The sequence below is a fragment of the Mesorhizobium sp. WSM4310 genome (genome assembly GCF_007003935.1).
GTDB lineage: Bacteria > Pseudomonadota > Alphaproteobacteria > Rhizobiales > Rhizobiaceae > Mesorhizobium.
The window spans coordinates 1-47,530 of sequence record NZ_VFTA01000040.1; the positions used below are offsets into that span (position 1 = coordinate 1).

At 65.0% G+C, this 47,530-nt stretch carries 52 protein-coding genes and 2 pseudogenes; 28 read left to right on the forward strand and 26 right to left on the reverse strand.

Annotation, left to right across the window (positions count from 1 at the left end):
* Positions 1-123 (reverse strand): annotated as a pseudogene (locus tag FJV80_RS29290) (DNA polymerase IV); the annotation flags it as partial.
* A 208-nt stretch (positions 124-331) separates the two neighbouring features.
* Here FJV80_RS29290 and FJV80_RS29295 point away from each other — a divergent pair.
* Positions 332-1,045, forward strand: a complete 714-nt coding sequence (locus FJV80_RS29295) for a thioredoxin family protein (protein WP_179296471.1) — start codon at positions 332-334, stop codon at positions 1,043-1,045.
* A gap of 67 nt (positions 1,046-1,112) precedes the next feature.
* Here FJV80_RS29295 and FJV80_RS29300 read toward each other — a convergent pair whose 3' ends face one another.
* Entirely contained in the window at positions 1,113-1,535 is a 423-nt protein-coding gene (locus FJV80_RS29300; RefSeq protein WP_095773744.1) for a helix-turn-helix domain-containing protein, read from the reverse strand.
* Positions 1,536-1,646: 111 nt separating this feature from the next.
* Here FJV80_RS29300 and FJV80_RS29305 point away from each other — a divergent pair, with 111 nt between their 5' ends.
* The 5 genes from FJV80_RS29305 to FJV80_RS29325 all read left to right on the forward strand — a co-directional run bounded on the left by FJV80_RS29305 (position 1,647) and on the right by FJV80_RS29325 (position 5,733).
* Positions 1,647-2,234: a dihydrofolate reductase family protein gene (locus tag FJV80_RS29305; protein ID WP_095773745.1), complete on the forward strand. Its 588-nt coding sequence runs from the start codon at positions 1,647-1,649 to the stop codon at positions 2,232-2,234.
* Between the two features lie 122 nt (positions 2,235-2,356).
* Positions 2,357-3,238 carry an SDR family oxidoreductase gene (locus FJV80_RS29310; protein ID WP_142878094.1) on the forward strand — a complete coding sequence of 294 codons (882 nt, stop codon included), beginning with the start codon at positions 2,357-2,359 and terminating at the stop codon, positions 3,236-3,238.
* A gap of 104 nt (positions 3,239-3,342) precedes the next feature.
* The gene (locus tag FJV80_RS29315) at positions 3,343-4,275 is read left to right on the forward strand and encodes an alpha/beta hydrolase (RefSeq protein ID WP_142878095.1); all 933 of its coding nucleotides are present in this window, start codon (positions 3,343-3,345) and stop codon (positions 4,273-4,275) included.
* 199 nt (positions 4,276-4,474) lie between these two features.
* Positions 4,475-4,807, forward strand: coding sequence for a dihydrofolate reductase family protein (locus FJV80_RS35350; protein ID WP_246689075.1), 333 nt, complete (start codon positions 4,475-4,477; stop codon positions 4,805-4,807).
* Positions 4,804-5,733, forward strand: coding sequence for a sigma-70 family RNA polymerase sigma factor (locus FJV80_RS29325; protein ID WP_142878096.1), 930 nt, complete (start codon positions 4,804-4,806; stop codon positions 5,731-5,733). Before FJV80_RS35350 ends, FJV80_RS29325 begins: the two co-directional genes overlap by 4 nt.
* A 45-nt stretch (positions 5,734-5,778) precedes the next feature.
* Here the strand turns inward: FJV80_RS29325 and FJV80_RS35760 are convergent.
* A pseudogene (locus FJV80_RS35760) lies at positions 5,779-6,540 on the reverse strand (alpha/beta hydrolase).
* A gap of 107 nt (positions 6,541-6,647) precedes the next feature.
* Entirely contained in the window at positions 6,648-7,562 is a 915-nt protein-coding gene (locus FJV80_RS29335) for an alpha/beta hydrolase (RefSeq protein WP_142878097.1), read from the reverse strand.
* 117 nt (positions 7,563-7,679) lie between these two features.
* Here FJV80_RS29335 and FJV80_RS29340 point away from each other — a divergent pair, with 117 nt between their 5' ends.
* Complete coding sequence (locus FJV80_RS29340) at positions 7,680-8,582, forward strand: LysR family transcriptional regulator (RefSeq protein ID WP_142878098.1); 903 nt, start codon at positions 7,680-7,682, stop codon at positions 8,580-8,582.
* 9 nt (positions 8,583-8,591) lie between these two features.
* Here FJV80_RS29340 and FJV80_RS29345 read toward each other — a convergent pair whose 3' ends face one another.
* The 4 genes from FJV80_RS29345 to ada all read right to left on the reverse strand — a co-directional run bounded on the left by FJV80_RS29345 (position 8,592) and on the right by ada (position 11,383).
* Positions 8,592-9,335 (reverse strand): 2OG-Fe(II) oxygenase, encoded by a 744-nt coding sequence (locus tag FJV80_RS29345; RefSeq protein WP_095790695.1) that lies wholly within the window; start codon positions 9,333-9,335, stop codon positions 8,592-8,594.
* On the reverse strand, positions 9,332-9,883 hold the full coding sequence (locus FJV80_RS29350; RefSeq protein ID WP_095790696.1) for a methylated-DNA--[protein]-cysteine S-methyltransferase: 552 nt from the start codon (positions 9,881-9,883) through the stop codon (positions 9,332-9,334). The genes FJV80_RS29345 and FJV80_RS29350 overlap by 4 nt, the downstream gene beginning before the upstream one ends.
* A 144-nt stretch (positions 9,884-10,027) precedes the next feature.
* Positions 10,028-10,237, reverse strand: a complete 210-nt coding sequence (locus FJV80_RS29355; protein ID WP_245437606.1) for a hypothetical protein — start codon at positions 10,235-10,237, stop codon at positions 10,028-10,030.
* Positions 10,238-10,255: 18 nt separating this feature from the next.
* Entirely contained in the window at positions 10,256-11,383 is a 1,128-nt protein-coding gene (gene ada, locus FJV80_RS29360; protein ID WP_142878099.1) for a bifunctional DNA-binding transcriptional regulator/O6-methylguanine-DNA methyltransferase Ada, read from the reverse strand.
* Positions 11,384-11,468: 85 nt separating this feature from the next.
* On the opposite strand from ada, the gene FJV80_RS29365 reads away from it, so the two are divergent.
* Positions 11,469-11,690, forward strand: a complete 222-nt coding sequence (locus tag FJV80_RS29365) for a transcriptional regulator (RefSeq protein WP_095773755.1) — start codon at positions 11,469-11,471, stop codon at positions 11,688-11,690.
* A gap of 66 nt (positions 11,691-11,756) precedes the next feature.
* On the opposite strand, the gene FJV80_RS29370 is transcribed toward FJV80_RS29365, so the two are convergent.
* On the reverse strand, positions 11,757-12,449 hold the full coding sequence (locus tag FJV80_RS29370; RefSeq protein ID WP_142878100.1) for a helix-turn-helix domain-containing protein: 693 nt from the start codon (positions 12,447-12,449) through the stop codon (positions 11,757-11,759).
* Positions 12,450-12,625: 176 nt separating this feature from the next.
* On the opposite strand from FJV80_RS29370, the gene FJV80_RS29375 reads away from it, so the two are divergent.
* Positions 12,626-12,952 carry a DUF1330 domain-containing protein gene (locus tag FJV80_RS29375; protein WP_095774007.1) on the forward strand — a complete coding sequence of 109 codons (327 nt, stop codon included), beginning with the start codon at positions 12,626-12,628 and terminating at the stop codon, positions 12,950-12,952.
* A 121-nt stretch (positions 12,953-13,073) separates the two neighbouring features.
* Positions 13,074-13,610: a hypothetical protein gene (locus FJV80_RS29380; protein ID WP_179300936.1), complete on the forward strand. Its 537-nt coding sequence runs from the start codon at positions 13,074-13,076 to the stop codon at positions 13,608-13,610.
* 83 nt (positions 13,611-13,693) lie between these two features.
* Here the strand turns inward: FJV80_RS29380 and FJV80_RS29385 are convergent, their stop codons facing one another.
* Positions 13,694-14,764: a phosphatase PAP2 family protein gene (locus FJV80_RS29385; RefSeq protein WP_095773757.1), complete on the reverse strand. Its 1,071-nt coding sequence runs from the start codon at positions 14,762-14,764 to the stop codon at positions 13,694-13,696.
* A 265-nt stretch (positions 14,765-15,029) separates the two neighbouring features.
* Positions 15,030-15,479: an ester cyclase gene (locus FJV80_RS29390; RefSeq protein WP_095773758.1), complete on the reverse strand. Its 450-nt coding sequence runs from the start codon at positions 15,477-15,479 to the stop codon at positions 15,030-15,032.
* Positions 15,480-15,707: 228 nt separating this feature from the next.
* On the opposite strand from FJV80_RS29390, the gene FJV80_RS29395 reads away from it, so the two are divergent.
* Positions 15,708-17,807 (forward strand): EAL domain-containing protein, encoded by a 2,100-nt coding sequence (locus tag FJV80_RS29395; protein ID WP_142878101.1) that lies wholly within the window; start codon positions 15,708-15,710, stop codon positions 17,805-17,807.
* Here the strand turns inward: FJV80_RS29395 and FJV80_RS29400 are convergent, their stop codons facing one another.
* Positions 17,808-17,999, reverse strand: coding sequence for a hypothetical protein (locus FJV80_RS29400; RefSeq protein ID WP_179295858.1), 192 nt, complete (start codon positions 17,997-17,999; stop codon positions 17,808-17,810).
* A gap of 189 nt (positions 18,000-18,188) precedes the next feature.
* Here FJV80_RS29400 and FJV80_RS29405 point away from each other — a divergent pair, with 189 nt between their 5' ends.
* Positions 18,189-18,914: a 3-keto-5-aminohexanoate cleavage protein gene (locus tag FJV80_RS29405; RefSeq protein ID WP_142878102.1), complete on the forward strand. Its 726-nt coding sequence runs from the start codon at positions 18,189-18,191 to the stop codon at positions 18,912-18,914.
* 13 nt (positions 18,915-18,927) lie between these two features.
* Here FJV80_RS29405 and FJV80_RS29410 read toward each other — a convergent pair whose 3' ends face one another.
* On the reverse strand, positions 18,928-20,442 hold the full coding sequence (locus FJV80_RS29410; protein WP_246689078.1) for an AMP-binding protein: 1,515 nt from the start codon (positions 20,440-20,442) through the stop codon (positions 18,928-18,930).
* Positions 20,443-20,480: 38 nt separating this feature from the next.
* Entirely contained in the window at positions 20,481-21,296 is an 816-nt protein-coding gene (locus FJV80_RS29415; protein ID WP_142878104.1) for a p-hydroxycinnamoyl CoA hydratase/lyase, read from the reverse strand.
* Positions 21,297-21,418: 122 nt separating this feature from the next.
* Here FJV80_RS29415 and FJV80_RS29420 point away from each other — a divergent pair, with 122 nt between their 5' ends.
* Entirely contained in the window at positions 21,419-21,883 is a 465-nt protein-coding gene (locus FJV80_RS29420) for a MarR family transcriptional regulator (RefSeq protein WP_142878105.1), read from the forward strand.
* Positions 21,884-21,890: 7 nt separating this feature from the next.
* Here the strand turns inward: FJV80_RS29420 and FJV80_RS29425 are convergent, their stop codons facing one another.
* The 3 genes from FJV80_RS29425 to FJV80_RS29435 form a co-directional block, all read right to left on the reverse strand.
* Positions 21,891-22,574 (reverse strand): YoaK family protein, encoded by a 684-nt coding sequence (locus FJV80_RS29425; RefSeq protein ID WP_095773764.1) that lies wholly within the window; start codon positions 22,572-22,574, stop codon positions 21,891-21,893.
* Positions 22,571-23,704, reverse strand: a complete 1,134-nt coding sequence (locus tag FJV80_RS29430; protein WP_142878106.1) for an FAD-binding oxidoreductase — start codon at positions 23,702-23,704, stop codon at positions 22,571-22,573. Before FJV80_RS29430 ends, FJV80_RS29425 begins: the two co-directional genes overlap by 4 nt.
* A gap of 149 nt (positions 23,705-23,853) precedes the next feature.
* Positions 23,854-24,849 (reverse strand): ornithine cyclodeaminase family protein, encoded by a 996-nt coding sequence (locus FJV80_RS29435; RefSeq protein WP_185975282.1) that lies wholly within the window; start codon positions 24,847-24,849, stop codon positions 23,854-23,856.
* A 128-nt stretch (positions 24,850-24,977) separates the two neighbouring features.
* On the opposite strand from FJV80_RS29435, the gene FJV80_RS29440 reads away from it, so the two are divergent.
* Complete coding sequence (locus tag FJV80_RS29440) at positions 24,978-25,439, forward strand: Lrp/AsnC ligand binding domain-containing protein (RefSeq protein WP_095787620.1); 462 nt, start codon at positions 24,978-24,980, stop codon at positions 25,437-25,439.
* A gap of 89 nt (positions 25,440-25,528) precedes the next feature.
* Here the strand turns inward: FJV80_RS29440 and FJV80_RS29445 are convergent, their stop codons facing one another.
* Together FJV80_RS29445 and gcvA are read right to left on the reverse strand one after the other, a co-directional pair.
* A complete protein-coding gene (locus tag FJV80_RS29445) occupies positions 25,529-26,038 on the reverse strand; it encodes a DUF2867 domain-containing protein (RefSeq protein ID WP_095773767.1) in 510 nt (169 codons plus the stop codon).
* A gap of 165 nt (positions 26,039-26,203) precedes the next feature.
* Entirely contained in the window at positions 26,204-27,103 is a 900-nt protein-coding gene (gene gcvA / locus FJV80_RS29450; protein WP_142878107.1) for a transcriptional regulator GcvA, read from the reverse strand.
* Positions 27,104-27,230: 127 nt separating this feature from the next.
* Here gcvA and FJV80_RS29455 point away from each other — a divergent pair, with 127 nt between their 5' ends.
* Together FJV80_RS29455 and add are read left to right on the forward strand one after the other, a co-directional pair.
* On the forward strand, positions 27,231-27,935 hold the full coding sequence (locus tag FJV80_RS29455) for an SDR family oxidoreductase (protein ID WP_142878108.1): 705 nt from the start codon (positions 27,231-27,233) through the stop codon (positions 27,933-27,935).
* Between the two features lie 168 nt (positions 27,936-28,103).
* Positions 28,104-29,096 carry an adenosine deaminase gene (gene add, locus FJV80_RS29460; RefSeq protein ID WP_142878109.1) on the forward strand — a complete coding sequence of 331 codons (993 nt, stop codon included), beginning with the start codon at positions 28,104-28,106 and terminating at the stop codon, positions 29,094-29,096.
* Between the two features lie 38 nt (positions 29,097-29,134).
* Here add and FJV80_RS29465 read toward each other — a convergent pair whose 3' ends face one another.
* The 3 genes from FJV80_RS29465 to FJV80_RS29475 form a co-directional block, all read right to left on the reverse strand.
* On the reverse strand, positions 29,135-31,570 hold the full coding sequence (locus FJV80_RS29465) for an EAL domain-containing protein (protein WP_246689079.1): 2,436 nt from the start codon (positions 31,568-31,570) through the stop codon (positions 29,135-29,137).
* A 163-nt stretch (positions 31,571-31,733) separates the two neighbouring features.
* Positions 31,734-33,014: a cytochrome-c peroxidase gene (locus FJV80_RS29470; RefSeq protein WP_142878110.1), complete on the reverse strand. Its 1,281-nt coding sequence runs from the start codon at positions 33,012-33,014 to the stop codon at positions 31,734-31,736.
* 67 nt (positions 33,015-33,081) lie between these two features.
* A complete protein-coding gene (locus FJV80_RS29475) occupies positions 33,082-33,564 on the reverse strand; it encodes an Lrp/AsnC family transcriptional regulator (protein WP_142878111.1) in 483 nt (160 codons plus the stop codon).
* A gap of 108 nt (positions 33,565-33,672) precedes the next feature.
* On the opposite strand from FJV80_RS29475, the gene FJV80_RS29480 reads away from it, so the two are divergent.
* Complete coding sequence (locus FJV80_RS29480; protein ID WP_142878112.1) at positions 33,673-34,206, forward strand: alpha/beta hydrolase; 534 nt, start codon at positions 33,673-33,675, stop codon at positions 34,204-34,206.
* A 6-nt stretch (positions 34,207-34,212) separates the two neighbouring features.
* Here the strand turns inward: FJV80_RS29480 and FJV80_RS29485 are convergent, their stop codons facing one another.
* Positions 34,213-34,806, reverse strand: coding sequence for a DUF922 domain-containing protein (locus FJV80_RS29485; protein ID WP_095787822.1), 594 nt, complete (start codon positions 34,804-34,806; stop codon positions 34,213-34,215).
* Positions 34,807-34,947: 141 nt separating this feature from the next.
* On the opposite strand from FJV80_RS29485, the gene FJV80_RS29490 reads away from it, so the two are divergent.
* Positions 34,948-35,406, forward strand: coding sequence for a hypothetical protein (locus FJV80_RS29490; protein WP_246689080.1), 459 nt, complete (start codon positions 34,948-34,950; stop codon positions 35,404-35,406).
* Between the two features lie 214 nt (positions 35,407-35,620).
* On the opposite strand, the gene FJV80_RS29495 is transcribed toward FJV80_RS29490, so the two are convergent.
* On the reverse strand, positions 35,621-37,066 hold the full coding sequence (locus FJV80_RS29495) for a PLP-dependent aminotransferase family protein (protein WP_142878113.1): 1,446 nt from the start codon (positions 37,064-37,066) through the stop codon (positions 35,621-35,623).
* A gap of 5 nt (positions 37,067-37,071) precedes the next feature.
* Between FJV80_RS29495 and FJV80_RS29500 the strand changes: the two genes are divergently transcribed.
* From FJV80_RS29500 to FJV80_RS29510, 3 genes are all read left to right on the forward strand, one after another.
* Positions 37,072-37,824 (forward strand): pyridoxamine 5'-phosphate oxidase family protein, encoded by a 753-nt coding sequence (locus FJV80_RS29500; protein WP_185975283.1) that lies wholly within the window; start codon positions 37,072-37,074, stop codon positions 37,822-37,824.
* A gap of 204 nt (positions 37,825-38,028) precedes the next feature.
* The gene (locus FJV80_RS29505; RefSeq protein WP_142878125.1) at positions 38,029-38,481 is read left to right on the forward strand and encodes a GNAT family N-acetyltransferase; all 453 of its coding nucleotides are present in this window, start codon (positions 38,029-38,031) and stop codon (positions 38,479-38,481) included.
* 169 nt (positions 38,482-38,650) lie between these two features.
* Entirely contained in the window at positions 38,651-39,820 is a 1,170-nt protein-coding gene (locus FJV80_RS29510) for a PLP-dependent aminotransferase family protein (protein WP_185975285.1), read from the forward strand.
* A 23-nt stretch (positions 39,821-39,843) separates the two neighbouring features.
* Here FJV80_RS29510 and FJV80_RS29515 read toward each other — a convergent pair whose 3' ends face one another.
* On the reverse strand, positions 39,844-40,098 hold the full coding sequence (locus FJV80_RS29515) for a hypothetical protein (RefSeq protein WP_246689081.1): 255 nt from the start codon (positions 40,096-40,098) through the stop codon (positions 39,844-39,846).
* A gap of 332 nt (positions 40,099-40,430) precedes the next feature.
* Here FJV80_RS29515 and FJV80_RS29520 point away from each other — a divergent pair, with 332 nt between their 5' ends.
* From FJV80_RS29520 to FJV80_RS29550, 7 genes are all read left to right on the forward strand, one after another.
* Positions 40,431-40,859: a VOC family protein gene (locus FJV80_RS29520; RefSeq protein ID WP_142878117.1), complete on the forward strand. Its 429-nt coding sequence runs from the start codon at positions 40,431-40,433 to the stop codon at positions 40,857-40,859.
* 208 nt (positions 40,860-41,067) lie between these two features.
* Positions 41,068-41,583, forward strand: a complete 516-nt coding sequence (locus FJV80_RS29525) for a hypothetical protein (RefSeq protein ID WP_142878118.1) — start codon at positions 41,068-41,070, stop codon at positions 41,581-41,583.
* Between the two features lie 118 nt (positions 41,584-41,701).
* On the forward strand, positions 41,702-42,319 hold the full coding sequence (locus FJV80_RS29530; RefSeq protein WP_142878119.1) for a C39 family peptidase: 618 nt from the start codon (positions 41,702-41,704) through the stop codon (positions 42,317-42,319).
* Positions 42,320-42,353: 34 nt separating this feature from the next.
* Positions 42,354-43,427 carry a D-alanine--D-alanine ligase family protein gene (locus tag FJV80_RS29535; protein WP_142878120.1) on the forward strand — a complete coding sequence of 358 codons (1,074 nt, stop codon included), beginning with the start codon at positions 42,354-42,356 and terminating at the stop codon, positions 43,425-43,427.
* 177 nt (positions 43,428-43,604) lie between these two features.
* A complete protein-coding gene (locus FJV80_RS29540; protein ID WP_179296474.1) occupies positions 43,605-45,593 on the forward strand; it encodes an AI-2E family transporter in 1,989 nt (662 codons plus the stop codon).
* A 119-nt stretch (positions 45,594-45,712) separates the two neighbouring features.
* Entirely contained in the window at positions 45,713-46,609 is an 897-nt protein-coding gene (locus FJV80_RS29545; RefSeq protein ID WP_185975284.1) for an aminoglycoside phosphotransferase family protein, read from the forward strand.
* 108 nt (positions 46,610-46,717) lie between these two features.
* Positions 46,718-46,948: a hypothetical protein gene (locus FJV80_RS29550; protein WP_095774017.1), complete on the forward strand. Its 231-nt coding sequence runs from the start codon at positions 46,718-46,720 to the stop codon at positions 46,946-46,948.
* Positions 46,949-47,077: 129 nt separating this feature from the next.
* Here the strand turns inward: FJV80_RS29550 and FJV80_RS29555 are convergent.
* The coding region (locus tag FJV80_RS29555; protein WP_142878121.1) for a DUF1236 domain-containing protein at positions 47,078-47,530 on the reverse strand (453 nt) is incomplete at its 5' end.

The following is a 47,530-nucleotide window of genomic DNA, read 5'->3' on the forward strand; positions in this document are numbered from 1 at the left end:
GGCGAGCACCACGCCGCCGCCGACCGCGATCGGCTTGCCGCGCAGCGACGGGTCGAGCAGCTGCTCGACCGAGGCATAGAAAGCATCGAGATCGGCATGCAGGATGGTGGCTGTCGTTTCCATCCGGCTGCATATCCACGGTTGCTGATGGACCGGAACAAATAGAGAACATAACATGTACATCTGTCAAGCGTCATGTCCGCGCCCGGCTGCATCGCCTGTGCTCTTCCCGCGAAAATGGCGCAGCCAATGTCGGGTCGCGGTTTTCAACAACGTCCTAGAGACGGGCAAACGGGCCTGTCAGCATGGCTGAATGCGGAAGGAGCACGACATGACCGACCACATTATCGCGCCTTACTCGGACTGGTTTGAAGCGCACAAATCGCATCTCGCAAAAGAGAAGGCGCTGACGCGCCAGCGTCAACAACTCGCGGCGGAGCGGCGCGCACTGCCGTGGCTGCGCATCGACAAGCTCTACGAGTTCGACACGACCCAGGGGAGGAAATCGCTGGCCGATCTCTTCGAGGGTCGCAGCCAGTTGATCATTTATCACTTCATGTTTCCGCCCAATGCGGACTATCGCTGCACTGGCTGTTCATTCCTTTGCGACCATATCGACGCCGCCAACCAGCATCTCAGGCATCACGACGTCTCACTGGTCGTCTGCGCGCGCGCGCCTCTCGCCGAGCTCATGGATTTCAAGGCGCGGATGAATTGGCAGTTCGATTGGATTTCGTCATTCGGCAGCGATTTCAATTTCGACTTCCAGGTGTCGTTCACCGAGGACCAGATCAAAGCGGGCAAGGTGCTGTTCAATTTCGAAGAGGTCGTGATGAAAGGCCGGGATCGCGCTGGCGCGACCGTTTTCTACAGGGATGACGATGGCACGATCTACTGCACTTTCCAGGTGCGGAGCCGGGGCGGCGAGAACCTGATCGGGACTTATAGCTATCTCGACCTCACACCCATCGGCCGCAATGAAAACGGGCCATCGCATACGCTGGGCGATTGGGTCCGCCTTCACGACGAGTATGATGGTCGATGATGAACCGATATCGCCGCGCCGTTAAGCCCCGCCTCGGCCTTGCGGCGTCCATCAAGAGCTTCGGCGATCATGTGTTGGCCAGATGCTCGGCCCGCAACGTCGCCTTCATCCGTTCCAGCGCCGGTTCGCCGCCGGCCGCCAGTTCGTCGGCGATGCGGGCGAGCTGATCGTCGGCCTTGCGGTGCTTGCTGCCCCAGGCGCCGAGCGCGGCCAGCACCGGCAACAGGTCGATGCCGGCTTCCGTCAGCCGGTAGATCGCCTTCAGCCCGTGGCTCGGATCGTCGCTGCGGGTGAGGATGCCTTCGTCCTGGAGCGTCTGCAGCCGCTCGGCCAGCGTGCGCGAGGAGATGCCTTCATCCGATTGCAGGAATTCGCGAAAATGCCTTTTCCCGGCGAAGACCAGGTCGCGGATGATGAGCAGCGTCCAGCGATCACCAAGCAGTTCCAGCGACAGGCTGATCGGGCAGCCGGACCTTTCGCGCGTCGACATGTCTATGGTTCCATTTTTAAATCACTTTACTCTTGACATCGTTTTTGCCTCGCGTCAATGATTCCAAAAGTAAAGCAATTTCCTTCGGGCGGAACAAACGAGGAGACGACGATGAGGAAGCTCATCTTGCAGATGCAGATGTCGGTCGACGGCTTTGTCGGGGCGAACGAGGACCATCGCTGGCAGCTCTGGGAATGGGGCGACGACATCGGCTGGGACGAAGAGCTGAAGCACGATTTCAACACCGTCTTCGCCGGCATCGACACCATCCTGCTCAGCCGCAAGATGGCCGAGGAGGGCTATCTCAGCCATTGGGGCAATGCGGCGAAGAGGTTTCCACGCGATCCTTTCTACGCCTTCGCCCAGCGCATCGTGGAGGCCCTGAAGGTGGTGCCGAGCGACAGGCTGAAAACCTCGCGATGGGGGCGCACGACGGTGGTGAGCGGCGACCTGCCGCGGGAGGTCAACGCGCTGAAGGCGGGCGAGGGGGCTGATATCGCCGTCTTCGGCGGCGCCGGCTTCGCCTCGTCGCTGATCGCCGCCGGGCTGGTCGACGAGTTCCAGCTGTTCATCAATCCGGCCGTGCTGGGCGCCGGCCGCCGCATCTTCGACCAGGGCGGTTTTCGTAGCCTCCGGCTGCTCGGCTCGAAAGCCTATGCCTGCGGCATGGTGGTCAACCGCTACGCCCCGGCGCAGTGAGCGGAGCACGGCGAAGGTTCCTGTCAAAAAACCGTTTGGGCAGAATCCTTTGCCCTCGTCTCTTCGTCTTCAAGGTGCGGTCGCCGGCGTGGCGGCCGCTTCAATTCCAGACGGAGATGACGATGATCCTGGTGACAGGCGCCACGGGGCTGAACGGCAAGGCGATCATGCGCGAGTTCGCGCGGCAGGGGCATGAGGTGAGGGCGCTGGTGCGCGATCCCGACCGGGCGTCAGCGGCAGGGCTCGGCGGACTTGCCGGCGTCGAACTGGTCGCGGGCGACATGCGCCGGGCGGAAACGCTGGGCGCGGCACTTGATGGCATCGACCGGGTGCTGATGATTTCGACCGCGGCCGACGACATGACGGAAACGCAGTGCCGCTTCATCGATTCCTGCAGGCAGGCCGGTGTCGCGCATGTGGTGAAGTTCTCGGGCGCCGAATCCAACATCGGCTACGACGCGACGAAGTTCCGCTTCACCCGCATGCATGAGGAGGTCGAGCGCTATCTGGAAGGGGCCGGCATGGCATGGACGCATCTGCGCCCCAGCCAGTTCATGCAGGTGTACCTGCGCGACGCGCCGACCATTGCCGCCGAGGGCGCATTCCATCTCGCGCTCGGCGAGACCGAACTGTCGCCGGTCGATGTCGAGGATATCGCCAAGGTGGCCTTCCGGCTGCTGCGCGATGGTGGCCATGAAGGTGAGAGCCTCGATATGACCGGGCCGCAGGCGCTGACGATGAGCGATATCGCCGTGCTCATATCGCAGGCGATCGGCAAGCCGGTTCGCTATGTCGACGTCAGCCCCGCAGAGCGGCGGCGCAACCTGCTGGCCAGCGGCGTTCCGGCCGGCTTCGCCGATGCGCTGGACGAACAACTGGCCGAGCGGTTGCGACGGCCGAAATCGCGGGTGCACCTGGCGACGCACGACATGTTCGGCGTGCGGCCGACGCCATTCCTTGAATTTGCCCAACGCCACGCCGCGATGTTTCGGGGTGAGGGCTAGCCGGGGCGGAAAATCGTCCGCGGCGACGTATCCTTTTTGTCGGCCCATTCGTCTTTGCTTCTCGAAAGGTCGCGCGGTCCGCGATCCGTAACCAGGAGACCATCATGGCGAGCATCGAGAGCGAGGCAAACAGGAACCACTACGCGGCGATCGCCGCCAATGCCGGCAAAATGGGTCCGCAGGCGTTCGTCGAGTTCAACGATGCCAGTTGGACGGCGCTGACCGGAGAACCCGGCGGCGTCGACTATATCGAGGTGGATGCCGGCGGCGTGCCTGCGTTGTGGGCTGTGCCGAAGGGCGCCGACGAGCGGCGCGTGCTGTTTTATGCGCATGGCGGCGGCTTCGTCGGCGGCTCGATCTACACCCATCGCAAGCTGGTCGGCCATCTGGCCAAGGCCGTCGGCTGCCGGGCCTTGCTCTATGGCTATCCGCTGGCCAGCCAGGCCAAGTATCCGGCCCAGCTCGATGCGGCGATGGCCGCCTGGAACTGGCTCATCGACCAGGGCTTCGACACCAGGCGGATCGTGCTTGCCGCGGATTCCTGCGGCGCGGTGCTGACCTATGGCGTCCTGCAGCGGCTGCGCGCGCAAGGGCGGCCGCTGCCGGCCGCAACGCTGATCATCTCCGGCTGGTTCGACATGGCGCTGACCGCTGCCAGCTATGAAACCAACCGCGAAAAGGATCCCTTCTTCGCCAAGGGCGGCGGCGACTGGCTGGTGACCAACTTCATCGGCGACCGCGACCGGCTGGATCCGGAGGCCAGCCCGCTCTATGCCGATTTGAGCGGCTTTCCGCCCGTCTTCCTGCAGGCCGGCGCCGATGAGACGCTGGTCGACGAAAGCCGCATGTTCGCCGAGCGCGCGCGGCAGGCTGGCGTCGAGACGCGGCTCGACGTCTTCGACGACATGCTGCATTCCTTCCAGATGATGGCCGGCCGGGCGCCGGAAGCCGACGACGCGATCGGCCGCCTCGCCGCCTGGGTGCGGCCGAGGTTGGGGTTGCCGGCTGCCGGGAAGACCGGCGAAAAGGCGGCGTGAGCATGCGGCGGCTGGTCGTATCGAGTTTTGTCTCGCTGGACGGTGTCGTTGAAGGACCGATGGTGTGGGCGTCGCCCTTCTTCGACGGGCAGAACCAGGCGCACGCCTTGCAGGCGTTGTCCTGCGTCGACTTCTTCCTGCTCGGCGCGTCACCTACGAGATGTTCTCGGCGCGCTGGCCTGACCTCAAGGGGCCCTACATGGACCGCATCAACGGCATGAAGAAGCTGGTCGCCTCGACGACGCTGAAATCGGTAGGCTGGAATGCCACGCTGCTTGACGGCGACGTCGCCGAATCACTCGCCGCGCTGAAGCGGCAGCCGGGCGGCGACATCTTGAAATACGGAGTGTCGCAACTTGACCGCACGCTGCTTTGCGCCGGGCTGGTCGACGAGTATCATCTGTCGATCGTGCCGACCCGCGTCGGGCACGGCAAGCGTGCCTTCGAGGATGTCGGCTCGATCAGCCTCGATCTGGCCGGCACGCATCGCTTCGACAATGGCGTGGTGACCCTGACCTATGTGCCGCGATGAACCAGCAGATCCGCAATCCCCCTGAGACGAGGCAAGGCATCGAGCTGCGGCTTGACCCCGAAGGCCTGTTCGACCTTCGCTACCGGGCGTTCCTGGAGACGGTCTCGCATCTGCGCGTCCGTCTCCACCGCTATTGCGCTCGCATGACCGGCTCGGCTCTCGACGGCGAGGACATCATGCAGGAGGCGCTGTTCGAGGCCTATCGCAAGATCGGGCTGCTCGACGATGCGCAGGCGCTGCGGCCGTGGCTGTTTCGCATCGCGCACAACAGGTGCATCGACTTCATCCGCACCCGCCGCACACGGCTCAAGGCCGAAGCGGGCTATGCCAGCGACGAGATCGTGCTGCCCGTCGAATCCGCCGGTGCGGGCGCCGGCCGCGCCATCGAACGGCTGGTGGTGCACCTGCCGCCGAAGGAGCGCGCCTGCGTGCTGCTCAAGGATGTCTTCGACCATTCGCTCGAGGAGATTGCCGGCCTGGTCGGCTCGACATCGGGCGGGGTCAAGTCGGCGCTCAATCGCGGCCGGGCCAAGCTCGCCGCCTTGCCGGCGCAACCGGTCGCGGCACCCGCGCACAATCCCGAACTGGAGCGGCTGCTGAGCCGCTATGTCGAGCTCTTCAATGCAAGGGACTGGGACGGGGTGCGGGCGCTGACCAGCGCCGACGCCCGGCTGCGGGTTTCGGACTGCTACAATGGCCTGCTCTCCGACTCGCCCTATTTCGTCGAGTATGAGCGTGGCGAGCCCTGGCGCATGCGGCCGGCTGTGGTCCAGGAGGAGGCAGTGCTGGTCGTCGACAGGCTCCATGGCGAGTTCTGGCGGCCAGCCTATTTCGTGCGCATCCATGCCGACGGCGGTGTCATTGACCGCATCGCCGACTATTATGCCTGCCCGTGGATCCTGGAGATGGTGGCTGCCGAAGGATGATGGATTTGTCCGGCAGTGTCTTCTCGCTGGGATCGGCTTTCCCGCTTATTTCACCGAGTCCGCGGCCGCCAGAATGACATCGGCCACTTCGCGCGGTTTGGAGAGCATGGGGACATGGCTGGTCGCAAGCTCGGTCACCTTGGCGCCGATCGCCTTGGCCATCGCTGCTTCAGCAGCCGGCGGTATCATCCCGTCATGCTTGGCGACGATGTAAAAGCTCGGCTTGGTCTCGTAGGCCGCCACGGCGAGCTTCTCATCGAAAATACCGGCAAAGGGCGGACCTTGCGTGGCTGCGATCACGCTGATCTCCTGCGGCGGCAGGTCCTGCGCGAAATATTTGGCGACGCCTTCGGCGCTTAGCCTGACATAGCCGCCGCTGTCGGGTTGCAGGGCGCTTGCTCAGGGCAGCGCCGGTTGCCCCTTGCCAAGATCGTTCACCGACAGGCCCTTCGGCAGCGCGAAGGCGGCGACGTAGACCAGCGCCTTGACCTTGTCGTCCACGCCCGCCTGGCTGATGACGACACCGCCCCAGGAATGGCCGACCAGGATGACCGGTCCCGGCTGGGCCTCGATGACGCGCCTGGTTGCATCGACATCGGCGGCAAGCGAGCTCAGCGGATTTTGCACCGCCACCACATTGAGTCCTTTGGCCTCCAGCAAGGGAATGACCTTGTTCCAGCTCGAGCCGTCGGCAAAGGCGCCATGCACCAGCACGACCGTTTTCTTCGGCACGCCGGCGGCCGAAGCCGGTGTAGCCATCGCCATGAGGACGGCGGTTCCCGACAAGAGAAGATGCGACAGCGACATAGAATGGCTCCATTTTGTCGTGACGGGCGGTCTGGGAGGGACAACCCATCGGCTTCGTTTCACGAGATCGGTTTCAGCAGGCCCGAAATGGTGGCGCCGGGCGGTTGTTACCTGGAGAGGAAATCGGTGATGAGCTTGACCGTGGCATCCGGGTTTTCTTCCATGATCCAATGGCCGGATGCCGGCACGATGGCTCCCGTCACGTCCGACGCGACGAAACGCAGTGTATCGGCCTGTGTCGTGCCCGCCGATTTCTCCGCGCCGGCTGCCAGCACCGGCATGGGCAATTTGCCGCCGGTGGAAAGCATCGCCTGGTTGTCGATGGCGTCCTGGTCGAATGCCTTGAACTGTTCGAAGGCGTCATGCATGGCATGCGGCCGCGCGTAGAGTTTTGCATAGTGGACGCGCGTGGCCTCGTCGATCTTCTTCGGGTCGGCCGACAGTTCGTTGTAGAAGCGGTCGAGGTAGATGCGCTCGCGCCCCGCGACCAGGCGCTCCATGTCGGGGCCGCGGAAGTTGAAGTGCCAGAGCAGCGGGCTTTGCTTGATCTTGTCCCAGTCACCTATGCCCGGCAGCGGTGCGTCGATGACGACCCATTTGGTGATGCGCTTGGGATATTGCGCGGCCAGCGCATAGCCGACCATGTTGCCGATATCGTGCGTCACCAGCTCGGCCTTGTCGATCTTCAGCGCATCCATCACGCCGGCGATGTCGAGCGCCTGGTTCTTCTTGGTGTAGCCGCTGTCCGGATGCGCCGAAAGGCCCATGCCGCGCAGGTCCGGCACAACCACCGTGTGATCCTTCATCAGCTTTATCGCGACCGGCGCCCACATGTCGCCGGTGTCGCCGAAGCCGTGCAGCAGCACCACCGCGGGCCCTTGTCCGCCGACGCGTACATGCAGGCTGGTGCCGTTGGTCTGGATCGTCTGCGTCTTGAAGCCGGTCGGAAACGGGATCACGCGCGCCGAGGCCGGAGCGGCGAGTGACAGCAGACCAAGCACGATAACCAAAGGACGAAACATGATGCATTACCCCGAGCTGCCGCCGCCACATGTATCGCGGTCTTTCCGACTATGGCACCATGCCCTTGGTTTCGTTAGGCGTCGGTCGCCTGATTGTGAATTCGGGGAAGCCGAACAATGCTAAAGCTTGAAGCCGCCGCCGCGTTTGTCGCCGTCACGGAGTCCGGCTCGATCAGCGAGGCGGCCAGGCGCATGGGCCTGTCCAAGTCCGTCGTCAGCGAGCGGCTGTCGGAACTCGAGCGCAGCCTCGGCACGAGGCTGCTGGACCGCACCACCCGCAAGCTCTTCATCACCGAAGCGGGGCGCGGTTTTTACGAGCGCGCCAAGCGCATCATGCAGGAGGTGGCCGATGCGAGAGCCGAGATCGCCGAAGATCGCGGCGAACTCGCCGGACCGCTCAGGATATCGGCGCCGACCAGTTTCGGCATCCTCCATCTCGGCCCGGCGCTGTATGGCTTCCTGGCCAGTCACCCGGGGATCGAACTGACGCTTGATGTCGACGATCGTTTCGTCAGCATGGTGGCCGATGGCTACGATGCCATTGTGCGTCACGGGCCGGTCGTCGATGGCGGGCCTGTCATCGTCAAGAAGCTGGCTTCCAGCCGTCGCTTCCTGGTGGCATCACCGGACTATATCGGGCGGTTCGGGCGGCCCGCGACCACCGACGACCTGAAACGCCACAAGGGCGTCATCTATTCCATCCGCGGTGCCGCCGACTGGCGGTTCAAGATTTCGCGGCGGCTGGTGACGATCCGCCCGCAAACCGCGCTGCGCGTCAACAACGGGATCTTGATGCGCGACGCCGCGCTTGCCGGCCTCGGCCTAGCGCTGCTCCCCGCCTATTTCATCCGGACCGAGATCGCCGACAAGCGATTGACGGTCATTGATGTCGGCGCCGAACCTGAAGGGGCCACCATCTATATCGCCTGTCCCGAGGACCGGCGCGGATCCGCCAAACTGCGTGCGCTCACCGCATGGCTTCGCGACGCTTTTGGCGATCCGCCCTATTGGGAGGCGTGAACCGGCAGCTCACTTCGCATCGTGAAAGATGATGCCGACCGTGTGGCGCATGCCTGAGCGCAGGCGGCTGACTCCGTGGCGCAGGTTGACGCGGTAGTTGCCTTTCGTTCCCTGCACCGGCCGGTTGTGGACGGCGAAGGCCACCGCGTCGCCCTGGCGCAAGGGCACCACCTCGACCCGGCTCTGCATGCGCGGCCGCTGTTCGGTCAGCGCGAATTCGCCGCCGGTGAAATCCTCGCCGGGTTCGGAGAGCAGGATCGCCACCTGCAGGGGAAAGGCGAGATCGCCATAGAGGTCCTGGTGCAGGCAGTTGAAGTCGCCGGGGACATATTGCAGCAGAAGCGGCGTCGGCCTGACCTGGCCGGCGGCATGGCATTGTTCGAGAAATTCGGCATGCCTGGCGGGGTAGCGCAGGGGGATCGCCATGCGCTCGTTCCAGCGGTTGGCGACCTCGGCCAGCCTGGGATAGAGCGCGCTGCGCAGGCCGCCGAGCAGGTCCGGCAAGGGATAGCGGAAGTAGCGGTATTCGCCCCTGCCGAAACCGTGCCTGGCCATGTGGATGTGGCTGCGGAAATGCTGTTCCTGGGGGTAGAGGCCGGCGATCTGCCGGCACTCTTCGGGCGCGAGCAGCTTTTCCATCACCGCGCAGCCGAAGCCGTCGAGCTCGGCGGCCAGTGCCGGCCAGTCGTATGCGGCAACGCGCACCTCGGCGGCCTCGACCACCGAAGTGGCAACCTTGGCGTGGGCGTTCATATCGCGGCCTCCTTGTCGAGCAGAGCGCGCTTGCGTTCGATGCCCCAGCGGTAGCCCGACAGCGTGCCGTCGGCGCCGACAACGCGGTGGCAGGGAATGCCGAGCGCGATGGCGTTGGCGGCACAGGCGGTTGCCACGGCGCGCGCGCCGTTCGGCCGGCCAAGGCGCCGGGCAAGCGCGGTGTAGGTGATGGTGACGCCGCAAGGGATGGCGCGCAGCACCTCCCACACCCTTTGCTGGAACGGCGTGCCGTGGCGCATGTCGAGCGGCAGGTCGAGGCCGGCGCTGGGCGTTTCGATGAAGCGGGCTATCGCCGCGAGATCATCGTCGAGAGCGCCCTTGTCTTCGACCAGCACCTTGCCGGGAAAGCGGTCGGCGAGGTCCTGCTCCAGCGCGTCGGCGTCGGAGCCGATCAGGATGGCGCAGACGCCGATCGAGCTGCGCGCCGCCAGGATCTTGCCGATCGCGGATTGGCCGACGGCGTAGGCGATGGTGTCGAGGGTGGCTATCGCCGCCGGTGTGGTTATTTGGGTTTGCAAGAGGTTCATTGCCCTGACTCCTTTGTCTGTGCCGGAACCCTACAGAGGCGGCTTTCCTCGCTCACTCCGGTGCTTGCTTTCAAATTCAAATCGCCTGTGTGAAGACACCGTCGTCGCGTTCCGTAGAGCGCTGACTTTTGAACAGTCTACATGTCACGCGACACGAATGACGAAGAGTTCGCCGAGCAGGAAAACCTCGCCTGACAACAGCCGCAGCTCGATCTCGCCACTCGCAGTACGGCCCCATTCGGCCTTACCGGCATCGACCAGCTTGCCGATGGCGGCCAAGACCTGTGACTTCGCGTCGACGGCGGCGCCGTTGGCGATCTCGATGTTCGCACCGGCGGCGGAAGACCTTGCCATCGTGCGCATCGCCGGTCGTTACGCCCGCGAAGACCGGTAGGCCCTGTCGGCGGCCTTCGCCGATCCGCCGGCCTCGCGGTCGAGCAGCGCGCGCTTGCGTTCGGCGCCCCAGGCGTAGCCGGACAGGGCGCCATTCTTGCGGATCACGCGGTGGCAGGGAATGGCGACCGCATGGGCGTTGGCGGCGCAGGCGGCGGCGACGGCGCGGGTTGCCCTGGGCGCGCCGATGCGCTCGGCGATCTCGGCATAGGAAACCGTGCCGCCGACCGGGATGTCCTGCAAGGCTTGCCAGACGCGTTGCTGGAAGACGGTGCCGCGCACGTCGAGCGGCAGGTCGAGGCCGAGCCGTGGGGCCTCGACGAAGCCGACGACGCGGGCAACCAGCGCCTCGTAGTCGCGGTCGCCGCCGATCAGCCGCGCCTTGGGGAAACGGTCCTGCAGGTCGCGCACCAGCGCGTCCGGATCGTCGCCGAGCAGGATCGAGGCGACGCCCCTGCGGCTCGACGCGACCAGTATGGCGCCGAGCGAGGTCTCGCCGACGGCGAAGCGTATGTCCTCATTGGCGCCGCCCGCACGGTAGCGCGTCGGCGTCATGCCGAGCATGCCGGTGGATTTCTCGTAGAAGCGCCCGCTCGAATTGAAGCCGGCATCGTAGATCGCCACCGTGACGCTGGCGCCGTCCGCGAGACCTCGGCGGACCCGGGCGGCACGATGCGCTGCGGCATAGTCCTTCGGCGTCAGCCCGGTGATTGCCTTGAAGACGCGGTGGAAATAGCCGGCGCTGCGCCCGGCGGCTTCAGCCAGTTCAGCCAGCGACGGCTCTTCCTCGCTCTGTTCGATCCTGCGGCAGGCACCGGCGACCATCGCGGCATTGCCGGCCTCCAGCGAAGGGCCATCCGGACTGCAGCGCCGGCAGGCGCGAAAGCCGGTCGCCTTCGCCTGGGCCAGCGTGTCGTGCAACTGGACATTGACGGGATTGGCGCGGCGCGACGGGCAGGAGGGCCGGCAATAGACGCCGGTCGTCGCCACCGAATACCAGAATTGCCCGTCCGCCGATTTGTCGCGCGCGACGATGCGCGCCCAGCGCGGGTCATCAGCGACCGGCAGCGGCGTCGATTTGAGGTCTTTGGCGAGAGTGATGAACATGCCGCATTGAAGCCGCTGGAAGACGGCCCCGCCACCCGTTTCCTGCCAACAAAGAATATGACAAGATCGACCCGGAGGAGGTGCGATGGAAAACATTCGATCCCTTAAGACCGAAGCCGATTACGATTGGGCGATCGCCGAAATCACAAGATATTTCGACAACGAGCCGGAGGTCGGCTCGCTCGATGGTGACCGCTTCGATGTTCTCGCGACCCTGATCGAGGCATATGAGAACAAGCGCTACCTGATTGAGGCATCCGATCCCGTTGACGGGTCGCGTCCAGCCGGATTCAAAGACTCGCTGTAAGCCTTTGTTTTCGCGGCATGCCCCCAAAACCGATGCGCGTTTTGTGGGCGGCATGAACCGGTTCTCCTACGCCGCCCGCTTTGGCTCCACCGCGAACGGGCTGAGCCCGAGCCAGGTCTGCATCTTCTTGCCGATAGCCTGGTCGCCGGTCAGGGAAACCTTCGCGCCCGCCTTCTCGACGGTCAGCAACCCCATCCAGATCGCCGTCATCGTGTGCAGGTCGGTGGAGACGTAGAGGTCGACATCGAAGCCCGGATCGTACCAGCACAGGTCGACCTCGCCGTGCTTTTCGACGATCAGCCACCACGAGCGTTTGGACGCCGGGAGATCCAGATACAGAAATTGTATCACCGTGCGTCCTTCGGGGAGCGGCGAGGGGTTCAGGTTGCGCCGCATGTCCCACATCAGCAGCGACGGATCGAGGTTCTTGAGCGACAGCCGGGACTCGACCCATTTCTGTCCCCAAAAACCCATCGCCTCGACGACGGGGCGCAAATCGCGGCCGGCCTCGGTCAGCCGGTAGTCGAAGATCGCTTTCTCGCCCGGCAGCTCCTTGCGCTCGACGATCCCGGCCAGCTCGAGTTCCTTCAACCGTTGCGACAGAAGGGTCGGCGACATTTTGGGGACGCCGCGGCGCAGGTCGTTGAAGCGGGTCGAACCCGCCACCAATTCGCGCATCAGCACCATCGTCCAGCGGGTGCACAGCACCTCGGCGGCCATCGATAGCGGGCAGAACTGCTTGTATCCGTGCTGGGCCATGATCGGTGCACCTCCCTCGAAGCTGGCCGAACATTAGGCCTTCATGAATGAAGCGGCCAGTACGGAAACTGTACCGCCCCAGTACAGATCGCGGACTGGTTGGCGAGGGGCCGGCCATGCGAGCCCTTTGGCCGGTCGCACGGGATAGCCCTGTGCGCCGCAACCAGGAGACGACCATGACTGCTTACGTTATCGCGGACATCAAGATGAAGGATCCGAAATGGGTGCCGGGCTACGCGGCCTCGGTGCACGACATCGTCCACAAGCATGGCGGCAAATATCTGTCGCGCAGCGGCAATGTGAAGACGCTTGAAGGCAAGCCGCTCGACACCACGCTGATCGCCCTGATGGCGTTCCCGTCGGAAGCGGCGGCACGCGCGTTCACCAACGATCCGGCCTATGCGCCTTTCGTTTCGGCGCGTCAGGGCGGCAGCGACAGCCGCTTCCAGCTGATCGACGATACCGATCTGGCCGGAACGATCCCGTATCTGCCGAAGGGATGATGCTTCCCGGCAGTCGTCACATCGATTTCGGGACCTCCAAGCAGCAACAGCCACAGCGCTTGCCTGCCGGGCCGCCGTATTTTCGGCGGCCGGCCAGCTGTGCTTTTTCAAGAAGAATGGAATGGATATGAAATCAAACTTTCGCAACAGGCTCGTCATGGCGGGGGCCATGCTGGCCGTCTGCGCCTCCTTCGCACAGGCGCATCAGGAAGCGGCCGGAGCCGCGTCCGGCCCCAATCCACTGGCCGACAAGGTGCGGGCCGCCAACAGCCGGTTCCTCGACGTCAAGGCGGCGACGGCCGAGGGCTACGCGCCCATACCCTGCGCCAGCGGCATCACCGGTGGCGCCATGGGCATCCACTACGTCAACGGCCAATACCTGAAGGACGACAAGATCGACATCGCCCGTCCCGAGGCCGTGATGTACGAGCCGATGGCCGACGGAACGCTCAAGCTGGTGGCGGTCGAATACATCACCTCGAAGGGGCCGGCGTCGCTGGACGGCCAGCTGTTCAACTTCAACAGCGCCCCCAACCGCTATGGCCTGGGTGAATTCTACGAGCTGCATGTCTGGGCCTGGAAGGGCAACCCGACCGGCACCTTCGCCGACATGAACCCGAAAGTGTCGTGCGAACACACGATGGCACCGAGCCAGTAGCCGGCAAGGTCAGGCGGCGGCAATGCCGCCTGATCTCTACCGAGAGACGGCGGGGTGGTTCGCCTGGCCTCGGCCAGGCCCGGTCATTGCGGTGCCGGTTCGGGCAGAGGCAGGCGCGTCCCGACGGTATCGCGACTCGCCTCGGGCAGAACGAAACGCCCGGTCAGGTACCAGATTAAGGATACGACAAGGATCGAAAGGTAGCCGTCCACGGCATAGTGCCAGCCGGTGTAGACCGAGCCGAACAAGATGAGTGCGGCGAAGGACCAGCCGGCGACGGTCCAGCGGCGGCCGAAGCCGCTCAGGAACAACGCGTTGAGCGTGACGAAGGCGACATGCATGCTTGGCATGGCTGAAATGCCGCCGCCCAGTTCGGGGCGGCCGCTTGTGTAGGCTGTGAGCAGATAGCTGGCATACATATGGACCGGCGCGGCGTAGCCGTTCCGCGCCAGGGCGGTCTGCAACCCGGCAAACCGGTCGCCACCGTAGAACTGGTCGTGAAATATCGGGCCGGCGGAAGACAGCGCCATGGCCAGAACGGTGCCGCACAGGATCGTGGTCAGCGCGAGCGCCCACAGATAACGCAAACGCGCTGCCGGGTTGTTCCAGAAGGCGACGAACAGCAAGGTGCCGAACCATTGCACGTGCCAGCCATATCCGTAGCCGATGAAGATGACAGCCGAAATGCGTTCGGGGACGACGCGGTGCACCCATGTCCAGGGATCGGCGCCATGCAGCCCAACATCAAGCTCCGCCAGTATGCGGTCGGCATAGAATGGCACGATGTCGGGGATGGCAATCTTGAAGGCAGTGAAGGCGGTAATGCCGAGAAAGGACAGCAGGATCACCGGTGCGGCGCCCAGCCAGCGCTGCCTGAGCATGTCGAGCATGAACCGCGTCGGGCTATGCCTGGCAAATGTCAGCGCCATCACGCCGAGGCCGGCCGCAAGAAGCATAGGCAGGAAGACGACGAATGGCTCCGCGTAGGATTGCGCCAGGTGCAGATAGCGGCCCGGCTGCAGGCAAAGCGCGGCCAGAGCATAGGCCAGGCACAGGGCGGTCAGCATCCACCCGCTCCTGGTCGCGGCGATGTCCAGGTCAAAAACGCCAAGCGGCCGGCGCTCGCCGTTCCGCTGCGCGGTGTGCGCACTCATTGAGGAAGACCCGCCAACTGCCCAAGCATTAACAGGGGTATTTCGCCGATGAAGTATTACCATTCAATTACACTTTGGGTTGATAAAAAATACAAATATTGGATGGTTATATTTCTTCCCTTTCCGTCAAGGATTCGTTGACGAAGATGTCATCGTCGAATGCAGAAGGAGCGACCGCGCCGAAGCGGTTTCCAAACCCGAAAGGTTGCCGGGCTTCGGCCGCAGTCGAAGCGGGCCACCGCCTGGCCGGCGATGGCCCTGTGGATCAGGCGGCCCTGATCAGGCCGAGATGGGTCAGCGCGGCGACGCCGTCGTCGAGGCCGATCTCCTCGACGATCCTGCCGTCGATCACTTTCAGCACCGTGGTGCCGGTGAAGCGCATGGCGCGGCCGGTAGCGGCAGGCAGCGAACCGGCGAGGAAATCGCCGAAAGCCGGGCCGGTATGCGTGCCGCCGCCCTCCCACTGGCCGACGACGTAGTCGCCCTCGGCGATGAGATCGGCGGTGGCCCAGAAGTTGAGATCCGGGAAGGCGGCGCGGAAATCGGTCATGAAGGCCTTGATGTCGTCTCGGCCCCGGCGCGGCTCGTGCAGCGAATATTTGAGCAGCATGTCGGGCGCGGCGATGTCGTCGACGACGGATAGGTCGCAGGTTTCACCCCAGAAGTCGGTGAACCATCTGACGACGACGGCCTTGTTGTCTTCCTGTTTGGTCATTGGGAGCGTCCTTTCGTGTTTGGCTGGGGTCATCCGCGGTGCCGCTGATGACCTTGGCCATCCCTAGGCCCATCGGGGGAGCGCAAAACTCCGGTTCTTGCCGGCCAATCGAAAGACGGGGCGCCAGGAATATTGCAGGCGGGAAGGCATGCCTGCCGCGTCCCGGTAACTGTTTCTTCTCTGGTTTTGTCGCAGATTGCCCGCAGGTGGAGCAGGCGAAAACAGACGATGACGGGTCAGGACAAGAAAAGTCGCAATGAAACGTTCTGGGCCACGGCCCTGGAGCGGGCCCATCTTGGCGTCTGGGACTGGGATCTTGCGACCGGCGACTGCTTCTATTCAGCGACCTGGGCGCGGATGCTGGGTTATGATGAGAGGGAGCTTGCCAACACCAGCGATTTGTGGCTGCGGCTCGCCCATCCCGACGACCGCGAGCGGGCGCTGGCCAGCGGCGACCGCCACATTGCCGGACAGACCGACGCCATCGAGACGGAACTGCGGCTGAAGCACAAGCAGGGCCACTGGGTGTGGGTGCTCGACCGCGGCGGCATCGTTGAGCGCGACGCGGACGGGAAGCCGCTGCGGCTGATGGGCGTGCAGACCGACATCACCAAACAGAAGACGGCCGAAGCCGAGCTCGAACAGGTCAATGTGCGCTTCCGCCTGGCGCTCGCCGCCAGCGGCACCGGCATCTGGCACCACGACATCGCCACCCACAAGAGCTATTGGGACACCCGCACCAGGGACATATTCGGCCTCGTTGCCGACACCGACGAGGTGACGGCCGATCTTTGGCACACCTATCTGCATCCCGACGACAAGGAAGCCACCGAGCGCGCCCACCAGCCGCCGCCTGGCTCAAGCGGCGTAACCGCCTCGCAATACCGCATCATCAAGCGCGACGGCGAGATCCGCCATGTCGAATCGCTGGTCCGCTTCATCGCCGCCGCGGGTGCCGCCGGCCAGATCCTCGGCACGGTGCGCGACATCACCGAGGACAAGCTGCGCGAACAGGAGCTGGCGTTTGCCGCCCGCCACGACGCGCTGACCGGCCTGTGGAACCGCGCCGCCTTCGACCGGCTGCTCGCCGAGCATATCGCGGCGGGTGCGCCGCTGGCGGTGTTCTATGTCGATCTCGACTACTTCAAGGCGCTCAACGATTTTGCCGGCCACGCCGCCGGCGACATGGCACTGAAGAGCGTTGCCGCCGGCATCCGCGCCTGCCTGCAGCCATCGGCGCATGCGGCGCGGCTCGGCGGCGACGAATTCGCGCTGCTGGTGCCGCATTGCGACGCAGCGCAGGCCGAGCGGCTGGCTGGGGCCATACTGGCGGCCGTGCGCGGCGCCGATCTGGGCTCTGCCGCGGCCGCGCGGCGGCTCGCGGCAAGCATCGGCATCGCCATCGTCAACGACCGGGTGACCACAGTCGCCGATGCGCTGGCCTGCGCCGACGACGCCTGCTACGCGGCCAAGGCCGCCGGGCGCGATCGCTTCGCGGTGTTTTCGGCCGAGGCCGCCACCGGCGGCCTCAACGCGGCGCGGCTCGCCGCCGACACGGTCGACGCCATGGAGGACGGAAGGCTGAAACTGTTCGGCCAGGAGATCCACCGGCTGGGCCGGCCCTGGCAGGAAAACCGCCATGTCGAGGTGCTGGCGCGGCTTGTCGGGCGCGGCGGCAAGCTGATTCCGCCCAGCGAATTCATCCCGGCGGCGGAGCGTTTCGGCATAGCCGCCAGGCTCGATCGCTGGATTATCCGCACCGCGCTGTCGCGGCATGGCGCGGCGATGAAGTCCGGCGCGATCACGCTTGGCTTCAACCTGTCGGCGCAGACGCTGAGCGATCCGGGACTGTGGGACTTCGTCGACAGCATCATCGAGGAGACTGGGGCGCCGCATTCCGGTATCGGCTTCGAGATCACCGAAACCGCCGCCGTCACCAATTTCGATGCCGCCGAGACGTTCGTGCGCAAGGCGCGCGAGCGGCGCTGCAAGGTCAGCCTCGACGATTTCGGCGCTGGCATGAGTTCGTTCGAATATCTCAGGCGCTTTCCGGTCGATGCCATCAAGATCGATGGCTCCTTCATCGAGCACATGGCCGAGAGCCGCTTCGATCGCGAGATCGTCTCGGCCATATCAGGCATTGCCCGCAGCGTCGGCTGCGCCGTCGTGGCCGAGAAGATCGAGCAAGCCGAGACGCTCGTCATGCTGCAGGCGATGGGCGTCGATTTCGGCCAGGGTTTCCTGCTGCACCGGCCCGAGCCGCTGGAGCGGATCGTCGCGCCTGCCATCGGGCCGGTAACCGCAGCACCGGCCCGCAAGGCGTCCTAATCAGATTTGCCGCACCATCGCTTGCGGAAATTCCAGCACAGCGGTCTCGGGTCGCCTGTGCTGGGCTTCCGCCACCGTCTCGATCAGGAGGTCGAGGGCCTCGCATGCCGAGCGGCTCGTCTCGTCATTGCCGCGCAGATAATGATAAGCGCGTTCGAGATGGATGCGGGCGGCTGAAAAATCGCTGGTCAATGGTTCCCTCCATGATCCCGCCCTAATTTATCTTGGCCGGCCCGGCGGAATGTGGGGTAAATATCCACAGGCGGTTTTTATTCAAATGCCGATTGATCTTGGCCGCGCTGTCAGGAGAGGCAGCGCGCAGCGCTTTGCCCTGCCTTGTCGGGCGGCTAGACTGCCACCTCCTTGTCCGAGGTGATATTGATGATCGTCCAGGCCTGCATCAACGGCGCGCGTCCGCGCGACTTTCATCCGAAGCTGCCGATGACGGCGCAGGCCATGGCCAGCGATGCGGCTGCCTGCGTCGCGGCCGGTGCCGGCGAACTGCACATCCATCCGCGCGACCCCGATGGGGGTGAAAGCCTGGCCGCCGTCGATGCGACGGTGCTGGCCGTGCGCAGGGCCTGCCCAGGCACGCTGGTCGGCGTGTCGACCGGCACGTGGATCGAGAACGATGTCGCGCGCACCCGCGCGGCGATCGCCGGCTGGCGCGAGCTGCCCGACTATGCCTCGGTCAATCTCTCCGAGGCCGACGCGCCCGCCGTGATGGAGCTGCTGCGCCAGCGCGGCGTCGGCATCGAGGCCGGGCTCGCCACGACAGAAGACGCCGAGCGGTTCGTGGCGCTCGCCGATCACGACCGGGTGCTGCGCATCCTGATCGAAATCGACATACCGGACCTTGTAGCGGCACTCGCCGAGGCAAACGGCATCGCCGCCGTGCTCGAGCACGCCGAAATGCGGCGGCCGATCCTGCTGCATGGCGTGGACGCCACCGTCTGGCCATTCGTCGAGCTGGCGCGCCAAAAGCGGTGGTCGACGCGGGTCGGGCTGGAAGACGGCAAGACGCTCGCCGATGGAACCGTGGCCAAGGACAATGCGGAAATCGTCGCGGCGGCGGTGGCGGTTTTCCGCTCCGCGTCCGCCGGCTGACCTGCGGTCTGCCTCAGCTCTGCCGGCGGGCCGGTGCCGTCCACGCGCGCAAAATGTGTTTCTGGATCTTGCCGGATGCGGTGCGCGGCAGCGTATCGGTGAGCAGGAACTCTTTCGGCACCTTGAAGCGGGCGATGCGCGCGCCGCAATGGCTGGCCAGATCGGCCGGATCGACGACGCATCCGGGTTTCACCACGACAAAGGCGCGCCCGACTTCGCCCCAGCGCGCGTCGGCGACGCCGATCACGGCGGCTTCGGCGATGTCGGGATGGTCGAGCAACACGGTCTCGATTTCGACGGGATAGACGTTCTCGCCACCGGAAATGAACATGTCCTTGCGACGGTCGACGAGCGTGACGAAGCCTTCCTCGTCGCGCCGCGCGATGTCGCCGGTGCGGAACCAGCCATCGGCGGTGAAGGCGCGCTCCGTCTCTTCCGGCCGGTTCCAATAGCCTGGCGTGATCGAGGGGCCGGAAAGCCATATCTCGCCGGGCTCGCCGGCCGCGACGTCGCGGCCATCGTCGTCGACGAGGCGCAGGCCGATCGTCGGCGCCGGCAGGCCGGACGAGCCTGCCTTGCCGGCGATGCGGTGCGCCTCGACCGGCATGCCAAGCACCGTGCCTGCCTCGGTCATGCCGAAGCCGTCGGCCATGCGCACGCCCTGGGCCAGCCACCATCTGATATCCGTGGCCGGGTTGGGCGCGCCGCCGGTGAAGATGGCGGTGAGCGCGGTCCAGCGCGACGGCGTGAAGTCGGGATGTTCACGCAGCATCCTGGCCATCTGCGGCACGCAGAAATAATGGGTGACGCCAAGAGCCGGATCGGCGAGGCGGCGATTGGTGGCGCCGGCATCGAAGCCGGGCGAGATCAACACGGTGCCACCCTGAAGCAGCGTCGGACGCAGGCTGGTGATGAGGCCGATGACATGAAACATCGGCGCGTCGCAGAGGAAGACGCTGGCATTGCCGACGCGGCCCAGCACGCCGAAATTGACCGCCGTGGCGAAAGCGTTGCGCTCGGTGACGATGACGCCCTTTGGCCGGCCCGACGTGCCCGATGTGTAGAGGATGACCGAGGGCGCATCGTCAGCGGGCAGGGGACGGCGCGGCGCCGGCGTCTCTGCCTCGACCGCCATCGCGAAGGCGGCGACATCGACAGGGATGCAGCGCCCGGGCAATGCTGCCTGCAGGACGGCGTCATGCAACAGCAGCACCGGATCGCAATCGGCAAGGATCGCCTGCTGTTCGGCACTGGCAAGCCGCCAGTTGACCGGCACGAAGATGGCGCCGAGCCGCATTGCGGCCTGCTGCAGGATCAAGAGATCGGCGCTGTTGCGGGCAAGCGTGGCGATCCGTTGCCCGGGCTTGACGCCGTAGCCGGCTTCGAGAACGCCAACGGCTCGCTGGATGGCTTCGTCAAGCGCGGCATAGGTCCAGCGCCGGCCGGAGGCCAGGTCGACGCAGGCAACACGATCCGGCTGCGCGCCGGCATGCAGGGCCACCGGGTCTGAAATCGTCAAGGCCGGCATGCGCATCTCCTCCCAGATTGCGTCGTTGGCTTATCGCGTCATCTGGCCTTGTCGTAAGCGCCGAGGCCGGGCTTGTAGCTCTTTTCGTCGATGAACTGGCGGATGCCTTCCTTGCGGCCCTCATTGTCGTGGGAGTTGGCCGCCTCCTGGGCGCGGACCAGATAGTCCTCGGCATTGTCGTAGGTCATTTCGCTCACGCGGCGGATGGCGTCCTTGGTCGCCTTCAGCGCGATCGGGTTCTTCTTCAGAAGGATGTTGGCGACCTCGGTGACTCGCGCCTTCAGGTCCGCCAGCGGCAGGCTTTCATTGACCAGCTTCCAGGCGGCGGCCTTCCTGCCGTCAATGAGTTCGCCGGTCAGTGCGTGATACATGGCGTCACGCATCGACAGCAGGTCGACCACCACCTTGGTGGCGCCGCCGCCGGGCAGGATGCCCCAGTTGATCTCGGACAGGGCGAACTGCGCCTCGTCGGCGGCGAAGGCGAGATCGCAGGCGAAGAGCGGGCCATAGCCGCCGCCGAAGCACCAGCCATTGACCATGGCGATGGTCGGCTTGCCGTACCAGCGCAGGCGCCGCCACCAGCCATAGGCTTCGGATTGCGCCTTGCGGACGGCGCCGAGCCCCTTGGCTTCGGTCTCGCGGAAATACTCCTTGAGGTCCATGCCCGCCGACCAGGCGCTGCCTTCGCCCGACAGCACCAGCACGCCGACATCGGCGCGGTATTCGAGTTCGTCGAGAACCTCCATCATGCGCCGGTTGAGCGTCGGGTTCATGCAATTGCGCTTGTCCGGCCGGTTGAAGCGCACCCAGGCGATGCCGTTCTCGACGTCGAAGGCAACGGTCTCATCGGTCATGGTCGGTCTCCTCCCGTTCCACCACTGCTATGGAAAATTGCTATGGGGCATAGCTATCTTGATTGCTATGTCGCATAGTCTTTTTCGCTTGACAAGAGCCGGCATCGCGGCGATCGGTTGGCATGGACGAAAACCAGCCTCACACCGTGCCAGGAATGATGTCCGACGACGCGCTCGATGTGCAGATCGGCTACAATCTCAAGCGTGCCTCGGCTTTCGCGCTCAATGATTTCACGGTCGAACTGACCGAGGCGGGCCTGCGCCCGGTGACCTATGGCATGCTGGCGCTGATCGATGAGCGGCCAGGCATCCGGGCCGCGGAACTGTGCCGTCTCCTGGGCATGAAGAGCGCCAACATGGCGCCGCTGCTGGCCGAACTGGAAGAGCGCGGGCTGGTCGAGCGCGACGACCATGCCGAGGACAGGCGCGTGCGGATGCTGACCCTGACGCCGGCGGCCAGACAGGCGATGCCGGGCTGGCGGCGACAAGTTCGCCGGCACGAAGACAGGTTTCTGCAAAGGCTGACGAAGAAGGAGCGGGCGACGCTGCTGCGCCTGCTGCGCCTGATCTGGACGGACGAAGGTTGAGGGCTGCCTATTTGGCTTCGCCGTCCGGCGCGGAAAGCCGCAGCAAGAGGGCGAGCAGCGCGATCACTGGCGGGACGATGAAGCACCAGACATTGGCGTAGGCAAAGCCGAGGGCAGCGGCCGCGCAGCCGGCGGCGAAGACGGCGACCGCCGCCGCCATGCGCCGCAGGCGGGCAATGAGCGCCGGGCGGGCTTCCGGGGCCGTGCCGCCGATGAGATCGGCGAGGTCGATCATGATCTGGGTGGTGGTGCCGGTCATCAGCGTCGAAGGCGGGGCGGCCGCCAGATGGACCCGGTGCACCGCGTTCTGGATCGCCATGGCGGCGACCAGCACCATGCCGGTGACGATGGCGGCCGCCCCGTCACCACTGGCGAAGGGACCAAAGCGGATCGCCAAGGCGGCGCCGACGACGAGCAGCGCCAGTTTGGTCGCCAGCAGCACTCCGAGCGCCTGATGTCCGCGCCGGCGCAAATGCTCGCCGGCCAGCCGGGTCAGGATGACGACGATGCAGAACACCGGGAGCGCCAGCAGCTTTGCCAGCACGCCCGAAATGCCGAGCACCAGCGAGGCGCCGAGGGTGACGAAATTCCCGGTCACGTGCGCGGTGAACAGGCCCTGCAGCGCCAGGAAGCCGGCCGTGTCGACATAGCCGCCATTGAGGCTCAGCAGCAGCGGCAGTGCTGGTTTCATGGCGTCGTCGCCGGGACCAGGAAACGGTCGGGCGCCAGCGCCGCGGCGGTGACGCCGAGTGCCGTGACATCCTCCGGCAGGGACTCGCCGCGCATCAGCGCCGCGCCCAGCCTGGCCAAGGTCAGCGACACCTGGAAACCATAGCCGCCCTGGCCGCCGAGCCAGAAGAAGCCAGGCAGGCGGGGGTCGAAGCCGGCGACCGGCGTGCGGTCCGGCGCGAAGGTGCGCAGGCCCGCCCATGGCGTCGACGGACGGCCGATGCGCATCGACGTCGCCTGCTCGATGCGGTCGACGGCGATGGCGACATCGATGTCTTCCGGCCAGGCGTCGCAAGGCTCGGAATCGGTCTCGTCGGCGAGCGAGCCGATCAGCCTGCCGGCATCGGGCTTGAAGTAGAATTGTTCGTGCAGGTCGACCACCAGCGGCCAGCTGGCGATGTCGGTGCCGGCGGGCGCATCGAACAGGAAAGCGGTGCGGCGTTTCGGCTGGAAGCCGAGGCCGGAGAGCCCAGCCAAGCCAGCGACGACATCGACCCAGGCGCCGGCGGCGTTGACGACGATGTCGGCCGGATAGACACCGGCGCTTGTCTGCACGCGCAGGCCGCCGCCGCCGGGCGAAATGGCGCGCACCTCCTCGCCGGTGCGAATTGCGCCGCCGCCGGCCTTCAGCGCCGAGGCGCAGGCCGCCAGCATCTTGCCGGTGTCGATATCCACGGCGTCCGGCTCATAGACGCCGCCGCAGGTGGCTTCAGTGGCGATGGCGGGAACCAGCGCGTGGAGCTCGGCCGCCGACAGGCGACGCACGCTGGGCACCAGCGCCTGCAATTCATCGGCCAGCTTGTCGATCGCGGCGCCGTCGCCTTTCCAGCCGACATGCAGCGCGCCGCGCCGATGGGCGACGAAGCCGCCCTCGACGATTTGCTGCCGGCTGGCCAGCGTCAGCGCGCGCACCAGCCGGTTGCCGTAGGTCTCGGTGAACAAAGCGGCGGAGCGGCCGCTGGCGTGGTAGCCAAGATGCGGCTCGCGCTCGAGGACGGTAACGGAGGCCCAATCCCGCACGGCCGCCGCAAGCGACAGGCCGGCAATGCCGCCACCGATGACGACGATTTTTCTAGGAGGATTCGACTGCATCCAGCAGTCGTAAAAATGATTTCGTATCCAGTCAAACGGCGCGACTTTCCCTCGGTCGTTCGCGCAACCATTTCTTCCCGTTCTACGGGGGGAGAAATGGCCGGCGGGGCAATGAGGGCAGCGCCGGCTCCGACGATCGACAGCGTCCTCTACAAGGTCACAATCCGCCCCAGTCCTCGCCGCACCGCCTCGCGATAAGCGAGATCCGCCGCCACCAGATCCTCCATGGCGACACCCATGGCCTTGTAGACGGTGATCTGGTCGGCGCTTATCCTTCCCGGCCGCAGTCCAAGCAGCATCTCGCCAAGCTCGGTTCCGGTTTGCGGATCGATGCCATCGAGTTCGCAAGAGCCGACCGGAGTAGGCGCGAAGGCGTCCCTGGTCTCGACGAACAGGCTGGCCCGGCCGACAAGCTCGACCGGCAGCTCGCCGCCGGGTGGTGCCACGCCCACCGACGAGACATGCGTGCCGGGGCGCAGCCATTCGGCCGAGATCACCGGCTGGTAGGAATGCGTTGCCAGGCACACGACATCGGACGAGCGCACCGCTGCCTCGAGATCGCTGACGGCGACGACGCCCGGATGCTGCGCTGCCAGCGCCCGCGCGTCCGCGAACTCCTTCGAGGCGACGCGGATCTCGGTGAAGTCCCGCACCAGCGGCAGAAGGTGCAAGTGCTGGCCGGCCTGCACGCCGGCGCCGACCACCGTCGCGACCCTGGCGTCGCGGCGGGCCAGTTCCCGCACCGAGAGCACGGCGGAGCCGGAGGTGCGCACGGCGGTGATATAGGTGCCGTCCATGACACAGACCGGCATGCCCGTTTCCGGGTCGAACAGATGGATGGTGGCGAGATGGCTGGGGATCGCCCGGGCTATGTTGCCTTCGAAGACGTTGACGATCTTCACGGACAGGTGCATGCCCGCCATCCAGGCCGGCATCGCCAGCGAATAGCCGGCCCGCGGAATGTCGAGCTGTGGCCGCGCCGGATTGACGATCTCGCCGCGGGACAATGCCTTGAAGCCCTCCGCCAACGCCTCGAGAAGCCGACGCAGGTCGATGCATGTTCTCACCTCGCCTTCGCTCAGGATGAGCACGGCCGTGTCGCCCTTGGTAAGGGCATTGCGGGAGGTCCGTATGGTCGATGTCATGGGATTTGCCTTGGTCGGGTTGCGTTGCCCGCCAACGGTATTGCCACTCGATAGTGCGATGAAATATGCTGTTTTCGCGATTTTTGCGTGATAATCGCGCTATCTGTGGTCAGAAAGTGTGAATTCAAATGGACGATCTCGACCGCATCGACCGCTCGCTGTTGCGCTTGCTGCAGGAGGATGGCCGTCGCACGACGCTCGATCTGGCCCGCCGCGTCGGCCTGTCGCCGACCGGGGCGGCGCAACGCATCAAGCGGCTGTTCGCCGAAGGCTTCATCCGGGCGGTTCGGGCCGTTCTCGACCCGGCCCGGATCGGGCAGGCACAACTCGTCTTCATCGAAGTGCGGCTCGATCATACGGCGCCGCATGTCTTCGACCGTTTCGCCGAGGCGGTCATGCGGGCGCCCGAGATCATCGAATGCCACATGGTGGTCGGCGGCTTCGATTATCTGGTCAAGGCGCGCATCGCCGACATGGCGATGTTCCAGGATTTCCTGCAGCGGGTGATCCTGCCGCTGCCCGGCGTCAGGGAGACGCACACCTACGCCTCGATCGCCAATGTGAAGCCGGACGCGTTGCTGCCGATCTAGGACGTGGACTTATTGGCGCCGAACCGTAGCCTGGACGCCATACGCCCGAAAGCAGACGTAGCGAATCTGGTCCGGCCGGCGGCGCGACCTCACAGCTCGGCTGGCCAGCCCGATCGCTCGGCTCGACGCAAGGACGATTTTACGATCAGGCGATGGAAAGGCGCAATTCCCGCGATATAGGCCCGCCCTCCCAAATGATTGAAGGTCACGACCGTTGTGGCGACAAGCCGGCGGCACAAAGCGGACTCTTCAACCAAGACGGACAAACGGAAGTCGAGATGGCGATCATCCTCGCCAAGAATAATCTCATGACGCCGCCGATCGTAGACCCGAAAGAAATCAATCCTGTCGGTCGCAACGTCATCGCGCAACTCAGACGATGTCTTAAGACCAAACCCCGCAACCAAAGTGTCCCTGAGAGCTATCAGCCAGCCAACCCACCGCGCCTGACCCATCAGCATATGGGCGGCGAGGCGTTCGGCGTCGCCCGTCGCATGGCTCGGCAGATCGATCGCGAATGCGTCAGCGAAGCCTGCCTCGGCATAGAGAGGCCTAAGCGCGGAATGTTGCGGCAAATCGACTCGAGCAACGCGCGTCATGGATGGTCCGCCCCGGACTGAATGGAAGCGAAGAGGTGGTGCACTGCAATAGCACGAACGGGCTCTCCATCAAACGTATCACGGAACTTCTGCTGTTGACCCTTCCGCGACCTCGGGCAACGTCCGCTCTTCCGCGGTCGGCAAGCTGCTAAGTGAGTACACGCCCTAGACCGGCGGCCGTTCCCCCGCGTCCAGCAGCCATTGCCGCACGGCCTGTGTCGGTTCGGGGTGGCGCTGCTTTCGCGGCATCACGACATGAAAATCCTGCGTGCCGCGCATTTCGCCGCTCACCGGCTGGACCAGGCGGCCGGCGGCGAGGTCGGCGGCGACGAGGAAGCGGCTGGCCAGTGCTATGCCCTGGCCGGCGATGGCCGCGTCGATGGCGAGGCTGGTCTGGTTGAAGCGCATGCGCTTGAGCTCGGCCGTCATCTTCAGGCCGACTGCCTTTTCCATGAATTCGGGCCACAGATTGTGCGCGTCGTGCAGCAGCACGTGATGCTGGATTTCGGCCGCGGCGATTTCGGTTGCGCCGGCCGGCAGCAGGGCCGGGCTGCAGATTGCGACGATCTGCTGGGGAAACAACAGGTCGACGATCAAGCCGGCGCCGAAAGGCGGGCGGCCTTGCCGCACGGCGATGTCGACGCCGTCGGCCTGGAAACTCGACAGGCTCTCGCTGGCCAGCACACGCAGGTCGACCAGCGGATTGTCGGCCATGAAATCCTGCAGCCTTGGGATCAGCCATTTGGTGGCGAAACTCGGCGTCACGCTGATCGTCAGGCGTGCCGGCGCGGGACGCAGCAGCAAGGTTGCCTCCGAGATCAGGTCGAAGGCGCGGCGGATGTTGGGCACATAGGCGCGGCCCTGATCGGTCAGCGCCAGGCCGCGCGGCAGCCGCTCGAACAGTTTCGTGCCGAGATGGGTCTCCAGGCCGCGAATGTGCTGGGCCACCGCGCCTTGGGTCACGTTCAACTCCTCGGCGGCGACGCGGAAGTTGAGATGGCGCGCCGATGCCTCGAAGGCGCGCAACGCATTCAGCGGCGGCAGGCTCAGGAAGGCTTCAGGCATGCAGGAGTTTTTCTACTGGTTGATTTCAGGCATTCTGGTTCGAACCGAGCGGCAGAACCAGCTATATCACCGTTCAAATCCCGAAAACACCGGTTGCGGTGCCCGCCAACCCTGAGAGGAAAATCCAATGAGTGTAGAAAAAGTGGCTGTCGTCGTGGCCGGTGGCAGCGGCATGGGGGCGGCGGCGGCCAAGCGCCTGGCGGCGGATGGGTTCAAGGTCGCCATCCTGTCCTCCTCGGGCAAGGGCGAGGCGCTGGCCAACGAGTTGGGCGGGCTCGGCGTCACCGGCTCCAACCAGTCGAATGACGACCTGCAGCGCCTCGCCGACCTGACGCTGGAGCATTTTGGCCGCATCGACGTGCTGGTCAACAGCGGCGGCCACGGGCCGCGCGCGCCGATCCTGGAGATCACGGACGAGCAGTGGCGCACCGGCATGGATGTCTATCTGATGAACGTCATCCGGCCGGTGCGCATCGTGGCTCCGCAAATGGTCAAGCAGAAGGGCGGCGCCATCATCAACATCTCGACGGCCTGGGTCGCCGAGCCGAACGCGATGTTCCCGACTTCGGCCGTGTTCCGCGCCGGAGTGACCGCCTACACCAAGATCTTCGCCAACACTTATGCATCAGACAATGTGCGCATGAACAATGTGCTGCCCGGCTGGATCGACAGCCTGCCGACCGTCGAAGAGCGCCGCGACAACGTGCCGATGCAGCGCTACGGCACGATGGAGGAGGTCGCCGCGACGATTGCGTTCCTGGCGTCCGAGGGGGCGAGCTATATCACCGGCCAGAACATCCGCGTCGATGGCGGTGTTATCCGGGCGCTGTGAGGCGTCGACCGGGCTTGGGTTCCTCGCCTCCAGGGAAGTGGGCGAGGAACGAGGTTCGGGGAGGTGCGGCCATTCTCGCGGCCGATGCGCAATTCTTTCAATCATTTCTTGAAGCCGGCACCAGCCGTTTCATGGTTTGATGATTCCGGCCAAGAGGGGGAGGCGTCATTGACCGATTTCATCGGACTGCCGAAAGCCGAAGTGCACATCCACATCGAGGGCTGTTTCGAGGCCGACGATGTGATCAGGAACTGCCAGCAAGCCGGCATTCCGCTGCGCGCGCCACGCGACAGGCTTTTCGAAGCCCATGATCTCAAGAGCTTCCTCGAGATGCTCGACTGGTTGTGCGGGACTTTTCGTACGCGCGAGCAGCTCGCCATCGCGGCCTACAAGTTCGCGCAGCGCATGGGCCGAAGCGGCGTGCGCTACGCCGACGTCATCGTCAATCCGACGCACTGGCCGCACTGGCACACGGACGTTGCGGGGATGATCGACGCGTTCGATGCGGGTTTCGCGGCCGCCGAACAGGATGGGCACCCGCCGGTCGGGCTTTGCGTCAGCCTTCTGCGCACCCAGTCGGCGGCGGAGGCGATCGAGCTGGTGGAGTTGCTGGGCGGGATCAGGCACAGGCGTGTCGTCGCCCTGTCGATCGACGGCAACGAAGCGGCTGCCGGCCGCACCGGCCCGCGCTTTGCCGAGGCGTTTCGCCGGGCCGGCGCGGCGGGTTTGCGGCGCACCGTCCATGCCGGCGAGTCGAGCGGCCCGGAAGGTGTTCGCGACGCCATCGACCTGCTGGGCGCCGACCGCATCGACCACGGCGTGCGGGCGATCGAGGACCCGGAACTCATCGACTTGCTGGCGCAGAGGCAGATTCCGCTGGGCATCTGTCCGGTCTCCAATCTGGCGCTCGGCGTCTATCCCTCGCTTGCGCAACATCCGATCGATGCCTTGCGCAAGGCCGGTGTCCCGGTCTCGATCAACACCGACGATCCGTCGCTGCTCGGCACCACGCTCGAAGCCTCCTACGCGGCCTGTGCCGAGGCTTTCGCCTGGGACGACGAAACCATCCGCCAGCTCGCCGCGACATCGGTGCAGGCGAGCTATGCCGACCCGGCGCTCAAGGCGCGGATCCTGACCGATCTGGCGGCCTGGCGGAGCTAGGGGCCGCTGCCGATTTCGCCATCGTGCCGTCTGGCAGATTACGCGGTCAGGGCTTCCGGCTGGTCGAAAAGCGCATGAAGCTCGGAGACCGGCATAGGGCGGCCAAAATACCAGCCCTGGACATCCGTGCAGCCATTCTCCTTGACCAGCCTGTACTGGTCCTCGGTCTCGACGCCTTCGGCGGTCGTCGTCATGCCAAGTGTGGTGCCGAGTTCGGCGACGGCCTTGACGATCGCCCGGCTTTCATTGCTCTCGCACATCAGGCTGACGAAGCTGCGGTCGATCTTGATGCGGTTGAACGGGAACGACCTGAGATAGCTCAGCGAGGAATAGCCGGTGCCGAAATCATCCATGGCGATGGAGATGCCGAGGTCGCGCAGGCTGTACAGCGTGTTCAGAGTGTTTTCGTTGTTGGCCAACAGCACCGACTCGGTGATCTCCAGTTCGAGCCGTGACGGCAGCAGGCCTGACGCGGCGAGCGCCGCGGCAACCTGAAGCGACAGCCCCTGCTGTTTGAACTGGGCCGGCGAAAGATTGACCGCAACCTTGACGGGCTGGGGCCATTTCGCGGCGTCGGCGCAGGCACGCCGCAAGATCCACTCGCCAAGCGCGTCGATGGCGCCTGTCTCCTCGGCCAATTGGACGAACTCCGACGGCGCCAGCAGGCCGAGGCGCGGATGGTTCCATCGCACCAGCGCTTCGAAGCCGGTGAGCTGCGAGGTCTTTGCGTCGTGCAGCGGTTGATAATGCAGGACGAACTGTTCCTTCTTCACGCCGAGCGACAGTTCGGATTCGAGTTGGCGCCGCTCCTGCAGTCTCGCGTCCATTCCCGGCTCGAACGACCTGCAGGTGCCGCGGCCTTCCATCTTGGCCTTGTACAAGGCAAGGTCGGCATTGCGGATAAGGGTTTCCGAATTTTGCCCGTCGTCGGGGAAGACGGCGATGCCGATGCTGCCGCCGATGTTGATCTTGTGGCCCTGGATGGAGAATTCGTCGGACAGGGCATGAATGACACGGCTTGCCAGCACGCCGGCCTCGTCATTGCCGTCGAGCAGGAGCTGAAGGATGACGAACTCGTCCCCGCCAATTCTGGCCACCATGGCGGTTTCGCCGGCATGGTGTTTCAACCGCTTCGCTACCGCCCCGAGCAGCTCGTCGCCGACCGGATGGCCGAGCGTGTCGTTGACCGGCTTGAAACGGTCGAGATCGACGCAATGGACGGCCAGCTTCTCGTCGTCCCTGAGGCTTCGCAATGCCTCGTCCATCGTGTCGGCCAGGAGGCCCCGGTTGGGCAGGCCGGTGAGAATATCGTGCGTGGCGAGATGCTGAATCTGGGCGGTGCGTTGCTCGACCCGACGCTCAAGGGTCTCGGCGGCCTCGACCTGCATCGTCATCGTGCGCCCGATCGCGTACCAGCAGGCCAGCGCCAGCAGCGTGACCACCGCGACCGCCGCATAACCGGCCAACTCGAATTCACGCACGGACTGGACGTCCAGGTTGTCGTCGAAGCGGCTGTTGGGGAACCCGGCCCAAAGACGCCATGCGCTCCTGGGATCGTTGAGCGAGAGCGGGATGACTTCGGAATAGATCAGATTGGGGTCGGCCGCCGTGAAGGCACGGGAATCCGCCGCCAGGGCTGTCGACATCTTGTGCTGGTCGGATTCAAAGCCGTAGCCTGAATTGACGATGACATAGTCACTGCCCGGCAATAGTTTCCGCAGCGCCGAGGTAAGCATGATCGCCGAAACGGAGCCGCGCAGGCTGCCATCCTGGCCGAAGACAGGGACCGAAAGGATGAAGCCTGAGCGGTCGGCATCATTGCCGGTGTGGATGAAATCGGTGTTGTCGCAGGTGATGAGCTCCTTCGTGCCGATGATCGGCACGTTCAACCCGTCGATGGCGCTCGAATTCGGATAGTTCGTCTTCAGCCAGGCGAGTTGTTTGGCCAGCTCGTGGTATTCATAAGTCTCGACCTCTTCCGGCGGGCGGGTCAGGGCATTCTCGTCCAGCTTCGCGTGTTCGGCGCCGCCTGCTGCATCGGATCTCGCCTTGGCATTCACGATCAACTGGTCGAACTGGAGGATCGGCTCCTCCAGTTTGCCGGTCGCGGCATCGAAGCGGTCCGGATCGAAATCCAGCGGCAGGAAGTAAACCTCGGAAATCGAGACGTTGTTGGCGAGGTTGTTGTAGATCTGCTGGATCGTCGCGCGTCCCTCATCGCCAAGGTTCGTGCCATGCCGGTCGAGGTTACGCACGCTCGGCAGATAGCTCAGGGTGCGCACATTCTCGTAGACGGCCCGCAAGGCGTCTTCGACGGTCTTGGCGGCCGCTCTGGAAGCTGCCTGGGAGTTCTCGACGTAGCGCTCCTTGGCCAGCGCGAAGTTTCGCTGGGCATCGATGTGCAACGCCGCCAGCGTCGCCGCCCCGGTCAACAGGATCACAACAAATCCGGCCGCTCGCCTGAATGCGTTCATCTGCGTCCCACCATCGAGTGACGAGGAATATCGCAAGGCGGTTTAGGAAGCGCTAATGGGATGTGTCTTTCTTTAGCGGTCCCAGGCGTTGCGGCGCATCCAATCCGGCAAGATCGAGGCACCTTCTTTTCACCGGCGTACAGGCCAAACCGGGCAAGGCGGTTCAGTTCGCTGGCCCCGCCCGCTGGTCGGCGTCGGTGAGCGTGCCCAGGAAGGCGACGATGTCGTCGATCTCGGCGTCGTTGAGCGCCGGTCTGTCGCCGGGCTTTTTGCCGTCGAAGGGCGGATCCTGATTCAAGTTTCCCCAGTAAGCCTTTGGCAGATTGTCATATTTCCTGACCGTGCCGTCGGCATTCCTGGGGTACCAATGGCCGGGATCGGTGTCGCGGCTGGCGTAGAAGGCGACCGCGTCGCGCAGCGTGTGGAAGGCGCCATTGTGAAAGAAGCTCTTGCGCAGCGCGACGTTGCGCAGGGTCGGCGTCCTGAACAGGCCGCAATATTCCGTCCGCGCCTTGAAGTCGGTGCGCAGCGGGCCGCACAGGCCGAGATCGGCATAGGCCGGGTCGGCATTGGCCGGAATGGCGGCATTGCGCGGCACGGCGATGGCGATCAGGCCGAAATCGGTGAATTGCGGCGGCTCGCCGTCATTGGCCGGTTCGCTGAGATGGCAGCTGGCGCAATTGCCTTTGGTCTCGTCCTCGAACAGCGCGCGGCCGCGCAATTCCTGCGCTGTCAGTTGCGCCTTGCCGGCGAGGAAGGCGTCGTAGCGGCTGGAATAGGGATAGAAATCGGCAGCGCTCTGCTCGAAGGTGCTGAGCGCCTCGGCGGCGGCGTCGAAGGCATCGCGCGCGCGGTCGAACACGTCGTCGCCGAAGGCCGCCTTGAAGTCGCCGGCATAGGCGGCCTTGCGCAAGGCGGCGGCGACGGCGGCCTCATCCTTGTTGGCCATCTCGAAGGGCGAGAGCAGGGGAATTTTCGCCTGGTCCTTGCCATGGTCGGCGCGACCGTCCCAGGTCAGGCCGCCGGTCGGGCCATTGTCGACGCTCTCGTCGCCCTCGTCCTCGGAATCGTAGAAATGCTCGGTGAAGGCAGGCGCCGCCTGGAGATAGCGCAGCGACGGCACGGCGCGCACGCCCGGCCGGTCGAGGTTTGGACCGCCCATCTCGACGGGTGCCGCAGACGTCGGACCGAAGGCATGGCGCGGGTCATGGCAGGACGAGCAGGCCTGTCTGCCGGAGGCCGAGAGAGCGGGATCGAAGAACATTTTGCGGCCAAGCGCGGTCAGCGCCTCGGCTCTGGCGAAGGCATCGGCGCGCGATAGCGGGCCGGGATGGACGCTGCCTGGTGCGGCGCGGACAAGGCTTGCCGGCAAAGCGATGGCAAGGCCGAACAACGATGCGGCGGCGGCCGCGATCATCAGGCGTTTGCCTCGTCCTGTCGTCATGAATTCCATGTCCATTTCGCTCAGCAGTTAGGTTCGCACTGCAACGGATTGATGACCGGTTCGGCCCTCACGAAACCGTGTTCGCGCGGATCAGCTCGCGGCCGATCGGCTTCGGCGTCTCGCTGCGCAGCACCAGCGCCGTGGTGACCGCGCCATGGCGCGCCACGGCGTCGACGATGGTTTCAAGGTGGGCGGGCGAGGGCACCACCACTTTCAGGATGAAGCAGTCCTCGCCGGTCAGGCGGTGCACCTCGGTAATCTCGGGCATTTCGGCGAACTGCTTCAGGCAGGGACGGATGTGTTCATGCGTGGTGCGCACGCGGATGATGGCCATCATGCCGAGGCCAAGGGCCGCCGGATCGATCACCGCGGTGTAGCCGGCAATGACGCCGCGCTCCTCCAGCCGTTTCACGCGCTCGGAGGTTCCAGGCTGCGACAGGCCGACCCGGCGGCCGAGCTCGGATATGCCGATGCGGCCGTTCTCCTGCATGGCCTCGATGATGGCGATGTCGGTCGGGTCGAGCGGCGCGCGCTCATCGCTGGTCTTCATGGTCACCTTGAATCCATCGGCGAGGATATGACTTTTCCGATGATTTCCCATTCCCGATGCCAGCGCAAGCCGCCACCATGCAGCTGTGATCGATAGGAGCAAGGCGACATGACGTATTTCATCATCCTGCCGGGCAGCGGCGGTTCCGGCCCGGCACATTGGCAATCGCGCTGGGAACGCGCCGATCCGGCGATGCGGCGCTTCCAGCCCTCAAGCTGGGACCTGCCCGATTTCACCGACTGGCTGGCGGCGCTGGAGGCTGCCGTGATCGCGGCGCCCGAGCCACCTGTCTTGGTCGCGCACAGCCTGTCCTGCCTGCTTGTCGCGCATTGGCAGAAGATTTCGCAAAGGCCCGTGAAGGCGGCCTTGCTGGTCGGCGTTCCCGATCCGGCGTCGGCGGTCTTTCCCGGATATGGCATGGCCTTCGCGCGGATTCCGCAGGGCAGGCTGCGCTTTGCCTCGCTGGTGGTAACCAGCACCAACGACCCCTATGGCTCGCAGGAGTATGCCGAGGCGCGGGCGACGCAATGGGGCAGCCGCCTGGCCGTGATCGGGCCGTTCGGCCACATCAATGCTGAAAGCGGCCTGGGCGACTGGCCGGAAGGTCTCAAACTTCTCGACGGTCTGGTTTGCGAGGCTTGAGGGCGCTCAGCCGCCATTCACCAAGGCAAGGATAAGCTTCTGCAGATTGCCGCCCGGGCCGAGTTCGACACGGTCGAAATCGCGGCTGGCCTGGCGCTGCGCCTGCGAGAGCGCGGACAGGCGCTTGGTCATCTCGGCGCGGATCTTGCTGCATTTGGCGTCGTCGGCGACCGTCAGGCCGACGGTCGCAGCCTCGATCTTGCGCACCATGTCGACAATGGTGGCGCCATGCACCTTCTCATGGGCGCTGACGCCGGCGAGGAAAACCTCCCAGTTCTTCTGGATGGCAGGCGGCAGCGGCGCGGAGGGGCTGGGCAAGGTGTAGGTGATGATCAGCTTCGGCTTGGCCGACACCAGCACGCAGGCTCCGGCCCGCGCCTGATAGTCCCTGGTCCAGGTCAGCTTGAAATTGGTGTGGGCGATGGCGCGGGCGACGCCGACATTCGGCCCGTTCTCGCCGATCGAGCGATAGAGTTCCGGCCCGGACTGGCCCGAAATGGCGTAGGTCTCGACCTTCTCGACCGGCTTCCACTGCGCATGGGCGGTGACAGGCAAGGCCACCAGTGCGGCCAGCAGAAGACACAGGCGAACTCTCAACACAACGCTCTCCAAGGCGGGACCGACCTTGCCACAACGGGCAATGCCACCGGCTCGCTTTTCCTATATGCTGCCGGCGGACGCCGCAATTGTCAGGGGGAACTCATGAGAGCTGGATATCTCGTCGTCGCCGGTGCCGTGGCTATGCTGCAGGCCGCGCAGCCGGCTTTTGCCGCGTCGTGCAGCGGCTGGGGCGCGAAGATGGAGGAGGACGAGGGCGGCAGCGTGCTGACCGCCTCGGTCTGCGGCGGACCAAAAGGCGACGCGCATCTGATGCTGGCCTGTTTCGACAAGCCGGTGCTGAGCTTAGACCTCGGTGCCAGCGGCCAGCAACTCGAGCCCGGCATCAGCGGCGCGTTCGACTTCAAGGCCGACGGCAAGACGGTGACCAAAACGCTGCAGCTGGAGGCCATGTACAATTACTTCGTGGTGGACCTGGCCAAAGCCGATCCGCTGCTCGATCTGCTGCGGGGGAAGGGGGATGTGACGGTCAGTTCGGCCAAATATGGTTCGAGCAGTTTTCCGCTGAAGGGTTCGAAGGGGGCCATCGGCAAGGTGCTGGCGCAGTGCGGGAAGGCGAAGCCTGCCGCTGATGCGGATTAAACCTCAAAGGGTTGCGCCGCCCCTCATTGTCCTGCCGGACATTTCTCCCCGTATAGAGACGGGGAGAAAGACGCTCCGACGAATGATTTCGCCAAATTGTCGGCGTTGCTGAAAAGGCGCGTAGGGCCGTGACAGCATCCTTCTCCCCGTCACTATACGGGGAGAAGGTGCCGGCAGGCGGATGAGGGGCAGCACTGTGCTCGCCTGTTATCACTCAATGCCGCATCACCCCGCCCAGCCTCGCCGTCGCTCCCGTCAACTCCTCATCCGAAAACCCGGAAAAACCCAGCACCAGCCCATGCTTCGGCGCGCCGTCGATGAACATCGCGGACAGCGCTCGCGCGCCGACGCCCACCGCCTTCGCCGCCTCGACGATCGCCGTGTCCGGCCCGTTGCCCCTGAGCATCGCCATCAGGTGCAGCCCCTGTTCGGGCACCGTCACATCGAGCCTGTCGCCGCAATGCGCCTGCAGGCCCGCCGCCAGCACGTCGCGCGCGGCTTGCACGCGGCGGCGCACGCGCCTGAGATGCGCGGCGAAGTGGCCTTCGTTCAACAGGTCGGTCAGCGCGCCTTCGGCCAGGGTCGAAGGGTAACGGTCCGACCGCGCCCTGATCGCCATGACGGCATCGAGCAGCGGTTCCGGCACCACGACATAGCCGATGCGCAGGCCGGGGAAGAGGACCTTGGAGAAGGTGCCGAGATAGGCGACGCGGCCCGCGCCATCCATGCCCTGCAGCGAGGTCAGCGGCGGGCCGGCATAGCGGAACTCGCTGTCATAGTCGTCCTCGATGATCCAGGCATCGTTGCGCCGCGCCCAGTCGAGCAAGGCGAGGCGACGGCGCATCGTCATCGTCACGCCGAGCGGATATTGGTGCGAGGGCGTGACATAGGCCGCGCGTGCCTTTGGGCAGAGACGTTCGCCGATCTCGGGATCGAGCCCTTCGGCATCGACCGGCACGGCGACGATGCTGGCGCCGCTGCCGGCCAGCACGGCATGCGCCATGGGATAGCAGGGGTTTTCCAGCCACACGGCATCGCCGGGGCGAAGTGCCGCGCGCGCCAGAAGGTCCAGCCCCTGCTGCGTGCCCGAGGTCAGCAGGATCTGGCCGGCGTCGCAGCGCACGCCGCGCGCGGTCCTGAGATAGGTGGCAATCGCGCTGCGCAGCGGAAGGCCGCCGCGCGGATCGCCATAGCGGAAATGTTCGGGGCCGGGGCGGGCGAGGTGGCGCGACAGCAGGATGCGGAACAGGTTCAGCGTGCGCGGGTCGGACACCGCCACGCCAAGGCCGCAAGGCAGCGAAGTGGCGGCGTCAATCTCCGGCGGGCGCGCCTTGGCCAGCGTCGTCGGCAGATATGGCACGTCGGGCGCGACGAAGGTGCCGGCGCCGACCTTGGCCACTGCAAAGCCTTCCGAGATCAGCATTTCGAAACAGGCGACCGCCGCCGAACGCGACAGGCCGAAACGTTGCGCAAGGTCGCGGGTGGTCGGCAGCTTGGCGCCGGCGGCCAGCGCGCCGGTCTCGATCAGCCGCCTGAGTGCGGCGTAAAGCTCGCGGCTGCGCGGGCCGTCGCCCGGCAGGACCGGGATCAGCGCCGACCAATCCGGCGGATTGGTCTGAATTTTATCTCCCTGATTGGTTCTTTTATCGACCAATGCCATGGCGCATGGTTGGCAGACAACAGCCGAGGATGCAAGCCGTGAACGACGTCTCCGCCAGCTTTCCGACCACCAGCCGCAATCGGGTCAAGCGCCTGCATGAGCGCGGCAGCTACGACCATGCGGCCGTCTTCGCGGTGCTGGATGCCGGGCTGCTCTGCCACGTCGCCTACACGTTCGACGGCCAGCCCTATTGCACGCCCACCATTCACTGGCGCGAGGGCGACATGCTCTACTGGCACGGCTCATCGGCCAGCCGCATGCTGCGCCAGCTTCGCGGCGGCACGCCGGCCTGTCTCACCGTGTCGCATCTCGACGGACTGGTGCTGGCGCGCACCGGCTTCAACCATTCCGCCAACTACCGCTCGGCGATGTGCTTTGGCACCGCGCGGATTGTTGATGAGCCGGAGGAAAAGATGAAGGCGCTGGCCGGCGTCGTCGACCGCTTCTATCCCGGCCGCAGCGAAACCTTGCGGCCGATCTCGGCGCGGGAAGCCAAGGCGACGATGGTGATCGGCATGCGCATCGAGGAGGCGTCAGCCAAAGTGCGCGCCAAGGGCGTCGGCGACGACGAGGAGGACTATGGCCATCCGGTGTGGGCCGGCGTCATCCCGGTGCGGACGGTGATCGGCGCGGCCGAGCCGTGTCCGAGGCTGCTGCCCGGCATAGAGCGGCCGCGGAACCTGGCTGGATACGCCGAGGGCGAGAGGCTGGATCAGGCGCTGATAAAGGCGCAAAGGGTGTATGAGGGCGAGGAGTAACTAGCGCCTCTTCCTTCTCCCCTTGCGGGAGAAGGTGGCCTCGCGAAGCGAGGTCGGATGAGGGGTGTTCCAGGGAGTGCCGACGCCTCACTCCGCTGGAACACCCCTCATCCGTCTCGGCGCTGCGCGCCGATCCACCTTCCCCCACAAGGGGGGAAGGAAAGCCGCCTTGCCGCCGCCACTGCCCCGCGCTATCCCGGCGCCATGATCACCTTCCGCAAGGCGCAAGCCTCCGACCTGCCGGCAATCGTCGCCATGCTGGCCGACGATCCGCTAGGCGCGGCCCGCGAGGATGCCTCGTTGCCGCTGGCGCCTGGCTATCTCGATGCCTTCAACGCCATCGATGTCGATCCCAACCAGCTGCTGGCGGTGGCCGTGGACGGAGCCGAGGTGATCGGCACGTTGCAGGTCACCTTCCTTGCCGGGCTGTCGCGCAAGGGCGCCTGGCGCGGGCAGATCGAGGCGGTTCGCGTCGCCGGCCATCGGCGCTCGGGTGGCATTGGCCGGCTAATGTTGGAATGGGCGATCGACCAGTGCCGGGCGCGCGGCTGCGGCCTCGTGCAACTGACCACCGACAAGGGGCGGGCGGATGCGCACCGCTTCTATGAAAACCTCGGCTTCACCGGCAGCCATATTGGTTACAAGAAGGGCCTTTAGGCGCATCCGTTCCGCCCCTGCGGCGACTGGCGTATAGCGGAAGGCTTTCAGGCACTATTCAAATTGCCTGACAAAGCGGATATAGGTCAGCTACATTGACCTATATGAAAATCGTCTGGGGAGGCGTGACTTGACCCTTTTGAACCTGTTGGCTTCGCGCTCGTCGCGCATGAAGGCCTCCGAAATCCGCGAACTCTTGAAGCTGCTCGACCAGCCGGACATCATCTCCTTCGCCGGCGGCATTCCCGATCCGGCGCTGTTTCCGGCCGAGGCCATCCGCGATGCCTATGCCGAGGTGCTGGGCGGTGCGGAGGCGGGCGCGGCACTGCAATACCAGGTGTCGGAAGGTTATCTGCCGTTGCGGCGCTGGATCGCCGGGCAGATGGGCAAGCTCGGCGTCGCCTGCGACGAGGCCAACATCTTCATCACCTCCGGCTCGCAGCAGGCGCTGGATTATCTGGGCAAGCTGTTCCTGTCGCCGGGCGACACGGCGCTGGTGACATGGCCGACCTATCTCGGCGCGCTGCAGGCGTTCAACGCCTATGAGCCGCGCTATGACCGGCTGCGGCCGGAAGGCGGCAACATGACGCCGGACGCCTATCGCGCGGCGGCGGCCGCAAATGGCGGCAAGGTCAAGTTCGCCTACCTGGTGCCCGACTTCGCCAACCCGACCGGCAACACGCTGGACAGGACGCAGCGCGAAGCGGTGCTCGATCTTGCCGGCGAACTCGACATCGCCGTCATCGAGGACGCCGCCTACCGGGCGCTGCGCTATGACGGCGAGGGCGTGCCGCCGATCCTGGCGCTCGATTGCGCGCGCTGCGGCTCTATCGACAAGGCGCGCACGCTCTATTGCGGCTCGTTCTCGAAAATCCTGTCGCCGGGCATGCGCGTTGGCTGGGTGTGCGCCCCGCGCCATGTGGTGGAAAAACTGGTGCTGATGAAGCAGGCGTCCGACCTGCACAGCCCGTCGATCAACCAGCTGGTCATGCACCGCGTCGCCGAATCCGTGTTCGACGGCCAGGTCGACAAACTTATCGGCGCCTATCGCGAGCGCCGTGACGGGCTGCTCGGCGCGCTCGAAGCCAACATGCCGGAGGGCGTGACCTGGAGCCGCCCGGAAGGCGGCATGTTCGTCTGGGCGACTTTGCCCGAAGGGTCCGATGCCACCGAACTCCTGGCGCGGTCGGTGAAGGAGGCACGCGTCGCCTTCGTGCCCGGCAACGCTTTTTACGCCGATGGCACCGGGCGCAACACGCTACGGCTGTCCTTCACGCTGGCCGACCGCCGCGCCGTGACCGAGGGCATTCCACGGCTGGCGGCGCTGCTGAAGCGGTAGGCCGGTCACGGAAGGCGGCATTTCTACGCCGTCACGGTGACCAGGTGCCTGAGTATCGCAAGCCTGGTGCGCGCTAGTTTGCGGAGCGGTTTTTCAAAATCTTCCTCGCCGGTCTCGACGACGAAGACCAATGTCACGAAGTCGAGCATGAACTCGTCGATTGCCGTGGCGACCGCCTGCGACTTGCCCTTGAAGCGCCGCAGCAAGGCGTTTGCCTCCTCGACGTCGCCGGCCCCGGCGCTGTCGATAAGCGCTTCCAGTCTCTGAAAACAATCCAATCGTGATTCCTCCCGCCGCGGCACGAAACTCCGGTTTGACCGGAAAGTTCCCGTCAGGAGAATTTCTCCCGAAAGAGATCGGCGTGGAACCTCTTCAGCCGACAGGTGTTCCTAGGTGTCTGATCCCCCGCAGACATCCGAAGGCCTGGTCAACGAGGCCTTCCAAAGCCCGCCGGTTTCCCCTCTCCGGCGGGCTTTTCATTTGCAAAGGACCGAGGACGGGATTTTCGGCGGCGACGCCGGAAGGCAGCGGCTGTCAGTAGCCTGCGCCCGCCCGCATTGACGGCGCCCCAAGCGAATTTAGATTTGCAACATTGCCAGGAGGAATTTTCGTGGAAACCCAGGAACTGCATCGCGGCCGGCTCATCGACCACATCCAGCTGGTGGTAAGGGATCTCGCCGCCAGCCGGCGTTTCTACGAGGCGATCTTGCAGGTGCTCGGCGTGCCGATCGGCGGGACTGGCAAGGATTATTTCTGGTCCGATGAGCTGTTCATCTCCAGCGCCGACAGCCGGGCAGCGCTGGGAAAACTCACCGGCCGTCACCATCTGGCCTTCCAGGCCAGGGACCACGCGATGGTCGATGCCTTCCACAAGGCCGGGCTGGCGGCCGGCGGCACCGACAATGGCGCGCCGGGCGAGCGGCCCTATCATCCCGGCTATTACGCCGCCTTCCTGCTCGACCCCGACGGCAACAACATCGAGGCCGTCCATCACGGTGCGCATACGCGCAGCGTCGCTTCGGTGAAGATCACCTTCTAGGGGCTTCCATCGAACGCAGCCGCGGCCGCCGGCGGCGGCATTTTGCGCGCCTGCTGACCCAACGGGGATTGACGGCGTCCCGTCGTTGCCAGGTCGCTGGCCCCAATGCTAACCGTGCAAAGGCGGTGGAATCGGCGTCCAGGCAAGGTACGCCCTAAATTTCCACTGGACCGAGACATCCTTTCCCATCGTGGAGAAACTATATTTCATGCAAAAATCCACCAGGGCAATCTGCGCCGCCGCGCTTTTACTTGCGGGCGGAGCCATCTTGCCGACAAGCATATTATCAGTTTCTTATATTTCATCGGCGCAGGCTCAGGAGGAATATCTTCCGACCAAGAAGGACTTTGTCGGCAAATGGAAGCTCAGCGGCTCAGCCATCCGCCCGCCGCGCGACATGAAGGATGCGCCGACGCCCGAACAGGAAGCGGCGGCCGCCGAGTTTCAGCAGACGGTGACCGCCTTCTACGGCGCGTTCGACTATCTGGAGATCAAGGCGGACGGCCGCTACAATTTCCATCAGCCGGGTGACGCGGCGTCGGGCGCCTGCGTCTGGTGCGGAACCTGGTCCTTCAGCAAGAGCTCGCTATGGCTCAAGCTGGACACGGCGCCCAGGCTCGACATATACGCCAAGGACGGCGACATCCAGATGACCTACACCGCCGAGCCCGACGAGAAATCGAAATACGCCTGGATGGTCTTCGGCTGGACGAAGGCCGAGTAGGCCGGCGGCGCCGCCCGGCGTTGCCCGTCAGGGGTTTCGTTGTTCGGAGGCCCAAGCGGCTTTCCCACGATCTCGTATCCTCGTATGCGAGACCGTGGGAACTATCCGAGAAATCCGTATGAACCCGTTGCCTGGAGCCGTGCCGTTTTTCAGCCAGTGGGAAACGCCTGACATGACGCTGGCCGTGCTCGCCGATGGCGCCGATGTGGCGCTGCGGCGCGATCCGCTATGGCAAGGGTCGGGCGCGGAAAGCCTCGACGAATACGCGGTCTGGGCCGCCAACATCTGCGGCATGGCGTGCCTGAAAATGATCCTTGCGACGCGCGGCGAGATCGTGCCGACGATCGAACTGGCCAGACGCTGCACCGTATATGGCGGCTATGTCGTCAACGAAGGCTCGATCAAGGGCCTGATCTACGCGCCCTTCGTCACCTTCGTGCAGGCGGAATTCGGCCTGGAGGCGCAGGTGATGACCAATGTCGCGACGTCGGACATTCCGGCGATCCTCGGGCAGTCACGCTTCTTCATCGCCTCGGTCAGCAGTTCGATCCGCTGGCCCGAGCGCGAGCCGCCGTCGAAGGGCGGCCATCTGGTGCTGGTCACGGCGGCGTCGCAGGACGGTTTTCGCTTTCACAACCCATCCGGCCATACCAGCGCCACACAGGCCAACGCAGTGTTGGCGCCAGCCGATTTCGACCGTTTCTTTGCCAATCGCGGCATTGCCGTCACCATTTGATTTCGAGGGATTTCGATGAAGAACAGGCTTTTCAATGAAGGATAGGATCAGGGTCGCCATCCTCTATGGCGGGCGCTCGGCCGAGCATGACGTGTCGCGGCTGTCGGCCGCCAATGTGCTGAAGGCGATCGACCGGACGCGCTACGAGGTGGTGCCGATCGCCATTTCCAGGGACGGCAGGTGGCGGCTGCAGCCTTCGTCCGAGGCTGGCGCCGACGGGGCAGGGGCTCCGGTGTCGGAGGATGGCGTGGAGGTCGCGCTGCTGCCCGGCGGCAAGGGCCGCCTGATGGCTCTCACCAAGAATGGCGAACAGCCTGACCCCGTCGATGTCGTCTTTCCCGTGCTGCACGGGCCGTTCGGCGAGGACGGTTCGGTACAGGGCTATGCCGAGGTTGCCGATGTCGCCTATGTCGGCTGCGGCATCCTGGCTTCCGCCGCCGCCATGGACAAGGATGTCGCCAAGCGGCTGCTGCGCGAGGCCGGGCTTGCCGTTGCCCGCTCGGTCACTGTGCTTAGAGGCGATGTCGGTTCGTTCCAGGAGATTGCCGGGGCGCTTGGGCTGCCTTTCTTCGCCAAGCCAGCGCGCCAGGGCTCGTCCTTCGGGGTGAGCAAGGTGCATGACAGGGATGGCTTCGAGCAGGCGGTCGAAACGGCTTTGCGCTATGACAGCAAGGCGCTGATCGAAGAGTTCGTCGACGGCCGCGAGATCGAGTGCTCGGTGCTGGAGCGGGCCGACGGCTCGCTGACGGTTTCGCTGCCGGGCGAGATCATTCCCGCCGGCAAGCATGGCTTCTACACTTATGAGGCCAAATATCTCGATGCCGACGGCGCGCTGGTCAAGGTGCCCGCCGATGTCCCGGCGGATGTCGTTGCCAGGACGAGCGAGATGGCTGCGCGGGCTTTCCGGGCGCTCGGTTGCGAGGCCATTGCGCGCGTCGACTTCTTCCTGCGCGCCGACGGTTCGCTGCTGGTCAACGAGGTCAACACGCTGCCCGGCTTCACGGACATTTCGATGTACGCCAAGGCGCTTGCCGCGGCCGGCATCGGCTACAGCAAGGTGATCGACGTGCTGATCGAGCACGCGCTGGCAAGGCATGCGGGGCGCTGATCGGCTCTGGGACGTGAATCCCGACGAGCGGATAAAATCACTTCTTTCCATTGCCTCCGGCCGCAGGGAACATACTGACCCGCCCGGAATTGAAGGGTAACCAGCGGTCTGCCGGCAAATGTTGCACGCCGGCTCAATATGTCAGACCATGGCCGCTGGCAGGGGGAGAGACAGCAAGTGGCGGCCAATCGTCGAAACGGGACGGCGTCCGAGGCGCATGGGCTGGACGATATTCTTTCGGCCGCCGCGCCCCGTCCGCGAACCGCATTGCCCAATGTGGCGACCACCGTGACGACGGTGGCTGCGCTGTATTTCGGCCGCGAGGTGTTCCTGCCGATCGCGATCGCGCTGCTTTTGACCTTCGCGCTGGCGCCTTTGGTTTCGGCGCTCAAACGGGTCGGCATTCCCCGGATCGCCGCCGTCATCGCCAGTGTGCTCGGCGCCTTCGCGGCCCTTGCCCTGTTCAGCTTCGTCGTCGCCACGCAGGTCAGCGAGCTGGCGCAGAACATTCCGGTCTACCAGACCAACATCCTGGCCAAGATCCGCTCGCTCAAGGAAACCGGCGTCGGGGGCGGGATCATCGCCAGGTTGAGCAGCGTGGTCGAGCGTGTCGGCCAGGAGATCGACAGGCAGGACGCCACGCTGCCGGCCGCCACGCCCGACAAGCCGCCGCGCGAACCGGTGCCGGTCGAGATCGTTGCGCGTGAAAGGCCGCTCGAAGTCCTGCAGAACATCGTCGGTCCGCTGATCAGCCCGCTGGGATCGGCTGGACTGATCGTCGTCGTGGTCATCTTCATGCTGCTCGAGCGGGAGGATTTGCGCGACCGCTTCATCCGGCTTGTCGGCTATGGCGACCTTCACCGCACCACCGAGGCGCTGCAGGATGCAGCCAAGCGCGTGGGTCGCTACCTGCTCATGCAATTGGTCGTCAACATCCTCTACGCCATACCGATTGCGATCGGGCTGTGGATCCTTGGCATTCCCAATGCGCTGTTGTGGGGCCTGCTGGCGCTGGCGCTGCGGTTCGTTCCCTATATCGGTCCGGCCATCGGCATGCTTTTGCCGCTGTTCCTGGCGCTTGCCGTGGCTCCCGGCTGGTCGCTCGTGTTGTGGACGGCGGCCCTGTTCGTGGTGATGGAACTGGTCACCGGCAATGTCGTCGAGCCCTGGCTGTACGGCTCGCGAACCGGGCTGTCGCCGCTGGCGATCATCGTCGCGGCGATCTTCTGGACGTGGCTGTGGGGGCCGCTCGGGCTCGTCCTGTCGACGCCGCTCACCGTCTGCCTCGTGGTGCTGGGCAGGCACGTACCGCAGTTTGAATTCCTCGACGTGCTGTTCGGCAACGAGCCGGTGCTGGAACCGCATGCGCGGCTGTACCAGCGGCTCCTGGCCGGCGACCCGGACGAGGCCACCGATCACGCGGAGGAAATGCTCGAGGAAAAATATCTGGTCGAATTCTACGACAAGGTGGCTGTTCCCGCCCTTTTGCTGGGCGAGCGCGACCGTGTGCGCGGCGTCATGGGCGACCTGCAAAGGCGGCAGGTGGCGGCCAGCGCGCTCGCGCTGGTGGCCAATCTCGAGGATGATGCCAAGGAGGAGGCGGCCGAGGACGAAAGCCGGCATGTGGCCGGGGAAGGGGGCGAGCCCGGCGATGCCGCCGCCGAGGACGAGGCCGAGCTGCCCGACGGCAGTGGCCTATCGGTGCTTTGCGCCGGCGGGCGCGGCGAGCTCGACGACGCCGCCGCGGCGATGCTGGCGCAAGTGCTGGAGGTCCAGGGAGCGACCGTGTCGAAGGCTGACTTTGTCGACATGGAACCCGCCGGCATCCGCCATCTCGAGCTCGAGACCGTCGACACGGTGGTGGTCGGCTTCCTCAACCGCGATTCCGTCAAGCATGCCCGCTTCCTGGTTCGGCGGCTGAAGCGCGCGAAGGCGGCGCTTCGGGTGGGCATCGTGTTCTGGTCGGAAACCGGCAACGGAGACAAGGAAGCGGCGGCCAAGCTCGCCCAGGACATCAACGCGGATTTCGTCGCCCACGGCATGGTCGACGCCGTGACCGGCGCGCTGTCGAACGAGCCGCCGGTGGCGCTGAAGCTCGTCGCCAAACGGCGCATGCGCCGGCCGCGCGCCGCGCCAAGGAAGGTGCCGGCCGCGGCGGCGGGCTAGGGGCAGAAGCCGATCGCCGCGAGCGCTGGTTCGACCTACCGGTAAGGGCGCTTATAGTGGCTTTGCGCCGCATCCCGGTCGTCGGCGCCAGCGGATCATGCCCGGCAGGACGAGAACACATGATGCATGACGATCAGGTGGATATCGACATCGATATCGCCCGCCACATGATCGACGATCAGTTTCCCCAATATCGTCATGAGCACATCACCTCGGTCGGATCGCCGGGAACCGTCAACGCCATCTTCCGCATCGGCTCGAAGAGCGCTGCGCGCTTCCCGCTGCGGGCGATGAACCCTGCCGAATGCGCCGATATGCTTCGGTCGGAGGCCGCTGCCATGGTCGAGATCGGCGAACATTGCCTGTTTGCGACGCCACGCCCGATTGGGCTCGGCGAGCCCGGTCCTCGATATGCAATGCCATGGGCATTGCAAACGTGGATCGAAGGCGAGGTTGCCACGCCGCACGGGCTAAGTGGATCGACGATGTTCGCGCTTGACCTTGCAAGCCTCGTGGCATCGTTGCGCAAGGCGGACACACGGGGCCGGCGCTTCGACGGGCAAGGACGTGGCGGACATCTCCCCGATCATGACGATTGGATGGCTGTTTGCTTTGAAAACAGCGATGGCCTGCTTGATGTGGCCCGACTGCGCGATTTGTGGGCCCGGTTGCGGGAGTTGCCCGCCGCCGGGCCTGTCGTGATGAGTCACAAGGACCTTATCCCGGCAAACCTTCTCGTGCAGGGCGAGCGTCTTGTCGGCGTGCTTGATGGCGGCAGTTTCGGGCCGGCCGATCCGTCGCTGGATCTGGTGGTGGCGTGGCATCTTCTCGACCGCGAGCGAAGGGCGGCCTTTCGCAGCGGCCTTCAGGTCGAGGACCTCTTATGGAAGCGCGGTGCTGCCTGGGCGTTCCAGCAGGCCATGGGTCTCGTCTGGTATTACCGTGGCACCAACCCAGCCATGAGCGCGCTGGGGCGCAGCACGCTCTCTCGCATTCTCGACGATTCTGACATCTGAGCTCTGGTCGTCGACGCCGAGCTAGAGCTAAGTCGGGTCTGTCGGAACATTACACTCCGCCAATGCGTTTCACGATCCTGCAAGGGACGTTTTTATTGGAGGCTGAACATGCGCAGCTTCGAACTGGTCGATCTGCTTTACGTGGTCGAGGCCTGTAAGCACGACCGCGTGGTCGGAAATTTTGTCTCGATGGCTGAAGGCGTGGAAGAGTTGCGGGTGCTGACCGGCGATTTCGTGTCACCGGACGATGTGGTGGCGAACGCCCTTTCCAAGGTAGCGCTTGCACGAGGCTGCCCGGTTTTGTTCGACGAACAGGCAGGCGCTGAAATCCAGCTTTGACGTCCTGGCGGCTAGATCCCCGGCCTTGTCCCCGAACACGGCAGCCTCCGCCCACAATTGATTCAACGGCAGTTCTCATGGAAACGCCCGCCACCTGGGTGTGCGGGCGTTTCAGAGCGTTGGCCCAAGTCAGGTCAGGATAAGGACGATCTTCAACGTGTCTGGATCGACTATGACGATCCGACCGTCGGCCAATACGAAATACTCGTAGCTTTCATAGGCCGGAACAATCTTGACGATGCGCGCCGGCAGACGATGCAGCCGGATCTTGTGCCGTGGAACTTCGATGCCGACCGAAATGTCGAAATCGACATTGGACACCGGCTCGACCCGGGTCTCCTTGATGACCTGGGTGATCTGGGTTTTCTGTTCGACCGTCACATTGCTGATAGAAGCAGTCGAACCCTGATCAGTCTGTGTCGAGGTCTTGCCCTGAGCCTGCTGATCGGTGGTCGCATTTGCCTTGCCCTGGGCCTGGTCGGTCTCGACCTTGGCCTTGCCCTGGGCCTGCTCGTCGGTCTTGAGCTTCGGCTTGCCCTGGGCCTGCTGGTCCGTCTGGACCTTGGCCTTGCCCTGAGCCTG

Excerpts from the sequence above, each read along its gene's own strand:
- FJV80_RS29395 (WP_142878101.1), top strand. The coding sequence starts at position 15,708 with ATGACGGGTCAGGACAAGAAAAGTCGCAATGAAACGTTCTGGGCCACG.
- FJV80_RS29375 (WP_095774007.1), top strand. The coding sequence starts at position 12,626 with ATGACTGCTTACGTTATCGCGGACATCAAGATGAAGGATCCGAAATGG.
- FJV80_RS29390 (WP_095773758.1), bottom strand. The coding sequence starts at position 15,479 with ATGACCAAACAGGAAGACAACAAGGCCGTCGTCGTCAGATGGTTCACC.
- FJV80_RS29415 (WP_142878104.1), bottom strand. The coding sequence starts at position 21,296 with ATGACCGATGAGACCGTTGCCTTCGACGTCGAGAACGGCATCGCCTGG.
- FJV80_RS29505 (WP_142878125.1), top strand. The coding sequence starts at position 38,029 with ATGATCACCTTCCGCAAGGCGCAAGCCTCCGACCTGCCGGCAATCGTC.
- FJV80_RS29475 (WP_142878111.1), bottom strand. The coding sequence starts at position 33,564 with ATGAAGACCAGCGATGAGCGCGCGCCGCTCGACCCGACCGACATCGCC.
- FJV80_RS35350 (WP_246689075.1), top strand. The coding sequence starts at position 4,475 with ATGGACCGCATCAACGGCATGAAGAAGCTGGTCGCCTCGACGACGCTG.
- FJV80_RS29355 (WP_245437606.1), bottom strand. The coding sequence starts at position 10,237 with ATGGCAAGGTCTTCCGCCGCCGGTGCGAACATCGAGATCGCCAACGGC.
- FJV80_RS29370 (WP_142878100.1), bottom strand. The coding sequence starts at position 12,449 with ATGGCCCAGCACGGATACAAGCAGTTCTGCCCGCTATCGATGGCCGCC.
- FJV80_RS29300 (WP_095773744.1), bottom strand. The coding sequence starts at position 1,535 with ATGTCGACGCGCGAAAGGTCCGGCTGCCCGATCAGCCTGTCGCTGGAA.
- FJV80_RS29315 (WP_142878095.1), top strand. The coding sequence starts at position 3,343 with ATGGCGAGCATCGAGAGCGAGGCAAACAGGAACCACTACGCGGCGATC.
- FJV80_RS29495 (WP_142878113.1), bottom strand. The coding sequence starts at position 37,066 with ATGGCATTGGTCGATAAAAGAACCAATCAGGGAGATAAAATTCAGACC.
- FJV80_RS29470 (WP_142878110.1), bottom strand. The coding sequence starts at position 33,014 with ATGACGACAGGACGAGGCAAACGCCTGATGATCGCGGCCGCCGCCGCA.
- FJV80_RS29535 (WP_142878120.1), top strand. The coding sequence starts at position 42,354 with ATGAAGGATAGGATCAGGGTCGCCATCCTCTATGGCGGGCGCTCGGCC.
- FJV80_RS29405 (WP_142878102.1), top strand. The coding sequence starts at position 18,189 with ATGATCGTCCAGGCCTGCATCAACGGCGCGCGTCCGCGCGACTTTCAT.
- FJV80_RS29295 (WP_179296471.1), top strand. The coding sequence starts at position 332 with ATGACCGACCACATTATCGCGCCTTACTCGGACTGGTTTGAAGCGCAC.
- FJV80_RS29525 (WP_142878118.1), top strand. The coding sequence starts at position 41,068 with ATGCAAAAATCCACCAGGGCAATCTGCGCCGCCGCGCTTTTACTTGCG.
- FJV80_RS29335 (WP_142878097.1), bottom strand. The coding sequence starts at position 7,562 with ATGTTTCGTCCTTTGGTTATCGTGCTTGGTCTGCTGTCACTCGCCGCT.
- FJV80_RS29500 (WP_185975283.1), top strand. The coding sequence starts at position 37,072 with ATGGTTGGCAGACAACAGCCGAGGATGCAAGCCGTGAACGACGTCTCC.
- FJV80_RS29325 (WP_142878096.1), top strand. The coding sequence starts at position 4,804 with ATGAACCAGCAGATCCGCAATCCCCCTGAGACGAGGCAAGGCATCGAG.
- FJV80_RS29365 (WP_095773755.1), top strand. The coding sequence starts at position 11,469 with ATGGAAAACATTCGATCCCTTAAGACCGAAGCCGATTACGATTGGGCG.
- FJV80_RS29530 (WP_142878119.1), top strand. The coding sequence starts at position 41,702 with ATGAACCCGTTGCCTGGAGCCGTGCCGTTTTTCAGCCAGTGGGAAACG.
- FJV80_RS29480 (WP_142878112.1), top strand. The coding sequence starts at position 33,673 with ATGACGTATTTCATCATCCTGCCGGGCAGCGGCGGTTCCGGCCCGGCA.
- gcvA (WP_142878107.1), bottom strand. The coding sequence starts at position 27,103 with ATGCCTGAAGCCTTCCTGAGCCTGCCGCCGCTGAATGCGTTGCGCGCC.
- FJV80_RS29340 (WP_142878098.1), top strand. The coding sequence starts at position 7,680 with ATGCTAAAGCTTGAAGCCGCCGCCGCGTTTGTCGCCGTCACGGAGTCC.
- FJV80_RS29430 (WP_142878106.1), bottom strand. The coding sequence starts at position 23,704 with ATGCAGTCGAATCCTCCTAGAAAAATCGTCGTCATCGGTGGCGGCATT.
- ada (WP_142878099.1), bottom strand. The coding sequence starts at position 11,383 with ATGTTCATCACTCTCGCCAAAGACCTCAAATCGACGCCGCTGCCGGTC.
- FJV80_RS29385 (WP_095773757.1), bottom strand. The coding sequence starts at position 14,764 with ATGAGTGCGCACACCGCGCAGCGGAACGGCGAGCGCCGGCCGCTTGGC.
- FJV80_RS29465 (WP_246689079.1), bottom strand. The coding sequence starts at position 31,570 with ATGAACGCATTCAGGCGAGCGGCCGGATTTGTTGTGATCCTGTTGACC.
- FJV80_RS29305 (WP_095773745.1), top strand. The coding sequence starts at position 1,647 with ATGAGGAAGCTCATCTTGCAGATGCAGATGTCGGTCGACGGCTTTGTC.
- FJV80_RS29345 (WP_095790695.1), bottom strand. The coding sequence starts at position 9,335 with ATGAACGCCCACGCCAAGGTTGCCACTTCGGTGGTCGAGGCCGCCGAG.
- FJV80_RS29425 (WP_095773764.1), bottom strand. The coding sequence starts at position 22,574 with ATGAAACCAGCACTGCCGCTGCTGCTGAGCCTCAATGGCGGCTATGTC.
- FJV80_RS29440 (WP_095787620.1), top strand. The coding sequence starts at position 24,978 with ATGGACGATCTCGACCGCATCGACCGCTCGCTGTTGCGCTTGCTGCAG.
- FJV80_RS29350 (WP_095790696.1), bottom strand. The coding sequence starts at position 9,883 with ATGAACCTCTTGCAAACCCAAATAACCACACCGGCGGCGATAGCCACC.
- FJV80_RS29380 (WP_179300936.1), top strand. The coding sequence starts at position 13,074 with ATGGATATGAAATCAAACTTTCGCAACAGGCTCGTCATGGCGGGGGCC.
- FJV80_RS29550 (WP_095774017.1), top strand. The coding sequence starts at position 46,718 with ATGCGCAGCTTCGAACTGGTCGATCTGCTTTACGTGGTCGAGGCCTGT.
- FJV80_RS29310 (WP_142878094.1), top strand. The coding sequence starts at position 2,357 with ATGATCCTGGTGACAGGCGCCACGGGGCTGAACGGCAAGGCGATCATG.
- FJV80_RS29445 (WP_095773767.1), bottom strand. The coding sequence starts at position 26,038 with ATGACGCGCGTTGCTCGAGTCGATTTGCCGCAACATTCCGCGCTTAGG.
- FJV80_RS29510 (WP_185975285.1), top strand. The coding sequence starts at position 38,651 with ATGAAGGCCTCCGAAATCCGCGAACTCTTGAAGCTGCTCGACCAGCCG.
- FJV80_RS29545 (WP_185975284.1), top strand. The coding sequence starts at position 45,713 with ATGATGCATGACGATCAGGTGGATATCGACATCGATATCGCCCGCCAC.
- FJV80_RS29435 (WP_185975282.1), bottom strand. The coding sequence starts at position 24,849 with ATGACATCGACCATACGGACCTCCCGCAATGCCCTTACCAAGGGCGAC.
- FJV80_RS29455 (WP_142878108.1), top strand. The coding sequence starts at position 27,231 with ATGAGTGTAGAAAAAGTGGCTGTCGTCGTGGCCGGTGGCAGCGGCATG.
- FJV80_RS29490 (WP_246689080.1), top strand. The coding sequence starts at position 34,948 with ATGCTGCAGGCCGCGCAGCCGGCTTTTGCCGCGTCGTGCAGCGGCTGG.
- FJV80_RS29410 (WP_246689078.1), bottom strand. The coding sequence starts at position 20,442 with ATGCCGGCCTTGACGATTTCAGACCCGGTGGCCCTGCATGCCGGCGCG.
- FJV80_RS29420 (WP_142878105.1), top strand. The coding sequence starts at position 21,419 with ATGGACGAAAACCAGCCTCACACCGTGCCAGGAATGATGTCCGACGAC.